The organism is Paenibacillus sp. J31P316, assembly GCF_056269105.1.
Genome location: NZ_JBWDNI010000001.1, coordinates 288,358 through 346,028 on the forward strand (window position 1 = coordinate 288,358; position 57,671 = coordinate 346,028).

General features: G+C 56.4%; 54 protein-coding genes and 2 riboswitches (2 of these 56 only partly in view). Of the genes, 6 read left to right on the forward strand and 48 right to left on the reverse strand.

Annotation, left to right across the window (positions count from 1 at the left end):
* Positions 1–113, forward strand: partial view of a hypothetical protein gene (locus tag AC0YNU_RS01180; protein ID WP_475752488.1) — the 3' portion only. Its footprint begins 34 nt before the window's first position; 113 of the gene's 147 nt are visible here — the last part of the coding sequence; its start codon lies off the left edge, out of view; the stop codon is at positions 111–113.
* A 98-nt stretch (positions 114–211) separates the two neighbouring features.
* Here the strand turns inward: AC0YNU_RS01180 and AC0YNU_RS01185 are convergent, their stop codons facing one another.
* The 17 genes from AC0YNU_RS01185 to AC0YNU_RS01265 all read right to left on the reverse strand — a co-directional run bounded on the left by AC0YNU_RS01185 (position 212) and on the right by AC0YNU_RS01265 (position 15,995).
* Positions 212–1,615 (reverse strand): NAD-dependent malic enzyme, encoded by a 1,404-nt coding sequence (locus AC0YNU_RS01185; protein ID WP_475752489.1) that lies wholly within the window; start codon positions 1,613–1,615, stop codon positions 212–214.
* Between the two features lie 280 nt (positions 1,616–1,895).
* Entirely contained in the window at positions 1,896–3,470 is a 1,575-nt protein-coding gene (gene pruA, locus AC0YNU_RS01190; protein WP_475752490.1) for an L-glutamate gamma-semialdehyde dehydrogenase, read from the reverse strand.
* Positions 3,471–3,496: 26 nt separating this feature from the next.
* On the reverse strand, positions 3,497–4,411 hold the full coding sequence (locus AC0YNU_RS01195; protein ID WP_475752491.1) for a proline dehydrogenase family protein: 915 nt from the start codon (positions 4,409–4,411) through the stop codon (positions 3,497–3,499).
* Between the two features lie 428 nt (positions 4,412–4,839).
* On the reverse strand, positions 4,840–5,784 hold the full coding sequence (gene rocF / locus AC0YNU_RS01200) for an arginase (RefSeq protein ID WP_475752492.1): 945 nt from the start codon (positions 5,782–5,784) through the stop codon (positions 4,840–4,842).
* Between the two features lie 28 nt (positions 5,785–5,812).
* Positions 5,813–7,021 (reverse strand): ornithine--oxo-acid transaminase, encoded by a 1,209-nt coding sequence (locus AC0YNU_RS01205; RefSeq protein ID WP_475752493.1) that lies wholly within the window; start codon positions 7,019–7,021, stop codon positions 5,813–5,815.
* A 57-nt stretch (positions 7,022–7,078) separates the two neighbouring features.
* Entirely contained in the window at positions 7,079–7,990 is a 912-nt protein-coding gene (gene rocF, locus AC0YNU_RS01210) for an arginase (protein ID WP_475752494.1), read from the reverse strand.
* A 207-nt stretch (positions 7,991–8,197) separates the two neighbouring features.
* Positions 8,198–9,073 (reverse strand): LysR family transcriptional regulator, encoded by an 876-nt coding sequence (locus AC0YNU_RS01215; RefSeq protein ID WP_475752495.1) that lies wholly within the window; start codon positions 9,071–9,073, stop codon positions 8,198–8,200.
* Between the two features lie 98 nt (positions 9,074–9,171).
* Entirely contained in the window at positions 9,172–9,687 is a 516-nt protein-coding gene (locus tag AC0YNU_RS01220) for a DUF6886 family protein (protein ID WP_475752496.1), read from the reverse strand.
* A 33-nt stretch (positions 9,688–9,720) separates the two neighbouring features.
* Positions 9,721–10,008 carry a HesB/YadR/YfhF family protein gene (locus tag AC0YNU_RS01225; protein ID WP_475752497.1) on the reverse strand — a complete coding sequence of 96 codons (288 nt, stop codon included), beginning with the start codon at positions 10,006–10,008 and terminating at the stop codon, positions 9,721–9,723.
* Positions 10,009–10,100: 92 nt separating this feature from the next.
* Positions 10,101–11,351 (reverse strand): D-alanyl-D-alanine carboxypeptidase family protein, encoded by a 1,251-nt coding sequence (locus AC0YNU_RS01230; protein ID WP_475752498.1) that lies wholly within the window; start codon positions 11,349–11,351, stop codon positions 10,101–10,103.
* A gap of 189 nt (positions 11,352–11,540) precedes the next feature.
* Positions 11,541–12,461 (reverse strand): aldo/keto reductase, encoded by a 921-nt coding sequence (locus AC0YNU_RS01235; protein ID WP_475752499.1) that lies wholly within the window; start codon positions 12,459–12,461, stop codon positions 11,541–11,543.
* A 53-nt stretch (positions 12,462–12,514) separates the two neighbouring features.
* The gene (locus AC0YNU_RS01240) at positions 12,515–13,273 is read right to left on the reverse strand and encodes an ABC transporter permease (protein ID WP_475752500.1); all 759 of its coding nucleotides are present in this window, start codon (positions 13,271–13,273) and stop codon (positions 12,515–12,517) included.
* Positions 13,273–14,004, reverse strand: coding sequence for an ABC transporter ATP-binding protein (locus AC0YNU_RS01245; RefSeq protein ID WP_475752501.1), 732 nt, complete (start codon positions 14,002–14,004; stop codon positions 13,273–13,275). The genes AC0YNU_RS01240 and AC0YNU_RS01245 overlap by 1 nt, the downstream gene beginning before the upstream one ends.
* 62 nt (positions 14,005–14,066) lie before the next feature.
* Positions 14,067–14,879, reverse strand: a complete 813-nt coding sequence (locus AC0YNU_RS01250) for an MBL fold metallo-hydrolase (protein WP_475752502.1) — start codon at positions 14,877–14,879, stop codon at positions 14,067–14,069.
* 80 nt (positions 14,880–14,959) lie between these two features.
* A complete protein-coding gene (locus AC0YNU_RS01255; protein ID WP_475752503.1) occupies positions 14,960–15,301 on the reverse strand; it encodes an ArsR/SmtB family transcription factor in 342 nt (113 codons plus the stop codon).
* A gap of 1 nt (position 15,302) precedes the next feature.
* On the reverse strand, positions 15,303–15,725 hold the full coding sequence (locus tag AC0YNU_RS01260; RefSeq protein WP_475752504.1) for an SRPBCC family protein: 423 nt from the start codon (positions 15,723–15,725) through the stop codon (positions 15,303–15,305).
* A gap of 123 nt (positions 15,726–15,848) precedes the next feature.
* Entirely contained in the window at positions 15,849–15,995 is a 147-nt protein-coding gene (locus tag AC0YNU_RS01265) for a hypothetical protein (protein WP_170312125.1), read from the reverse strand.
* A 169-nt stretch (positions 15,996–16,164) separates the two neighbouring features.
* Here AC0YNU_RS01265 and AC0YNU_RS01270 point away from each other — a divergent pair, with 169 nt between their 5' ends.
* Together AC0YNU_RS01270 and AC0YNU_RS01275 are read left to right on the forward strand one after the other, a co-directional pair.
* The gene (locus tag AC0YNU_RS01270; RefSeq protein WP_475752505.1) at positions 16,165–16,944 is read left to right on the forward strand and encodes a YheC/YheD family protein; all 780 of its coding nucleotides are present in this window, start codon (positions 16,165–16,167) and stop codon (positions 16,942–16,944) included.
* An 89-nt stretch (positions 16,945–17,033) separates the two neighbouring features.
* Positions 17,034–17,966, forward strand: a complete 933-nt coding sequence (locus tag AC0YNU_RS01275) for a DMT family transporter (protein ID WP_475752506.1) — start codon at positions 17,034–17,036, stop codon at positions 17,964–17,966.
* Between the two features lie 122 nt (positions 17,967–18,088).
* Here AC0YNU_RS01275 and AC0YNU_RS01280 read toward each other — a convergent pair whose 3' ends face one another.
* From AC0YNU_RS01280 to AC0YNU_RS01290, 3 genes are all read right to left on the reverse strand, one after another.
* The gene (locus AC0YNU_RS01280; RefSeq protein WP_475752507.1) at positions 18,089–18,730 is read right to left on the reverse strand and encodes a hypothetical protein; all 642 of its coding nucleotides are present in this window, start codon (positions 18,728–18,730) and stop codon (positions 18,089–18,091) included.
* Between the two features lie 71 nt (positions 18,731–18,801).
* Positions 18,802–19,866: a M42 family metallopeptidase gene (locus AC0YNU_RS01285; protein ID WP_475752508.1), complete on the reverse strand. Its 1,065-nt coding sequence runs from the start codon at positions 19,864–19,866 to the stop codon at positions 18,802–18,804.
* A 60-nt stretch (positions 19,867–19,926) separates the two neighbouring features.
* A complete protein-coding gene (locus AC0YNU_RS01290) occupies positions 19,927–22,818 on the reverse strand; it encodes an ATP-binding cassette domain-containing protein (RefSeq protein ID WP_475752509.1) in 2,892 nt (963 codons plus the stop codon).
* A 98-nt stretch (positions 22,819–22,916) separates the two neighbouring features.
* Here AC0YNU_RS01290 and AC0YNU_RS01295 point away from each other — a divergent pair, with 98 nt between their 5' ends.
* Positions 22,917–23,531, forward strand: coding sequence for a biotin transporter BioY (locus AC0YNU_RS01295; protein ID WP_475752510.1), 615 nt, complete (start codon positions 22,917–22,919; stop codon positions 23,529–23,531).
* Positions 23,532–23,610: 79 nt separating this feature from the next.
* Here AC0YNU_RS01295 and AC0YNU_RS01300 read toward each other — a convergent pair whose 3' ends face one another.
* From AC0YNU_RS01300 to AC0YNU_RS01350, 11 genes are all read right to left on the reverse strand, one after another.
* The gene (locus AC0YNU_RS01300; RefSeq protein WP_475752511.1) at positions 23,611–24,192 is read right to left on the reverse strand and encodes a hypothetical protein; all 582 of its coding nucleotides are present in this window, start codon (positions 24,190–24,192) and stop codon (positions 23,611–23,613) included.
* A 189-nt stretch (positions 24,193–24,381) separates the two neighbouring features.
* Entirely contained in the window at positions 24,382–26,241 is a 1,860-nt protein-coding gene (gene atzF, locus AC0YNU_RS01305) for an allophanate hydrolase (RefSeq protein WP_475752512.1), read from the reverse strand.
* The gene (uca, locus tag AC0YNU_RS01310) at positions 26,238–29,882 is read right to left on the reverse strand and encodes an urea carboxylase (RefSeq protein ID WP_475752513.1); all 3,645 of its coding nucleotides are present in this window, start codon (positions 29,880–29,882) and stop codon (positions 26,238–26,240) included. The genes atzF and uca overlap by 4 nt, the downstream gene beginning before the upstream one ends.
* Positions 29,883–29,979: 97 nt before the next feature.
* Positions 29,980–30,630 carry an urea amidolyase associated protein UAAP2 gene (locus tag AC0YNU_RS01315; RefSeq protein ID WP_475752514.1) on the reverse strand — a complete coding sequence of 217 codons (651 nt, stop codon included), beginning with the start codon at positions 30,628–30,630 and terminating at the stop codon, positions 29,980–29,982.
* Positions 30,631–30,711: 81 nt separating this feature from the next.
* Positions 30,712–31,431, reverse strand: coding sequence for an urea amidolyase associated protein UAAP1 (locus AC0YNU_RS01320; protein WP_475752515.1), 720 nt, complete (start codon positions 31,429–31,431; stop codon positions 30,712–30,714).
* Positions 31,432–31,482: 51 nt separating this feature from the next.
* A riboswitch (guanidine-I (ykkC/yxkD leader) is annotated at positions 31,483–31,616 on the reverse strand.
* A 134-nt stretch (positions 31,617–31,750) separates the two neighbouring features.
* Positions 31,751–33,685 (reverse strand): LTA synthase family protein, encoded by a 1,935-nt coding sequence (locus AC0YNU_RS01325; RefSeq protein WP_475752516.1) that lies wholly within the window; start codon positions 33,683–33,685, stop codon positions 31,751–31,753.
* 24 nt (positions 33,686–33,709) lie between these two features.
* A complete protein-coding gene (locus AC0YNU_RS01330) occupies positions 33,710–34,588 on the reverse strand; it encodes a radical SAM/SPASM domain-containing protein (protein ID WP_475752517.1) in 879 nt (292 codons plus the stop codon).
* Between the two features lie 210 nt (positions 34,589–34,798).
* Positions 34,799–35,125, reverse strand: a complete 327-nt coding sequence (locus tag AC0YNU_RS01335; protein ID WP_475752518.1) for a hypothetical protein — start codon at positions 35,123–35,125, stop codon at positions 34,799–34,801.
* Positions 35,126–35,234: 109 nt separating this feature from the next.
* Entirely contained in the window at positions 35,235–35,531 is a 297-nt protein-coding gene (locus AC0YNU_RS01340) for a DUF6509 family protein (protein ID WP_475752519.1), read from the reverse strand.
* A gap of 55 nt (positions 35,532–35,586) precedes the next feature.
* The gene (locus AC0YNU_RS01345) at positions 35,587–36,102 is read right to left on the reverse strand and encodes a methylated-DNA--[protein]-cysteine S-methyltransferase (RefSeq protein WP_475752520.1); all 516 of its coding nucleotides are present in this window, start codon (positions 36,100–36,102) and stop codon (positions 35,587–35,589) included.
* Between the two features lie 5 nt (positions 36,103–36,107).
* Positions 36,108–36,737, reverse strand: coding sequence for a bifunctional transcriptional activator/DNA repair enzyme AdaA (locus tag AC0YNU_RS01350; protein ID WP_475752521.1), 630 nt, complete (start codon positions 36,735–36,737; stop codon positions 36,108–36,110).
* A gap of 170 nt (positions 36,738–36,907) precedes the next feature.
* Here AC0YNU_RS01350 and AC0YNU_RS01355 point away from each other — a divergent pair, with 170 nt between their 5' ends.
* Positions 36,908–37,813: a DNA-3-methyladenine glycosylase family protein gene (locus tag AC0YNU_RS01355; RefSeq protein ID WP_475752522.1), complete on the forward strand. Its 906-nt coding sequence runs from the start codon at positions 36,908–36,910 to the stop codon at positions 37,811–37,813.
* Between the two features lie 155 nt (positions 37,814–37,968).
* Here the strand turns inward: AC0YNU_RS01355 and AC0YNU_RS01360 are convergent, their stop codons facing one another.
* Positions 37,969–38,190, reverse strand: coding sequence for a cold-inducible protein YdjO-related protein (locus AC0YNU_RS01360; RefSeq protein ID WP_161694724.1), 222 nt, complete (start codon positions 38,188–38,190; stop codon positions 37,969–37,971).
* A gap of 111 nt (positions 38,191–38,301) precedes the next feature.
* Positions 38,302–38,411, forward strand: a riboswitch (guanidine-I (ykkC/yxkD leader).
* Between the two features lie 65 nt (positions 38,412–38,476).
* On the opposite strand from AC0YNU_RS01360, the gene AC0YNU_RS01365 reads away from it, so the two are divergent.
* On the forward strand, positions 38,477–39,808 hold the full coding sequence (locus AC0YNU_RS01365; RefSeq protein ID WP_475752523.1) for an APC family permease: 1,332 nt from the start codon (positions 38,477–38,479) through the stop codon (positions 39,806–39,808).
* 8 nt (positions 39,809–39,816) lie between these two features.
* On the opposite strand, the gene AC0YNU_RS01370 is transcribed toward AC0YNU_RS01365, so the two are convergent.
* From AC0YNU_RS01370 to AC0YNU_RS01445, 16 genes are all read right to left on the reverse strand, one after another.
* Complete coding sequence (locus AC0YNU_RS01370) at positions 39,817–41,391, reverse strand: hypothetical protein (RefSeq protein ID WP_475752524.1); 1,575 nt, start codon at positions 41,389–41,391, stop codon at positions 39,817–39,819.
* A 206-nt stretch (positions 41,392–41,597) separates the two neighbouring features.
* Positions 41,598–42,116: a glutathione peroxidase gene (locus AC0YNU_RS01375; RefSeq protein WP_475752525.1), complete on the reverse strand. Its 519-nt coding sequence runs from the start codon at positions 42,114–42,116 to the stop codon at positions 41,598–41,600.
* 137 nt (positions 42,117–42,253) lie between these two features.
* Positions 42,254–43,171, reverse strand: coding sequence for a hypothetical protein (locus tag AC0YNU_RS01380; RefSeq protein WP_475752526.1), 918 nt, complete (start codon positions 43,169–43,171; stop codon positions 42,254–42,256).
* Positions 43,172–43,241: 70 nt separating this feature from the next.
* Positions 43,242–43,475 (reverse strand): hypothetical protein, encoded by a 234-nt coding sequence (locus tag AC0YNU_RS01385; protein ID WP_475752527.1) that lies wholly within the window; start codon positions 43,473–43,475, stop codon positions 43,242–43,244.
* Between the two features lie 87 nt (positions 43,476–43,562).
* Positions 43,563–45,728, reverse strand: coding sequence for an MMPL family transporter (locus AC0YNU_RS01390; protein WP_475752528.1), 2,166 nt, complete (start codon positions 45,726–45,728; stop codon positions 43,563–43,565).
* A gap of 148 nt (positions 45,729–45,876) precedes the next feature.
* Positions 45,877–46,485 (reverse strand): YkoP family protein, encoded by a 609-nt coding sequence (locus AC0YNU_RS01395; RefSeq protein ID WP_475752529.1) that lies wholly within the window; start codon positions 46,483–46,485, stop codon positions 45,877–45,879.
* Entirely contained in the window at positions 46,482–46,976 is a 495-nt protein-coding gene (locus AC0YNU_RS01400; RefSeq protein WP_475752530.1) for a hypothetical protein, read from the reverse strand. The genes AC0YNU_RS01395 and AC0YNU_RS01400 overlap by 4 nt, the downstream gene beginning before the upstream one ends.
* Before the next feature lie 17 nt (positions 46,977–46,993).
* Positions 46,994–47,407: a zf-HC2 domain-containing protein gene (locus AC0YNU_RS01405; RefSeq protein WP_475752531.1), complete on the reverse strand. Its 414-nt coding sequence runs from the start codon at positions 47,405–47,407 to the stop codon at positions 46,994–46,996.
* Positions 47,404–47,964 carry an RNA polymerase sigma factor gene (locus AC0YNU_RS01410; RefSeq protein ID WP_475753910.1) on the reverse strand — a complete coding sequence of 187 codons (561 nt, stop codon included), beginning with the start codon at positions 47,962–47,964 and terminating at the stop codon, positions 47,404–47,406. The genes AC0YNU_RS01405 and AC0YNU_RS01410 overlap by 4 nt, the downstream gene beginning before the upstream one ends.
* 174 nt (positions 47,965–48,138) lie before the next feature.
* Positions 48,139–49,116 (reverse strand): alpha/beta fold hydrolase, encoded by a 978-nt coding sequence (locus AC0YNU_RS01415; RefSeq protein ID WP_475752532.1) that lies wholly within the window; start codon positions 49,114–49,116, stop codon positions 48,139–48,141.
* 383 nt (positions 49,117–49,499) lie between these two features.
* Positions 49,500–50,816, reverse strand: a complete 1,317-nt coding sequence (locus AC0YNU_RS01420; RefSeq protein WP_475752533.1) for a deoxyguanosinetriphosphate triphosphohydrolase family protein — start codon at positions 50,814–50,816, stop codon at positions 49,500–49,502.
* 142 nt (positions 50,817–50,958) lie between these two features.
* Positions 50,959–52,227 carry a 2-oxoglutarate dehydrogenase complex dihydrolipoyllysine-residue succinyltransferase gene (gene odhB / locus AC0YNU_RS01425; protein ID WP_475752534.1) on the reverse strand — a complete coding sequence of 423 codons (1,269 nt, stop codon included), beginning with the start codon at positions 52,225–52,227 and terminating at the stop codon, positions 50,959–50,961.
* Between the two features lie 33 nt (positions 52,228–52,260).
* A complete protein-coding gene (locus AC0YNU_RS01430; protein ID WP_475752535.1) occupies positions 52,261–55,155 on the reverse strand; it encodes a 2-oxoglutarate dehydrogenase E1 component in 2,895 nt (964 codons plus the stop codon).
* Positions 55,156–55,414: 259 nt separating this feature from the next.
* Positions 55,415–55,900: a disulfide oxidoreductase gene (locus tag AC0YNU_RS01435; RefSeq protein ID WP_475752536.1), complete on the reverse strand. Its 486-nt coding sequence runs from the start codon at positions 55,898–55,900 to the stop codon at positions 55,415–55,417.
* On the reverse strand, positions 55,897–56,622 hold the full coding sequence (locus AC0YNU_RS01440; protein WP_475752537.1) for a DsbA family protein: 726 nt from the start codon (positions 56,620–56,622) through the stop codon (positions 55,897–55,899). The genes AC0YNU_RS01435 and AC0YNU_RS01440 overlap by 4 nt, the downstream gene beginning before the upstream one ends.
* A 59-nt stretch (positions 56,623–56,681) precedes the next feature.
* On the reverse strand, positions 56,682–57,671 hold the 3' portion of the coding sequence (locus tag AC0YNU_RS01445) for an ATP-dependent DNA helicase (RefSeq protein ID WP_475752538.1). It continues 960 nt past the right edge of the window; 990 of the gene's 1,950 nt are visible here — the last part of the coding sequence; its start codon lies off the right edge, out of view; the stop codon is at positions 56,682–56,684.

Here is a 57,671-nt window from a genome sequence, read left to right on the forward strand (position 1 = left end):
AGATGAAAGGCATGCGGGCAAAGGACAGTCAAGCGGAGAACGACGTCGCAGCCTCCACGGATCGCAATCGCAACCAGAAAGGCCATGTGCCGAACAGTCCGTCGACCGGTTAGCACGCCGCTGGCGCAATGCAGAAAAGGCCGTCACCCCCTTCTCGCGAATGGGGATGACGGCCTTTCTCTATCGATAATCATTTACCTTAGCTATACGGTTACCTGAAATCCGGCGGCGTGCGGCGCGCGGAATTCGTCAGAATCGCCGCTTCGATGACGGCCTTCCTCACAAGCGTGACGACCTTCTCGTTGAAGATGCTCGGGATGATGTACAGCTCATTGAGTTCGTCCGGCGTGACGACGGAGGCGATGGCGCGCGCGGCCGCAAGCTTCATCGGCTCGTTGATATGCCTTGCTCGGCAGTCCAAGGCCCCCCGGAATAGACCAGGGAAGACCAGCACGTTATTGATCTGATTCGGGTAATCGCTGCGGCCCGTCGCGAATACGGCCACATGCGGCAGCGCTTCCTCCGGCGATATCTCCGGCTCCGGATTCGCCATGGCGAACACGATCGCGCCAGGCTTCATCCGTTTGACATCCTCCTCGTTCAATACGCGTGCCCGCGAGACGCCGATGAAGACGTCGGCATCCGCGATGAGCTCCTTGAGCGTCCCGCTGTTCGCCTCGACCTGCGGCTGGTCAGCCAGCCACTGCCACATCGGATACGGGTAGGATTGCCCGCGCACGATAGCGCCGTCCCGATCGATCGGAACGAGATGCTTCACGCCGGCGCCGAGCAGCATTTTGCAGATGGACACGCCTGCCGCCCCGATGCCGTTCACGACGACGCGAATGTTCTCCATTCGTTTGCCGACGACCTTCAGCGCGTTGATCAGGCCCGCGATCGTGACGACCGCCGTGCCGTGTTGATCGTCATGGAAAACAGGGATGTCCAATTCGGCCGCTAACCGCTGCTCGATCTCGAAGCAGCGCGGAGAGCCGATATCCTCCAGATTAATGCCGCCGAAAATCGGACTGATCGTCTTGATCGTCCGAATAATCTCTTCCGTGTCCTTCGTGTCGAGACAAATCGGGAACGCATCCACGCCGGCGAGCTGCTTGAACAGCATTGCCTTCCCCTCCATGACAGGCGCCGCGGCATGCGGTCCGATATCTCCGAGACCGAGCACGGCTGTTCCGTCCGTCACGACCGCGACCGTATTGCGCTTGATCGTCAGCGAATACGCTTTGCCCGGATCCTCCGCGATCGCTCGGCATACTTTGGCGACGCCCGGCGTGTACACTTTGGACAAGTCGTCGCGGTTCTTGATCGGCAGCGTCGGCTGAATGGTGATTTTGCCCCCGAGATGGACGAGGAACGTGCGATCGGATACGTTCACGACCTTAATGCCGTCAAGCGCCCGAAGCGCCTCGACGACGGCCGTTTCCTTGTTGTCCTGAAGATCGACGGTAATGTCTCTCGTCGACGTGTCCGATCCCGGGCGGATGACGTCGATCGACGTAATGTCTCCCCCGGCCTTGCTGATCGTCGCTGCCACATCGCCGAAGCTTACTTTCTTGTGGTCCAGCTCCAGCCGAAAAATGATGCTCGTTTGCGCCATCGTAAGCTCACAGCCTCTCTTCCGGACGGCGTGCTCCGCCCGTTGTTGTTCAAGCCTTCCGCCGGCAATCCATGCGCCGGCTCTTCGATTATGTAGTACCCTTTCCTGTTATGACGCAATCAGGACTAGGTTATGCGACATGGCCAGATAGATTCCATCATAGCCAACGGAAGCCAATATCATGCGCGCGGCGCAGCTGCTTCATGCATCCTGCTTCATATTGGAATTGCGGCCCTCTGCCATCGAACTGGAGAGGACCGCAAACGTTCACCGTATTAATTTAAAGCTTCCGTGAAGTAAGCTTCGCTTGCGTGAACAGCAGCAGGTAATCAGGTCCGCCAGCCTTGGAGTCCGTGCCCGACATGTTGAAGCCGCCGAACGGATGCACCCCGACGAGCGCGCCGGTGCATTTGCGGTTGACGTACAGGTTGCCGCAATGGATCGTGTCCAGCGCTTCTGCTATGCGGTCTTCGTCGGAGGAAAAATACGACCCCGTCAACCCGTACTCCGTATCATTGAAGATGGCGATGGCATCGCGATAATCCTTCGCCTTGGCCAACGCCAGCACGGGGCCGAATATCTCCTCCTGCATGATGCGCGCCTTGACGTCGACCTCGCCGAATACGGTCGGCTGGATGTAATAGCCGTTGCCCGAGGCTTTCGCGCCGCCCGTCAGCAGCGAGCCTTCCTCCCTGCCGATATCGATATAGTCCAGAATTCTTGCATAGGACACTTGATCGATGACGGGACCGACGGCGCAGTTAAGCTCCGGCAAGCCAAGCTGAAGCTTCTCGGTCAGCGCGACGACGTGACCGGCGACCTCGTCATAGACCTCTTCGACGATAATCGCGCGCGAACCTGCAGAGCACTTCTGGCCTTGGAAGCCGAAAGCGGATGCGACGATCGCAGCCGCCGCCGCCTCGAGATCGGCCGTCTCGTCGACGATGATCCCGTCCTTGCCGCCCATTTCGGCGATGACGCGCTTGATCCAAATTTGGCCGGGTGCCGTTTCGGCAGCCAGCTTGTTGATGCGCAGGCCAACTTCTTTGGAGCCCGTGAAGCTGACGAAACGCGTCTTCGGATGCGACGTCAAGTAGTCACCGATTTCCGCGCCGCTGCCCGGAATATAATTGATGACGCCCGCAGGCAGCCCTGCTTCCGCCATCAAAGCGACGAATTTATGTGCGATGACCGGCGTTGTCGAGGCCGGCTTGAGCAGCACCGTATTGCCCGATACGACAGCGGCTGCCGTCATGCCGACGCAGATCGCGAGCGGGAAATTCCAGGGCGGGATGATGACGCCGACGCCAAGCGGCACATAAGACAGCCGATTCTCCTCGCCTGGAATTTTCGCCAGCGGCTGCGTCTCGTTAATGGTGCTCAGACGGAGCATCTCGCGCCCGTAAAATTCCAAGAAATCGATGGCTTCTGCCGTATCCACGTCAGCCTCGACGTAATTCTTGCCTGACTCCAGCAGCATCAGCGCCGAGAATTCATGCTTGCGCTCGCGCATGAGCTTCGCCGCCTTGAACAGATAGCCCGCTCTATGGCCGGCCGGAACCTTGCTCCAGGTCTCGAACGCGTTCAAAGCTGCCTGCATGGCTTGTTCCGCCAGCTCCTGATTCGCTCGACTGACGAAGCCGATGACCTCGTCGACGTTACCCGGATTAATGGACGTGATCTTGGCCTCGGTTTCGATCATTTGACCGCCGATCTTGAGCGGGTAGGTGCGGCCGAACTCCGATTTCGCTTTGGCAATGGCGGCTTCCATGGCCACCTTGTTCTCTGCCAGGCTGAAATCGGTAAACGGTTCATTCGCGTAAGGCTTCATCTCATTGAAAGGAATCGTCGTCATAGCCATTCTCCTCTCCCGGATGGGGCTTAGTTCAGCAGGTTTCTCAGGACGAACCAGACATTGGCGGGCCGCTCGGCCAAGCGCCGCATGAAGTAGCCGAACCAATCGATGCCGAACGGTACGTAGATGCGCACGCGGTAGCCTTCCTGAACGAGCCGCTTCTGCAGCTCTTCGCAGATGCCGTACAGCATTTGGAACTCGAACGCCTCTCGGCTAATGCCTTCCTCGCTTACGAGCTGCTTCGTATAATCGATAATTGCTTCGTCGTGACTCGCGACGGCCGTATAGTTCCCGTTCAAGAGATGAAGGCGGATGATGCGCTTCAAATTGTCGTCCACGTCTTTCTTCGACGCGAAAGCAATGTTTGGCGGTTCTTTGTAAGCGCCTTTGACGAGCCGAAGATTGGCCCTCAGCCCGTTCAGCTCCTTCACGTCCTTCTCCGTACGGAACAGATACGCTTGCAGAACAATGCCCACATTGTCATACTCCCGGCGAAGCGCCTTGTAAATATCGAGCGCAGGCTGGCAGTGCGCCGAATCCTCCATGTCGATGCGGACGAAATTGCCGAGCTCGCGCGCGCGATCCAGAATCCGCTTCATGTTCAAGGTGCAAAGCTCGCTGTCGATATCGAGGCCCAGCGATGACAGCTTCAGGGACAGATTGGAGCGAACGCCCGACTCCGCGATGGCGTCGAGCGTCAACAAGCACATGTCCGTCGATCGCTCGGCTTCTTCCTCGCTATAGACGAATTCACCGAGATGGTCGAGCGTCGCCATTCTGCCGTCGGCGTTCAGCCTGCCGACGGCCTCGATCGATTGACGAATCGTTTCGCCGGCGACGAACCTGGCCGCGCCGAGCCGAAGGCCGTATTTCTTCGCCAGGCGGTTCGCGAAGGTGCTTTTGCCAAGTGCTTGAAACACGCCTTTCAGGAGCAGATCCATATCGAATGCCTCCCGCAATTTGTGCCGTGAAAACAAATTGTCTGAATATATTATACAATTTACTCGGATGATTGAACAATCATCCAATGAATGCCTGATGATCCGTTCGTTTCTATTGGATCGGGTCCATCTGCCGATAGGATGTCATTTGAAGGTGTGAGTCCGGCTTTGTTCGGAGATCGTCATACTGTTACATAGATGCGAGGGCGTGGAATAAGGTTCATTATCGAGCCGTCAACGCTTGCGGACGAGAATAGCAACAGCCGCCTTCAGCTCGCGATCGATGGATGGCGGAACGTAAGGCGGCTGTCTTCGTTACTGAGTCTTCGTTACGGAGTCTTCAACAGGGAGTCTTTAATACTGTCTTTAATACTGTCTTTAATACTGTCTTCAATACTGTCTTCATAACCGTATTCACTATCGGTCGATTACAGAATACGCTTGCCCAGCAGCGATGCGATGAGCCCGATCGCGAGACGGGCAGTGCGCCTGCTTTCGTCCAGCATGGCGTTCACCTCTACCATATCGATGGACGAGACTCGCCCGGATTCCGCGATCAGCTCGCAGGCGAAATGCGCTTCCCGATAGGTCAAGCCGCCGGGGACCTGCATGCCGACGCCCGGTGCTTCAAGCGGATCCAAGCAATCCGCGGAGAAGCTGACGTGGATGCCGTCCGTGCCGTCGCCCGCGATTTCGAGCGCCCGGCGCATGACCGCTTCGACGCCCATCCGGTCGATTTCGTGCATGGTGAACACCGTGATGCCTTCCGCCAGAATCAGCTCGCGCTCTTCCGGCTCGACGTCGCGCACGCCGATCAATACGACCTTGCGTTTGTCGATTACGCTGCCCTCTGCGAGTTCAGTCATGTCCGACAGCCCCAGCTTTGCGAAGCCGAGCGCCACGGCGAGCGACATGCCGCCGATGTTCCCGGACGGAGTACTCGTTTCCGTGTGGAAGCCCGCATGCGCATCGAAATAAATAACGCCGTACTGCCTTCCTTGTGCCGACTGTCCCGCAAGTCCGGCTAACGCGCCGATCGTGACGCTGCGGTCACCGCCAAGCACAAGCGGCACCTCGCCCCGGCCGACGGCCTGCGAGACGAGGTCCGCTACGCGGCCGCCCATCTCGACAACCTCGGGCAAATGCTTGACATGCCCGTCTTTCTGCGGCGCTGTCGAGCGCTGGAATAATCCCGTAACTTTCGATTCCCCCGTGACTTCATAGGCGGTTTTGCGCAGCTGCCGTAGCAGCCCTGCCTGCATCATCGATTCCGGTCCTGCCTCGTTGCCTGGTCTGCCCGCTCCTAGACCGAAGGGCACTTGAATGAGATGCAGGGTCTTGGTTGCGTTCGATGCTGGATTCTTATCTGCCATATCGGATCGATCCACCTTCCACAAGGTTTTATTCGGTATCAAACAATTGCCGGATCCGTTCGAACGCCCAATCGAGCTCTTCCTTCGAGATCGTAAGCGGCGGCGCGAATCGAATCGTCGTCTCGTGCGTTTCCTTGCATAGAATGCCGAGACCTTTCAATTTCTCGCAATACGGGCGTGCCGGGACGGAGAGCTCCACGCCGATAAACAAGCCGCGACCGCGAATATCCTTGATGACCGGGCTTTGTAAGCCGCGAAGCTGCTCTATGAAATACGTACCCAGCGCTAGCGAACGGTCAACCAGCCGTTCGTCCTCGAGCACGTCCAATGCCGCAATCGCGACTGCGCTGCCAAGCGGATTGCCGCCGAATGTCGACCCGTGCGAGCCGGGCTCGAAGACGCCTAAGATGTCGTCGTCTGCCGCTACCGCCGAGATCGGATAGACGCCGCCGCCGAGCGCTTTGCCCATGATATAGATGTCGGGTACGACGCCTTCCCACTCGCATGCGAACAGCTTGCCGGTGCGGCCGAAGCCGGTCTGAATCTCGTCCGCCGCGAGCAGCACGCCTTGCTGCTTGCACAGTTCGCTCGCAGCCTTCAAGAAGCCGCTCGGCGGTAACACGATCCCGGCTTCGCCCTGAATCGGCTCCACGAGGAAAGCCGCCGTATTCGGCGTGATTGCCGCCTTCAATGCATCGATATCGCCGTATGGAACGATACGGAAGCCCGGCGTGAACGGACCGAAGCCTGCCCGGTAAGCGTCATCGGACGAGAATGACGTCACGGTAATCGTCCTGCCGTGGAAATTACCCTCGCAGACGATGATTTCCGCTTGGTCCGCCGGCACCTGCTTTACGTTGTACGCCCAGCGCCGCGCTGCCTTCAGCGCCGTCTCCACCGCTTCCGCGCCCGTGTTCATCGGCAGAATCATGCCTTTGCCCGTCAGCTTCGCCAGCTTCTCGTAGAATTCGCCCAAACGTTCGTTATGGAACGCGCGCGAAGTCAAGGTTACCTTATCCGCCTGCTCCTTAAGAGCAGCGACGATTCGCGGGTGGCGATGCCCATGGTTGAGCGCGGAGTAGGCGCTGAGCATATCCATGAACCGGTTCCCTTCGGGATCCTCGACCCATGCGCCTTCGGCCTTCGAAATCACGATCGGCAGCGGATGATAGTTGTGCGCGCCGAATCGCTCCGTCTGTTCGATGATCCGCTGGGACGGGCTTGATGGTTTCGCCATGCAGACACACTCCCTCTGTCATCATCCTCGTTGTCTATCGTCAAACCGGCATGCCGCCTACAGAATCCGCTCTCCGAACGCCGAGCCTATCAATTCCACGGCCGCGACAGCCGTTTTATTATGCTGATCGAGCATCGGATTCACTTCGACGAATTCGGCGGACACGAGCAAATTCCGTTCAAACAGCAGCTCCATCGCGAAATGGCTCTCCCGGTACGACATGCCTCCGGATACCGGCGTGCCTACGCCCGGCGCATCCCACGGATCCATGCCGTCGAGATCCAGACTCAAATGGACGCCGTCCGTGCCGTTCGACACGATGTCCATCGCCTCTTCCATGACCTGCTTCATCCCGAACCGGTCGATATCGTGCATCGTGAATACTTTGATTCCCTTTGCTTTAAGAAACTCGCGCTCGCCGGGATCGATCGACCGCGCGCCGATAATGACGACATTCTCGGGCTGCAGCTTAACATCCGCCCCGCCGATGGAGGTCAGATCCGGATGGCCGTAGCCAAGCGCCGCCGCAAGCGACATTCCGTGAATATTGCCCGAGCCTGTAGTCAGGTGCGTGTTGACGTCGCTATGCGCATCAAACCAAATAACGCCCAGCCGCTTTACTCGCTGCAGGACGCCCTTGATCGTGCCGATCGCAATGCTATGGTCGCCTCCTAAGACGAGCGGAAATCTGCCTTTGCCCATTTCCGCGCTGACCGTATCGCACAGCTCTTGGTTCACTCTTGCGATTTCGCCCAGATACTTCAACTTCTCGCCTTGAACGGCCGGCGGCAGGCTCCTCTGTACGTTCAAATCGCCCAAATCCTCAAGCGAATAGCCAAGCGCGTGTAACCGTTCATGCAGGTTCGCGCCCCGAATCGCATCGGGACCCAGATCAACGCCCTTCCGGTCTGCGCCATAATGAAGCGGTACGCCGATTATCGTGATGTTCTTGTTCTTCACCGCATCCATAAGCTGCACCTCTTCCTAGACTTTCCGTTATCCTTATTGTAGCATAGCGTTTTTTATTGAAAAAATTGAATTATCCAATCGTTACGATTAAGAAAACCAATGTTACCGCTTTTTTCCTCGCCCATCGCATGCTCGAACGCGAAGAAGCCCCCAGCTGCCGAAGCTGCCGGGGGTTTACTGCGCTGCATGTCGCCGAAGGGATGCCAATCAATCCCATTCCTTCCAAATTCGCTTGACGATAGCCGCGAAGGAATGGATGTTCTGCTCCGCGGCTCGTTTCCGCAAAATCACCATGTTCGTTTCGATTTTGCCCGGAAAGCGATGGATCTCGGCCAACGTTCCCTTGCGGAGTTCGTCTTCGACCAGGGCAGCTCCGAGCAGCGCGATGCCGGTATGATACATCACCGTTCGCTTGATCGTCTCGTCGGAGACGCATTCGATGTATTTGTCCGGCGCAATGCCGTATTCCTTGAGGCATTCGTTGACGAGCCGTTGAATGTTGGACCCCGATTTATACGTGATAAACGGATAGGCTTCCAGGAGCTCTGCCAGCTCATGCTGCGCCAGCAGCTCGCTTGTCGTGACAAGGACGAGATCTTCTTTGCCGAGCGGTATGGTCTCCATCTGCGGAGAATCGCACGGCCCGGCGATGATGGCCAGATCCGCTTCGTTCGCGGACACTTTCCGCATCGCATCGTTGCTGTCGCAGGAGAATAACTGCAGCTTGACGCTCGGATTCTCGGCTATATACGAATGAAGAATGAGCGATAGGTACTGCGTGCAGTAGAATTCTGGCGCCGCTACGGTCAGCAGGCCATGCGGGTTCTCGAGCTTGCGCAGCTCGGCCTCCATCTCTTCCATGAGCGCGAGCGTCTTATCCACGTATTGCTTGACGAGCTTGCCCGCGGGAGTCAGGTAGGTTCGCTTCCCGCTCCGTCCCAGCAGCGCGACGCCCAGCTCGCTCTCGAGCGACTGGAGCTGCAGCGTAATCGTCGGTTGGGAATAACCGAGCAGATCGGCGGCTCGCGTATAATTCAGCGTGTCCGCGACGACCTGAAAAGTTTTGTATTTCTTGAAATCCATCCTTGCCTCACGTCCTTGCCGACTTCATGGACTCATTATAGTCGGGAATGCCCGCGGGGGGCAAGCCGGGTACAAGCAGCGACAAGCCGCGGGATAAGCTATTCTAAAGTTCTGGCGTTGGACATGCGGATCATCGAGAATTGCACCGTCGAAGATGGGATTGCAGCCCGAAGCAGCTGCAGAGACGGCGTAACCCGGACCTCTATGCCGGCCTCTGCCAATCCCCCAAGACAATCGTCGATGCGCTCGATTCCGACAGGCGCTGCTTCTTCTCTGCTGATATAGTACCCTGCATCCAGCGCATACGGCTCGAACGGCTCGATGTCGAACTCGTACCTGTATAGGGCGGTTTCGCGGATGCGGTCCAACCAGCCGCTCTCGACGGCAACGATTCGGTCCGTGCTCGAGAAGCCGAAGAAACGTTCGCTGTCGGAAGCGCTCGTCTCTTGTTTTGCCCAAAAACAAACCCGAGGGCAGTCCCTCGGGAAGTAGTAATGATAGGCATGCCATTCGTCGATCGCCCATACCATTGCCGGCTCATGAAGCCTATAAGGCAGCTGCCGCGGCCGGAACGTGCGGATATTCGGATCTTCACTGAAATGATACAATCGCAAGCGCTTCGCTCCGTTTCCGCGTATCGGGTTCGATCATTCAACATCCATCGAGATATCGTCTTCTGCCGCATTAAACCGGATGAGCAATTCCTTGTTATCCAAAAACCACAAATTGTCCGCTTCCATATAGAACGTGATGCCTTCCACGACGTCCTTCAGGCCCGGGTTCCGGGGGATATCCTTCATGATGCCGAGCGAGTAACCGGGTTGAACGCTGCCGCTGCCGCCAAGTCTAACGAAAATGCGCAAATGATCGCCGTCCGACAATTCCAATTCCCTGATGTACCACTGTGCAGCCGTCTGTTCTACCGAAAGCTTCATCGTTTCCATCTCCTCGTTTTGGATACGGTTACATGATATATATACGCCGCCGGCCAGTGAATTACCTCTTTGATTTACGAAAATCGCGGGTGCTAATAGCTGCGTCCCCGCTCCAGTCTCCGGCGCTTGGCGCGAACGGCGGCGAACAGGAATAAGTACAGCAGCAGCCCGATCCATACGAAGAAAATCCGGATTTTATTACCCATGGACGGTTCGGCAGTGCCGGTGCTCGTGCCCGCGGTTACCGCTCGCTGTACCGATGCCGAAAATTCCGGGTAGCGCTTCGCGATGCCGCTTAGACTCGGCGATACCGGCTGCAATTGTCCGGCGGTTTCAATGCCAAGCGAGGTTTGGACCAACACCTCGCCTGCCGCGGAGACGGTAATGATCGGCGTCTCGCCCTTCGGCACGACGGCGAGCAGCGGCTCCTTCGGCGAGAATGGAGCAGCCCCGTCGCTTGCCAGTGGGTACGCCGAATTCGAGAGCGACACCTGCTGCATGTCAAAATGCTGAAATCCGTAATCGAGCAGCTTCGTCATGTCCTTATAGAGTGCGGATTTGGTCGGGGATTTAAGCAGCACGCCGATCATCTCCAGACCGTCCCGCTTCGCCGAGGTGACGAGCGTAAAGCCCGAATCGCCGGTATAGCCGTTCTTGATGCCCGTTACGCCTTCATAATTGCCAAGCATTTCATTATGGTTAATCAGCGTCGTCTTCCACGTTAATCCGTCCCAGGCCATCTTCTTCGTGCCGACGATCGTTCTGAACAGGTCGTTATGCATGGCGTACCTAGAGATCTTGGCCATATCGAGCGCCGTCGTATATTGCGCCGCATCCGGCAAGCCGCTCGGATTCATGAAATGCGTGTGCGTCGCACCGGCTTTCTCTTCTACGAACCGGTTCATCCGTTCAGCGAACGCCGCCTTGGAGCCATCGATGAATTCGGCGATTGCAGTGGCTGCATCGTTGCCGGAGTTCAACAGCATGCCATATATAAGGTTGATCAGCGTCTGCTGCTCGCCCTCTTCCAAATAAATGCGCGTTCCGATCTCGTTCCGCGCTTCCTTGGACGTCGTAACGATGCTGTTCAGATCCAGACCGCTCTCAATGGCGATAATGCCGGTAATAATCTTCGTGATACTGGCCGGAAATTGCTCTTTCTCCGCATTGCGCGCGTAGAGCACCGTTCCCGTCTTCGCGTCGATCAGAATCGCCGAATCGGAAGCCAAATCAGGCGGTGTCATCGTCTGGTCCTGCGTGTCCGCGTAGACCGGACCGGCAGCTGTCAAGAGTACCAGGATGAGCAGCATAGCAAGCAAACGAAACCGTGTAAGAACCGTCATGAATCGTTGTCGACCTCCTGCGTCGCTTGTGAAAGGTTTAGATTCTATAAACGTACCACTAGAAACGACAGGACAGCAATTATTATTTTGTGGGAGTATTGCGGCAAAGGCGCATCGTCGCGGGTAACCGCAAAAAAGCCTTGAGCTCGGCTCAAGGCTTCTTCTGCGTTCTTACGCGCTGCCTCTATGTTACCGCTGCACATCCTGCGGATGCGGTTCTGTAATTAGCGACGTGACGCTCGCATTAGAGCTCACCTGCGCAGGACTCTTGCAGCCCGGAATGACGGCCGTCACCGCCGGGTGCTTCAAGCACCATGCCAATGCCCAGGCAGCCATGTCTACGCCGGCCGGCACTTCTTCTGCCGCGATGCGCTGTACTTCCTTCAGCTTCTGTACCGTGCTTTCGCGGTCATGACGGTGGCGGACGTCGGTCTGATCGAAGACGGCATCCGGTTTATATTTGCCGCTCAGATAACCGCTTGCGAGCGGGACGCGGGCCAGTACGCCCAAGTCCTGACGGATGCAGGACGGGAATACGTCCGATTCAGGAACTTGATCGAGCCGGTTGTAGACGACCTGAATGACCTCGGAGCCGACCTTGGACGACGCGTCTACTTGATGGACGTTGGCATTGCTGCCGATGGACGTGCCCAAGTGCCTGACTTTGCCGGCTTGGACCTGTTCGTTCAACACGGACCATAGCTCCTCGTTGTCGAATACCGCATCGGGACCCGAATGGAATTGATACAGATCGACGTAGTCCGTCTTGAGCGCCCGAAGGGAAGCATCCAGCTGCTTCACGACATCGCCGGCCGAGAAGCTGTCGGTACGCGTGAACCGTTCATGAAAGTGATGGCCGAACTTCGTGGCTACGATCCAATCCTCGCGCTTGCGACGGGACAAGTAATCGCCGATCAGCGATTCGGACAAATGGTCGCCATAGCATTCCGCGGTATCGATCAGATTAATGCCGAGCTCGGCTGCCCGGTCAAGAATCGCGTCTGCTTCGTCCTGCGTGAATTGCTGTCCCCACTCGCCTCCGAACTGCCAAGTGCCTACGCCGATGACGGAAACCTCAAGTCCCGTCCGTCCTAGTCTACGATATTTCATGTTCAACTCTCTCCCTTCGAATGGCGCGGACAGGCAATGCCTGCCTCGCGCTGCTACTCTTTACCCAAACGACGCAGCTGCATCGCTTCCGTGAACCATAACCTATAGCTGAGCAGACTGAGAATAATGCTCGTAACGGCTGCCGAGGACGTAAAGGCAAATACAATCAAGATCTGATAGCGTACCGCCTGAAGCGGATCCGCACCCGCAATAATCATGCCCGTCATCATGCCGGGCAATTGAACGATGCCGACCGTCTTCATGCCGTCGATCGTCGGGATCAGGCTTGCTTTGACCGATCGCTTCATGCAGAGCTGGATCGCCTGCCTCACGCTTGCGCCAAGCGCGAGGAGCGTCTCGATCTCCCCGCGCGACGACTCGACGTCGCGCTTCATTTGATTCAAGAATAGCCCTGCGACGACCATCGCGTTGCCGATCGTCATCCCGCTGATCGAGATTATGTATTGCGGCGTGCTCTCGATAATTTGTAAGCCAAGCAGCAGCAGCATAATCATCGCCTCCGTAGCGGCAATGGCAATGCCGATCCGCCACGCGATGCCGTGCAAGCCCTTCCCGCGGCCGGCCGCATGCCAGGATGCGACCGCGATCATGGCAGCGATAATCGGCAGCAGCACCGCAAGATGATCCGTCCGAAATATCGCCTGCAGCACGAGTCCGACGGCCAGCAGCTGCACGGCGGCGCGAATCGTGCCTATGATGATGTCGCGCTCCAGCCCAAGCTTCTGGCGCATCGAGACGAACACCGTAATGCCGACGAAGAGCAGCGTAAACGCGACCGCCGTAAGTGACATTATAGAGCCGCCTCCGATGCCTGGCGCTGAAGAAACCGCTTCGCCGCTTCCGACGGAGCATGGCGAAAGAAGGTTTCCGTCGCGCAATCCGAGAATGCCCCGTCCGCAATGAACCAGGTGCGCGTACTTACGCGCCGAGCCTGTTCCATATCATGCGTCACCCATACGAGCGCCGACTTGGCATCCTCGCTAATCGTAAGCAGCAGCTTCTCCACCGCTTCCTTGCTGTGCTGATCAAGAGAGGACGTTACCTCGTCCAACAGCAGAATGGACGGCTTCGCTAACAGCGAGCGAACGAGCGCAATGCGCTGCTTCTCTCCTCCCGAGAGCGTCTCCGCGTCCTTCGACCAGTCGATCGACGATAAACCCGCCGCATCCATTAACCTCGCGGCCTCGGGTTCGTCGAACGCCGTCTCGTGCAGCCGACTGAACGTCTGCAGGTTGTCCGCGACCGTGCCGGGCAGCATGACGGATTGCTGGGCGACGTAAGACGCCTTCTTGCGCCAAGCCTGCGGATGCCATCTGCTTGAAGCGTCGTCCTCCAGCAGCACCTCCCCGCTGCTCGGCGTATCCAGGAGCGCCAGAATGCGGAGCAGCGTGCTCTTGCCATGTCCCGAAGGCGCGAGGAGCGCGACGGATTCCGGCTCGTCGATCGCTGCGGAAATAGACGAGAACAAGGTTCTGCCGCCGGGCAGCGTTTTGGTCAGATTCGAGAACGCAAGGATGCCCATGCGACCGCCCTCCTTATTGGCCTAGCATTTCCGAAGATGGCTGGAAAGAACCGGACAACTTCCTAAATCTCGTCCGTTTTGACGTAGACCCAAATTTCGCCCGGTTGGAATATATGATAGCGCTGTCCGCGATACCGATCGTACAGTTCGCTGACGAAGCCGGCAATGCCTTCGCTATTATTAGGATAGAGATCGAAATGCAGCGGAACGACGACTCCCATCTCCGTATCGGCAGCCAATGCCGCCGCCTCGCGCGCGTTCATATTGCCGTCGATGCCAAGGCGATGACGGAAAATGTCCCTGCCGTTGATCGGGAGCATGCCGACATCGATCCGGTATTGTTTCAGAATCGCGATCAATTCCTCCTGGACGAGCGTATCGCCGGCATGATAGATCGTAATTCCATCCCACTCCAGCATATAGCCTAGGAAACGGTCCCTGCCTTGGTCATCAGTCATCCGCGTCTCATGCCACGCCGGAATCGGATGTATCGTAAGACCGCCTTCGCATTCATGGGCTTGTCCGAACTGAAGCGTCTCCACGCGCTCCTCCGCGATGCCGATTTCCTTCAAAATCACCGCGCAGACGCCGGGTCCGGCGAACTTGCAGGACGGCGAAGCATCCGCGATCCGCAGCAGCGTCTCCGGGTCCAAGTGGTCCAAATGCTCGTGCGTGATAAGGACCAAATTCAGGTCTGTCAATGCTTCGGCGTCGACCGGCGGCGCGTAATTGCGCGTCCAGAAACCTTCAGGCGGTCCCGTCAAACGATCGACGGAGTACGTTAAGTAGGGATCGACGGCAAGCTTAAAGCCGTTGCGGCGAATAATGACGCCGACTTGTCCGATGTATTGAATCGCGGCGGATAATAATGACATGGATAATCTCTCCTCTCATGTATAAAGCGTAACAGAAAAACCCGCGATTATAAACCGCGGGTTTGGCGTCCTGCCATGCGCTATTCGTCCTCCGGCTTGCCGTCCGATTCCACCAAGCGCTGCAAGGCGGACAATTTATTCTCCCAATAGCGCTCGTAATATTGAAGCCAATTGCGCAGCTCTTGAAGGGGCTGGGGCTCCAGCCGATAACGGGTCTCGCGCCCAACCTTCCGCTCGGTGACGAGCCCGGCCTCCGACAGGATGCGCAAATGCTTGGATACCGCGGTTCTCGTCATCGTGAAGTGGCCGGTAATGGCGTTCACGGGCATCTCCCGGTCGACCAGCAGCTTCAAAACCTCGCGGCGCGTCGGGTCCGCGATCGCTTGGAAGACGTCGTGCTTGCCAGACGGCAGCGCCGCCATGTCAGGCCTCGACGTACGAGCCGAGCTTGGCAACGATGCCGACCCAGCCCTTGCCCATCGTATCGCGCACGACGCTGTGCGGCATATTGAATTCCGTCATGCCGTCCGCGCGCCAGCCCGCATGGATCAGCGTGCATTGCGTCCGGTTATCGCCTTGATCCTCAAGCAAAATCGTAATCGTCCACTCCTTGCCCCACTCGAACGAGATGCGCTTCGGCGCTTCGATTTCCGTAACGACGCAGGGCTGGATGCCAAATGCTCCTGCATCAATGTTGAATTCCCGGCCGACAACGGGTTCGAAGTTATTCGGCATGAACCAGGCGCTGAGCCCCTCGGAAGTCGAAATCGCGGCCCATACCTTCTCGATCGGTGCGTTAAAGACTTGCGTCTGCTCGATTGGCGGCAGCGTGTTCTTCGTTTCCATCTTCCATGCAGCTCCTCTGATAGCTAATGATTGCGTTCGGAGATCGTATATACGAACAAAAAAGCGAACCCTTTTGGTTTCGCTTTTCAGTATAGGACACCGATCGGTTTCATGTCAACCGACCTACTTCGAGGAATCGTTCTTGTCCTTCTTCATGCCGTGGTCTTCCCATCTCCGGGAATACGCTTTATTGGTCACCCAAATCGTCATCCACGTGACAATCACCGCGATGATTGCCGCCGAGACCCAAACCCCTGTCGGAACGCCCATCTGTCAGTCTCTCCTTCGGCAGACCCATCATTCGGAACCGCCATCTTTTCAGAAAAATCATAACAGTTTTCTTGCCCGGCTACAAATGACAACATTATGACGAAAAAATTGCCCAAAGGCACAGTTCGCGCCGCCGCCCGGGACATAGGGTACATGGAGGTGATTCGCCATGGCCAAGAAATCCTACAAGAGCTCGGCGATTCGAAGCAAGAAACGCGTCTGCGTCATGCTTGCCTCGAACGCCGGGTTGAAACGTTACGTTCCTCGAACCATGCTGCTTTCCCCTGCGAATTTATCGTCAATGCTTGCTTCTTATCGAAGCGTATATATCAAGCCCGATGTCGGCTCGCTTGGCATCGGCGTCTGTAAAGCGACGGCCGTAAAAGGCGGTTACAGGCTGGCTGAGATAAAAGGACGTAAGCAATACACGAGACTTTTCGCTTCGACGGGTTCGCTCTACAGCCATTTGAAGCGCGTCGGCAAAGGGCCAATGATCGTCCAAAAAGCGATCGCGCTCGCTGCCGTGTCCGGAAGGCCGTACGACATTCGCATGATGGTGCAACGCAAGCCGCGCGGCAAATGGACATTTACCGGTTCGTTCGCCCGAATCGCCAGAAAAGGCAAAATCGTCACCAACTACAGCCAGGGCGGCCGCTTATGGACCATGCGCCGGCTGCACCGCGCCGAAGGCTTGACGGTTGCCGCCAGCAACCGCAAATACGGCAAGCTGAAACGGATTTCGGTTCGCACGGCGAATTGGCTGGCAAGCAAGCAGTCCGGCATGCATGAGATCGGCATCGATTTTGCCTACGACCGCAGCGGCGGAATCTGGATTTTGGAGGTCAACTCCAACCATCCGCAGTTTCACCCGCTTGCGATCGTCGATCCGCCGACGTATAGACGAATGATGGCGTATGCGAGAAGTTATGGGCGGCGCTCTGCCAAATAGCGCCTCTCTCTTGCCTGGACAAGCCCGGACGTGCATAATGAGGGATGCTGTACTTCTATTATAAGCCCATTGCAGAAAGGAACTTCATCGTGCAAGCATCATCCGGGTCAGCCAAACCGCCCTTATCTCCCGCCATCCCGCTCCTGATCGGGATGCTGGCGATCTCCTTCGCTCCCATTCTCGTCCGCTCTTCCGACGCGCCCGTATCCGTGCAGGGCATGTACCGCCTGCTCTTCACGTTCCTGATCATGCTGCCCTTCGGAGGCAAACAGCTGCGGGAATTACATACGATCAGCCGGAAAGACTGGTTGTTGCTTCTGGCAGCCGGCTTTTTTCTCGCCCTTCATTTCCTGCTCTGGATGGCATCGCTGACGTATACCTCCATCGCCAGCTCCACGATACTGCTAGCGCTTGAACCGGTATTCGTCATGGTTGGCGCCTACTTCCTGTTTAAGGACCGGCCAGGCAGATGGGCCATCGTCGGCATGCTGACCGCGCTCGTCGGCGCTGTCGGCATCGGCTCAGGCGATATCGGCTTGTCGCAGCGCGCCTTCTTCGGCGATACGCTGTCGTTTCTCGGCGCGCTCGCCGTGGCCGTCAACATGCTCATTGCCAAGCAAATCATGCGCCGCGTATCCTCGTTTCTCTACAGCTTCATCGTCTTCGGCGTTACGGCAGCCTGCTTCTTCGTGTATAACGTCGTCAGGGGCATCCCGATGACGGGTTATCCCGACAAGGAATGGCTCGTGTTCGCGCTGCTTGCCATCGTGCCGACGGTGTTCGGCCACATGATCTTCAATTGGCTGCTGAAATACGTGAAACCGACTACGATCTCGATGACGGTGCTTGCGGAGCCGGTGGGCGCCAGCATCCTTGGCATGTTCCTGTTTCGCGAGATGGTTACGGGCTTCCAGCTGATCGGAGGCATGTTCATCATTGCAGGCCTGATCATGTACATGCGCGCGGAGAAACAGACTGCGGCTATTCCGGCCGATCCTCTGCCAGCAGTTGTGATTGAATAATTACGACATTGATGGAGTCAATACGTGCGCGAAAAAGCGGACAACGAAAAAAGCCTGATTGCTCAGGCTTTTTTTCGTTATCCGCTTTTTGTTTGACTGCTTGGAAGTAAAGACGCAGTCGCCTATTCCAGACCGTGCTCCTGGCGAATCTTGTACAACCCTTGCACCATCGGATCGGCAGGGTCGCGGTTCAGCAGGAAATGCGCGATCAGCACATGCAATGGCAGCGCGCAAATGTTGTTGCCGTCCGTAATGGACGTAAAGCCCGCTTCGAGAACGGGTCCATGCTCTTCGTGAAGATCCAGATCGACGTACACTTGCTCGTTCGGGAATTCATTGCGGACCGTCTGGGCGCAATAAGGCACGATGACGTTATCGATCAACGCCTTCGCTTCGTCTTCCGACTGCGGAGGCTTAGGCAGCAGCTTGTCCGCGCCTTCGTTGCCGTCCATCAGGTCGAAGAAGAACGAAGACATCCACAGCGCGGGATCTTCATTGGTTTGGAACGTATGCAGCAGCTCGCGCATGAAGAAGCCCGTGGCGTATTTGCCGCCGTCTTTCGTTTCTACTTTGAAAGTGAAAATCGGTCCATAAACCTCGTGGTTCAACACTTGTCCATCCACTTGCTCGTCTTCGAACTTGAAACGGAGCGCCTTCAAGCCATTCTCGTGCAGCGCTTGAACAACCTGCCGGAATTCGGCTTCCGAGACATTTCCTTGTTCCTGCGTATCATTGGAATTGGATACGTTATTCTCTGTCGTCATGTCGAATCACCCACTATTTATCATATAATGTCTGTTTTGCACTTGTCCACTTGTAATTTTTCCAGCAAGTCTCAGGAACGGTCCTCGAACAGGTAGGCTGCCAGCAGCGCCGCCGTATTGGCAACGGCATCGGCATGCGTGCGCTCCATGCTATGGGACGCATGTACGCCGGGGCCGATCAGAGCCGCCCGGATATTGCTGCCGCCCCGAAGCGCGGCAGAGGCGTCCGATCCGTAGTGCGGGTAGATATCGACCGCATGCGGAATGCCCTCGCGCTTCGCGAGCGTGATGAGCGCCGAGGTCATGTCGTAATCGTAAGGACCGGAAGAGTCTTTGGCGCAGATGGAGACATCGTATTCCGTCGTCTGGAGATCATCGCCGATCGCGCCCATGTCGACGGCGATCATTTCCGTAATGTCCGCAGGGATGAAGGAGCTGCCGTGACCGACTTCTTCGTAGGTCGAAATGATGATTTTCACCGTGCGTTCCGGCGTTCTGCCTTCACGCTTCATCCATTCCAGCAGCGTAAATAACGCGGCGACGCTCGCCTTATCGTCGAGATGGCGCGATTTGATCAAGCCGTTCGGAAGTACCCTTGTGCGGGGATCCCACGAAACATAGTCGCCTACGCCGATGCCGAGCTTCAGCACGTCGTCCTTGGTCTTCACCGGCTCGTCGATGCGAATCTCCATATTGGCTTCTTCGCGCTTGAAGTCGCGGGCATCGGAGTAGACATGGACGGAAGGCTTCGTGGTCAGCACCGTGCCTTCATAGGTCCGGCCGTCGCGCGTATGAACGAGGCAATATTCGCTCTCTACCGTATGCATGGCATAGCCGCCGACGGGCGTAAACCGAAGCGTGCCGGAGGACTTGACGGAGCGTACCATAGCGCCGAGCGTGTCGACATGCGCCGTCAGCGCGATCACGTCGCCGGGATCCGGATTAGATCCTGGAATCGTAATCATGCCGTTACCCTTTGGCGTCAGCTCGAGGACATGGCCGAGCTTGGCGGCTTCTTCCTGGATGAGCTTCATGATCGCCGAGCAATAGCCGCTCGGACTTGGCGTCGCCAACAGGCGTTCCAGAAATGCAATCATATAAGTGCGGTCAAGCTGTGGATGCAGCGGCTGCGTCATGTTCCTTCTACGCTCCTTTCCTCAATCATGTACTATCATAGCCCATTTTGGACGAAAAACCTACTCGAGCGCCTGGAGCAGCAGTCCGGCGGCGACGCAAGCAAGGATAAGAAACGTGTCTCGCAGCTTCCAAAACTCGGTAACAAGCACGGCTCTATGTTTCCGAGATCCAACGCCGCGACTCTCGAGCGCGTCCGTGACTTGATCGCCAAGCCGGAACAGCGACAGCATGAACGGAAGGGCCGTTTCCCGGATTTTGGAGGCGGCATTCCGCCAGCTGCTCGTTGCTTTCTTGCCGCGCGCAGCGGCAATGCGGGAGAAACGTTCCCATTCCGCCAGCAGCACGGGCACGAACCGAAGCAGCAGCGTGATCGTCAGCAGCAGCCTCGTTGCCCACGACGGCACGCGGCCGAATCTGACGAAGAGCTGCTCCAGCGAGCGGCGCAGCCGAAGCGGCGTTACCGCGATCGGCAAGCCGAAGCCCAGCAGCATGACAATCCATGGCCTGATGAGCGATTTCAAGGAGTTCATGGCTGCTTGGCCGTCCCAAAAGTCTCCGCTCAGCCGCCAATGGATGCCGGCGAACAATGAAACGATGATCGTGAAAGCCGTAATCGTCTTGATCGCACCGCTCCATCGCCGGAGCGGAATCCGTCCCCAATAGATCGCTCCGGCGACGAGAATAATCGAGAGCGCTATGCTCCGCCAATCCGTCAATTGAAGAATGAACAGAGAGAGCACGATGTAGGCAAGCCAGGCCGCCCGCGCGTCGAAAGCCGCGATCGGCGACGGTTTTGCCGCAGTCGTTCTCTTAGTGAAGGGTTTTCGTGCAGGTGTAGCTGCCACGGCAGGTGCAACGGCACGAGCGTCGGCAGGTGTAGCTACCGGGCTAGAAGCTACGGCAGGAGTAACGGCAGGTGTAGCTGCCGGGCTAGAAGCCACGGCCACTAGAGGCTCCGGCTCCGCCGATTGTCGGCTGCCTGTGGCGGATGCAATTGCGGAGGCAGAGGTGTATGCCGTTGCGGAAGCAACAACGGGTGCGTCAGCGGCCGCAACGGCAAACCTTGCCTTCCGTTCCAACGAACGCGGTACCGCCGCCATACTGTCCGCAAACGCTCCCGCAAGTTCCCTAGGGTCCCATACACGCTCCTCCGCGACCCCGAGGCGTATCGACAGATGCGCGATGCGCAGCCAGTCCGGTACGTCCATACCCGCCTCCGTCAGCCAATGCGGATGGGATACAAGCTCGCTTCTGCTGCAGGAGCGAAGGCTGCCGTCCGCATGCAGAAGCAGGAAACGGTCCGCCAGCTCGCAGACCCAGTCGCTTTCATGCGAGATAAGCAGTATGCCCTGCCCGTTTGCCGCTCGCTGTCGCAGCTTCACTGCCAGCAGCTCGTGGCCTTCGGCATCTAGGCCGGCCGTCGGTTCATCCAGCAGCAGCCACTCGGCCGGCGGCGCGAACAAACAGGCCAAGGCCGTTCGTCTCCGCTCGCCGCCGCTCATCGCATAGGGATCGCGCTCCAGCCAGCTCGAATTCCAGCTGACCGCGTTCAAGGCCTCTTCGATTCGGATGCTGCGCTCCTGCTCCGTCATCGAGGTATACGGTCGCAATGAGTACCGAAGCTCCTCCCGGACAGAGCGCAGAAATAGTTGCTCTTCCGGCGACTGGCAGCTATAAGCGTAAGCCAGCAGCGCTCTGCTATTCAGCTTGGATTTGCCCCGGACCGACATTTGCCTGCGTACTGTCAGCGGCTCGTCACCATAGTAGACCGCCAGCCCCTCGGCATGCCGCAGACCTGCGATACGTTCCATGAAATGCGTTTTGCCCGCCCCGTTCGCGCCCATCAGGACCGTGATTTCGCCTGCATGCAGCTTAAGGAGAGAATTATCCGCCTCTCGATCGTTCGGTCCTTGGCCGGCCTCCGCGTCAATGAAGCGGAGGCCCGCTATCGTGAGCTCCGCGCTGTCCGCTTTAGCCCTTGGTTGATACGTCCATTGCCTCGCCCGCGACTCGTTGGCGACGTTGTTTGATCGCTGCGTTGTTTCGCCTGTGACGTCCTCGTACATTATCGCGCTGTCGTTCGCGAGGTTCATTGTTTGAACGGCAATAGAAGTCAGAATGGATTCCCATCCCGCAGCGGTTACCGGAAAAGGTGGCTGCAGCTTCCCCTCCCGACCGAGCTGAAGCGCCAGCCTTGACGCATACGGCAAACGCAAACCGCAAGCCAAACATGGCGGAGGCTCTTCAGCAATGGCATGCGGGTATTCCATTCCATATAGAAACTGGCCGCCGTTCCCGTCGAAGAAGATCCTGCCCTCCGACATGGCGACCGTTCTTTCCGTATCGCCAATCTCTTGCAGCCGCTGCGTCACCCAGACGACGGCCGTCCCTTCGCGATTCAGCTTTGCCGCAATGCCGCGCACGCTCCCTCTCGACTGCTCGTCCAGCATCGAGGTCGCCTCGTCGAATACGATTAAGGGCAGCTTCGCCGCCGAAGCAGCCGCGACGGCCGCCAGCTGACGCTGACCGCCCGACAGCTGATCCCAGGTCAGATCGCCGATCGGCTGCAACCCAGTATCAAGCAGAATTTCCTCCGATTTCCGCAGGATCAGCTCCGTCGGGAGTCCGCGCCACTCGAGCGCGAAACGGATTTCTTCCCTCGGCGTCTCCGCGAACAGCTGGGCATCCGGCTGCTGCATGACGTACGGGGAAGGAATCGTGCCGGCGAAGCCGCGGTCCCATGTCCCTTCTACGCCGTCGATCATCAATCCCGCCAAGAGACGGGCCAATGAAGACTTTCCGCTGCCGTTTACGCCGACAAGGTTCACCCATTCACCAGGCTCCAGCTTGAAATCAACTCCGTCAAGCCGCGGCATGGCCTCGCCTGTTTCAAATTTTCTCTCTATCGTTACGCCTTGCAGGATAAGCGCGCTATGTAAGTTGTCAACCAATCCGATTTCCCTCTTCCCAAAAGTTTACTCCCGTGATAAGATGCTAATTGTTAACCACCGCTAGATAACAAGGTTAACATTCGAGAGGAGAATTGACAATGGAAACTACCCCAATCGGCAATAAACAAACATCGATCTCGGCCTCGGCACGAACAGACTCCGCTTCATGGATTCGAGGCGCCGTCTTCACGGCCCTGTTCGCCGCCCTCTTCGTCGCCTTCAGCTTCGCCAAAATCCCGCTCACGGCCGTCCCGATTACGCTGCAGACGCTCGCCGTCATGCTTGCTGGAGGACTGCTCGGCGCGTACTACGGCTTCCTGAGCATCTTCATCGTCATCCTGCTGACCGCCGCGGGTCTCCCCCTGCTCGGCGGAAGCGGCGGGCTCGGAGTCGTCTTCGGCTCGAACGGCGGCTACATATGGATGTTCCCGTTGTCCGCGCTGCTGATCGGCTTGGTCAGCGACCGGCTGTTTGCCCGAACGACGAAGCTGAACCGCGCCGGAATGACGGTTCTGGTCATCAGCCTGATCTTGTTCAGCGTCGTGCTTGCATACGTCGGCGGCGTACCTTGGCTGGCCTTCAAAGCGAAATTATCCTTCAGCGAGGCTATGAGGCTCGGCTGCTATCCCTTCCTGATCGGCGACTTCCTCAAAGCCGCCGTGGCCGCTGCATTGATCGGAACGCTGCGCCCGCTGCTCGCAAGGCTGCGTTAAGCCTGCGATAACCTAACGTTCCTCCTGCACCGCAACTTGCAGCCTTCATGACAATCCCATTCCGCTCCATCCGGCCCGCCTACAGTCCGAGCTCCCTTCTCAACAATTGAGCGAGGTCGGACAAGGTGGGCTTTTTGATGGCCACGATCAACTGATCGTCGCTCAGCTTCACGGATTGAATACGGAGCGGCTTCGGCACGTAATTGCCCAGCGGGATTACGATATCATCGAAATAACGATTCGGCAGCGTGCGGCTTCTCAACTTCGCTTCATCCACCTCGGCAACCAGATTCGGTTCGCTCCACTTTACACGGTAATAAACAATGATGCCGACCGGTATCCGTTCTTTCACTTTCAAATTATAATGCGCAGCTATGCGGCCGTTCTCGAATTGAAATCGCGCGCCGGTAATCGTCACGTTAGCGCCGTACTGAGGATTGTCCGCGATATAGGCTTTCGCGATGTTGTTGACGTCCGCTTCCGAGAGCGACATCTGCGTACTGAGATTTTTGGCCATGTCGACGGCTCTGTCCTCCAACGGAACCGGGCTATAGCGGAGGTCCAGCTCTTCGGCCGGTTTAACGTACCAGATCGCAGCGAAAGCTAGAGCAACGATCAGCACAAGTAAAATTCCGAGTCCGATCAAACTTTTCTTCAACAAGCTCATTCACCTCCGGCATTCAACTATTATACGCTTCCTCCCTCTTCACCTTCCAGTCTGCGGCGCGAAGCAGCCGCCGAAGCCGCTGTCCCTGTCATGCACGGTTCAGGATCGCCGACAAGCGTGGCACAAACGTCAGCAAGCCGCGTCCAATTCGGACGCGGCCTGCCTGCCATAATATACGCTCCGTTACAGAAGCACCACATTGCGCCAAGAACCGGCAGCTGTAATATCCTCCGATGCGCTTGCTGCATAAGCTTCGCAGGTGAAGCCAGGCACCTCGCTGCCATCGCTCAGCTCCACCTTGCCGATGCCGAGCGGCGCGGGAATGCCCGCGACGAAGCCGCCGAACGCGTGAAGCGGCATCTCCCAGACCTCCAGCGTAATCGCTGCTCCGCCTTGCTCCTGCTTGATCATCCCCGGCTTCGCCGGAATCGTCGGCAGCTTCACGAGGCGGTACTTGGGCGCGCTCTGCGTCTCGCGGACGAATACGGCTCCGCAGGCTTGCATTTGCTTCTCCAGCGGGAATCCGCGCATGTGGAGGCCGCAAACGGCGACGAGCGTCGTTTCGGGCTTGGCTTCCATTGCAGACTCAAGCTTCGACTCTGTTTCTGTCGCGGCCTTAGATTGCGCGAGCTGCTGCGCCGCAGGTAGTTTCAGCTCCGGACTGCCCGGTTCAGCAGGTTCAGCCTGCTCCGTTGCAGCCGAGAACGCCTCGGCGATCCCGCAGATCAGCGATTCGTTCAGCGCCGACGCGAAGAACGTCACGCCGAACGGTACCTTATCCGAAGCTTCTCCAGCCTGCACCGCAACCGCGCAGAGGTCCAGCAGATTGCAATGGTTCGTGTAAAGCCCCATTTCGCTGTTCGTTTCGATCGGTGCCTGACGAACCTCGTCTCTCGTCCACGTGCCGCCGCAGGTCGGCAGCATCAGAACCGCGCCGTCGAGGAGCTGGCTCGCCTGCCGCTTATACGATTGAAGCTTATGCATGGCCTGGAACACCGAGGCCGCCGTATAGGCCGGCGAATCGCCAGTCCGCAGCACGCGCTCCGTTACCGGGAATACGGATTCCGGATTGCCATTCACGAAGTCGCCGAGATCAGCCCATCGCTCGGCCACCCATGGTCCGCCATATAGGATCGCCGCCGCTTCGGCAAACAAATCCATGCTCACCGGAATGACAGGAATGTTGAGCGATACGACCGTTGCGACGGCTTCCTCCCACGCAGCGCGGTACTGCTCCGCATACGGTCCGAAGAAGGCCGGCGTTTCGTCCGGCAGGCAGATCGCAGCCGGAAGGCGGTCCTTCATCGGCTGCGGGATCGACTTCGACCAAGGATCGCTGGACTCCGCACCGCGCGCGGTCCCGTCAACTGCCAGCGCATCGTCTAGGCTGTGCGCGAAGACGGTCACGCAGTCGAGACTCGCGCACGCCGGGACGACGCCTTCCGTCGGCCATGCGCCGAGGCTCGGCTTGTAGCCGACGAGCCCGTTCAGCGCCGCCGGCACGCGGCCCGAGCCTGCCGTGTCCGTCCCTAAGGCGAACACGGCCTGCCCGCGCGCCACCGCGACGGCGGAGCCGGAGCTGGAGCCGCCGCTGATAAGCTCCGGCCGCATCGCGTTATGCGTTTCGCCGTACGGGCTGCGCGTGCCGACAAGGCCGGTGGCGAATTGATCCAGGTTCGTTTTGCCGATCGGAATCGCCCCTGCATCGACGAGCCGCCGTACGACGACCGCGCTCGCCTCAGGCACGTAAGCAAAATCCGCGCATGCCGCGGTCGTGGGTACGCCCGCCCAATCGATATTGTCCTTAATGGCGAACGGAATGCCCCAGAGCGGCGAGCTTTCGAGCCCCTTCTCGGTTAATCCATCCAAATACGGCGCAATGTTCTCGAACGTCGGAGGTGTAATCCAGATGTTCATCCCTTCGTCCCGCAAGGAACGGCTGATGATTTCGCGCACGACCTCCGCAGGCGTCAGACTATTGCTTGCATACTGCTCCCGCAGCCAAGCGGCGGTCAACTTCTCAGGCCAATTCGCGTTCGTCATGCGATCAACACCTCTCTTTCGTTCACCTTCACGAGACTGACGATCAGCTGGCCCGTATGCACCTCGTCGCCAGGCTTCACGAAGACGGAAGAGACGAATCCGTCGCAAGGCGCCGTCTGGTTGAACTCCATCTTCATGCTCTCTTCGATGATGAGCGTATCGCCTTTCTTCACTTCTTGACCCGGCTCCACCAGCACCTTCCATACGCTGCCCGGCATGGTGCATCGAACGCCGACCGCATCCGCAGGAAGCTCGTCTTCTTCCGATGCCTTGGGCGCTTCGCTCTCGGATACATACTCGGCGAGGCCCATTTCTTTCCAACGCTCGCGCTCCGCTTGGAACGCTGCCTGCTGCACGTCGGCGAAGGCTTCCGTGCTCTCTTCGATCGAAGTCAAGAAGGTTAGGTAGTCGCCCAGCTTGAAGGTCGTCTCCGTAATGTCCGCTTCGTACCGGCCGCGCATGAAGTCTTCCCGCAGCTGCAGCAGCTCTTCGTCGCTGACCGGATAGAATTGAATCTGATCGAAGAAGCGAAGCAGCCATGGCTTGCCCGACTGGAAACTCGCCGTCTCGCGGTTCAAGTGGTTCCACATCTGAATCGTACGGCCCACGAACTGATAACCGCCCGGTCCTTCCATGCCATAGATGCACATGTACGCGCCGCCGATCCCGACGGCATTCTCCGGCGTCCATGTCCGCGCCGGGTTATACTTCGTCGTCACCAACCGATGGCGCGGATCGATCGGCGTCGCAACAGGCGCGCCCAAGTACACGTCACCGAGGCCGAGCACGAGATAATTGGCTTCGTACACGATGCGCTGCACGTCGTCGATGCTGTCCAAGCCGTTGATGCGGCGAATAAACTCCAGGTTGCTCGGGCACCACGGCGCGTCCGGACGAACGTTCTGCTGATAACGGTCGATCGCCAGCTGCGTGGCCGGATCATCCCAGGACAACGGCAGACGCACGATCCGCGATGGTACCGTGATTTCTTCAAGCGGCGGCAAATTATCGTCAAGCTCCAGGATCCGTTTGCACGCTTCCTGTACCGTAGTCGCTTTCTGGTCGATATGGACTTGCAGCGAACGAATGCCCGGGGTCAGATCCTGAACCGGGATCGTACCGTCGCTTACGATGGCTTCCATCAAAGCATGCACCTGGAAACGCAGCAGCAGATCGAGTTCCATCTCCCCGTATTCCACCAAAATATTCTCGTCGCCGCTGCAGCGGATCGTGATCGGGAAACGGCGGTTGTCGGTCTCCTGATGCAGCAGCGGATAGGCCGGCATGATCGCGGTTTGCGGCTGCGGAAGTCCGGCCGGAACGAGCGCGTCCCGAGCGTCTTCGCCGATCGCTTGCAGGTTCGACTCTTGAAGCTGGCGCAGGCCGTCCGCTTCTTCCAGCGTCAGCAGCTGGAAACGAACCGTATCGCCGGCATGCAGCTGGCCCAGCTTCCAAAATTCCGCCGAGGCCGTCGTCACCGGGCAGACGAAGCCGCCGAGGCTTGGGCCGTCCGGACCGAGCAGAATCGGCATGTCGCCCGTCAAATCCAGTGTTCCGACCGCATACGCGTTGTCGTGGATATTGGACGGATGCAGACCGGCCTGCCCCCCGTCTTCCCGTGCCCAATGCGGTGCGGGACCGATGAGGCGAACGCCGGTGCGCGAGCTGTTGAAGTGAACCTCGAACGCCGTATCGGCTAGTTCCTTCAAATAAGTAGGCTTCAAATACTCTTCCGTGCAGTGAGGGCCCGGAATGACGCCGATCGTCCATTCGCGAGTCAGTTCAGGGCGATCGGCCGCTGCCAATTGCAGCTCCGATGCATCCGTTCGGCCGCCGCGGCTGACGCCGAGCACGTCGCCCGCGCGAAGCGCCCGTCCGCCGTGGCCGCCGAAGCCGCCGAGCGTGAAGGTCGCGGAGCTGCCGAGAATCTTCGGCATGTCGAAGCCGCCGCCGACCAGCAGATAGCTTCTCATTCCGGCCGCCGCTTCGCCGAAGCTGAGCACTTGGCCTTGTTTGACCTGAGTCGGCTGGTACATCGCAATGGCTTCGTCGTCCAGCAGCGCTCCCATGTCCGCGCCCGTCACGCATATCCACATGTCGCCGCGGAATCTGTAGGCGCCGCCGCGAAGCGTCAGCTCCAAGCCCGACGCGTCATCGGGATTGCCGAGCAGCTTGTTGCCGATGCGGAACGACAGCGGGTCCATCGGACCGCACGGCGGTACGCCGACGTCCCAGTAGCCCGTACGTCCCGGCCAATCCTGCACCGTCGACTGCACCCCGCCATCGACGACTTCGATCGCATGCTCCGAAGGCTCGAAGCCGTTCAGCAGCTGCGTGAATACGTGGCCGTTCACGAACGCTTCTTCGCCGAGGAGCGCCTGCACGTACTGCAGGTTGGTCGTAATGCCGTACAACCGCGTTTCTTCGAGCGCAGCGGCCAGCTTGGCGATGGCATCCTCGCGGTTCTCGCCTCGCACGATGATCTTGGCTAGCATGGGATCGTATAGCGTCGTAACGGTAATTCCGTCGCGTACCCAAGTCTCCACGCGGGCATGCTCCGCGAATTTGACTTGATCCAGCTTGCCGGCGCTCGGGCGGAACTGCTGCAAGCAGTCTTCCGCATAGATCCGCGCTTGGATGCTGTGGCCTGCCGGACGGTTGACGCGCGCTTCGATCCCGCGCAGTTCGTCCGCCGCTTCCAATACCATCCATTCCACAAGATCGACGCCGAGTACCTCTTCCGTTACGCCATGCTCCACTTGCAGCCGCGTGTTTACCTCGAGGAAGTAGAAACGGCACGCTTCCGGATCGTACAAATATTCGATCGTTCCGGCGCTGCGGTAACCGACCTCGGACGCAAGCCGCTTCGCCGAGGCGAACATCTCTTGGCGTACGCTGTCCGGCAGGCAAGGCGCTGGACTTTCCTCGATCACCTTCTGGTTGCGCCGCTGAATCGAGCAATCCCGCTCGCCGAGCGCCGCCACTTCGCCGAAGCGGTTGCCGAAGATTTGCACCTCGACATGGCGTGCCTTCGCGATATATTTCTCGAGGAAAATGCCCCCGTTCTTGAAGTTCGTCTCCGCCAAATGACGGACGCCGTCGAACGCTTCGCGCAGAGCCCGCTCGTCGTGGCAGACGCGCATGCCGATGCCGCCGCCGCCGGCCGTGCTCTTGAGCATCACGGGATAGCCGATCGCTTCCGCTTCTGTCAACGCTTCGTCCAGCTCGCTGATCAGCGCCGTGCCCGGCAGCATCGGAACGCCGGCGCGCTCGGCGATTTCCCGCGCGGAATGCTTCAAGCCGAACATCTCCATCTGCTCCGGCGTCGGGCCGATGAAGACGATGCCGTGCTCGCGGCAAGCGCGGGCGAATGCTGCGTTCTCGCTGAGAAAGCCGTAGCCCGGATGGATGGCTTGCGCGCCGGTCTCAATCGCGGTGCGAAGAATGCGATCGGCATCGAGGTAGCTTTCTTTGGCGGGGCCGGCCCCGATATGAACGGCCTCGTCGGCACCGTCCACATGAAGGCTGTCCTGGTCGGCAGCGGTATACACGGCAACGGATTGAATGCCAAGCTTGCGAAGCGTGCGTTCGATTCGAACGGCGATGGCGCCGCGATTAGCTATGAGAACTTTCGTGAACATGGCTGTTCCCTCCCGGTTAACTGTATCTCTATTTAGAAGTTCCGAATGTTGATTTCCAATTTAGAAGCTTCATTGCATCTATAAGTTCCAAGTCAAGCTATGCGTTCCAGATCAGGACGCGAATCGGCGTCGGATTATAAGCATTGCATGGGTTGTTGAGCTGCGGGCAATTGCTGATCAGCACCGCCGTGCGGGCGATCGATTCCATCTCGACGTAGCAACCCGGGGCCGATACGCCGTCCGCGAAACGAAGGCCGCCTTCCGGCGTGACCGGCACGTTCATGAAGAAATTGACGTTCGGCGCCAGATCCCGCTTCGTGTAGCCGCCGTCGTGCTTGGCCAGCTGCAGCATGAACGTATCGCGGCAGTTGTGCATCTGCAGCTTGTCGTGCGCGTAGCGGACCGTGTTGCTCTGCGCGGAGCAGGACCCTCCGACCGTATCGTGCCGGCCGCAAGTGTCCGCAACGATCTTCACGAGCGGCTTGCCCGATTCCGCGCGGAGGACGGAGCCCGTCGTCAAGTAAATGTTCCCTTGCGCGGCAATCGTCGCGACGGCACTGTAATGGTCATCCTTGCTGTCGGCATCGAAGAACAGCGTATCTGCCGCTTGATTGCCTTCCAGATCCACGATGCGGAGCACCTGTCCCGGCTCCAGCACCTTCATCCAGCCGTCGCCGGCCAACACGATCTCGTCGACGATCGCTTCCTCTTCCTTCAATCTGCTTTCCGTGCGGATAAAAGCGCTCATGGGATAACCTCCTCAAAGTCGTTGGTATAATCTGTAAGCCTGAAGCTGAATGCTGCCGGTCCTACCGGACCTGCAAACCAATCATCTGGCCAGCAAATGATACTCTGCCGTATTCTCGAACGCGCGGCGGTTCTCGCCGCGGAAATGATAGCAGTAATCCGTTTCCGGCTGGAATTCGGGAGCGAGCGACACGTCGAGCTTGACGGCCGCCTCCGGGTAAACGGTGCTCGGATTCAAGGGGTTCGGCGTATTCGAAAGGACGATCAGGACGTCCATGTCCGTGCGAAGCGTAACCGTGCTGCCTTCTTTGCAATGGGCGCCGTCATAAACCATCGTTCCTTCATCGTCGCAGGCTACCTTGGCGAATAAGTTGACGACCGGACCGAGGTCGCGGACGCCGAGGCCGCAGCGCACCAGCTCGACGGCAAAATTCTCGTACCCGCTTCGCAGCCAGTCATTGCGGAGCGTCTGGTAATTCGTCGCGCCGTATTTGGCATCCGTGCTTTCGCGCGTCGTCAGCCCGCTGATGGTGTCATGCCATCCGAGGCCATCCTCGACGATGCTTGCCAGCACCCGTCCGTTATCGCTCATCAGCACGTTGCCGCGGGTCAGATGCGCGGTGTACTGCGCCTTCAGCGAGTCCGGCATATTATAACGCTCCGTCAAATCATGGGCGTTGTACAGCATGACGGCAACGTTGGCGTCATCCTTCAGCGCCGTGAACGTCAACAGGCGGCCTTTCGCGATCACGCCGGACCATTTGTCGCCGGGCGCGATGGTTTTGCTCCACAAGTTTGTCATTGGAAACCCTCCTTCAATGGTCGCGGTAAAACAAAAAAGCCTGAGAGCGCGACCTCCCAGGCTTTTATCCTTCCGTGTTATGCAGGCTCATTCGTACCGGGTACGAACAGCTTCCACACACTATCTCTCGGACCAGACTTGACGGGCAGTTACTTGCCGCCAACGGAACCCTAGATAGCTTTTTTGTCCTCAATGCTAACATGAGAACCGATATGCAATTGTTAAAACCTGCTATTGGTACTGATTATAGGTGCGGTCGCACCCATATGTCAACACTCGTGTCAGGTTTTATTACATCGCATACCGATTCTCATGGTTTTTACCGCTTCGGAAGCGACCGCACGTAACGGTCGGACAGCTCCATCAGCTTCAAGATATAATCGTAATCCTTCCGGTACGGCGTCAAATCCGTCACCGGCTTCAGCGTCCGAATATCGACCGCCGTTCCATCGTCGAAGCCTTTGCCTGGCACGAACAAGACATCGTCATTGATAAAAGATCCCGTCGGCATGTAGTACCGCGAACCGACGACGTTATGATCGATGTTGAGCAGATCATGGCCGAATGCCGTGACTCCCGCATCCGCCAGCTTAACGCCAAGCAGATTGGCAACCGTCGGCATGATATCCAGCTGGCCGCCGGATAGATCCACGATTTTGCCCTGCTGTTCGCCAGGCAAGTGAATAATGAGCGGGATATTGAAGCGCGACACTTTCGGATCGTAAGGGACGCCGAGCGCTTGGCTGACCTGTGCCGGATCGTTGTCGTTCGGCTGCAAACCGAAATGATCCCCGTACAGGACAAGCACGGTGTCGTCCCATAACCCTTCCGACTTCAGCCGATCTATTAACGTGCCGATGGCATAGTCCGTATAATTGACCGCCAGCAGATAATTGCCAAGCTGCGTACCTTGGAGATTATCCGGCAGCGTCATTTTCACGCGGTCCTTCGGCACCTCGAACGGGAAGTGGCTGGACACCGTAATGAGCTGGCCGTAGAACGGCTGCTTGCTTTTGCCGACTTCGCTCAGCTTGTCGACGGCGACGCGGTACAGCTCCTCGTCGGATGCGCCGAAGCTGTTGAACTTATCGTTCTTGTAGTACGGCTTGTCGTAGTAGTGGTCGAAATTGAGCGCCGCATACAGCTTGTTCCGGTCCCAGAACGTCACGTCGTTGACATGGAACGTGTCCGCGATATAGCCGTTCTGCTGCAGCGCTCTTGGAAGGCTGGGCAGGTTGCGGTCGCCGTAGCCGGTCGACATGGCGATCTGGGCCGTCGGATAGATCGACGTATTGGACATGAATTCCGCGTCCGACGTATTGCCTTGGCCGATCTGTTGGAAAATATGCGGGAAGTACAGGCTGCCGCCGGCAAGCTTGTTCAGCACCGGCGTAATCTCCTGGCCGCCCAGCTTCAGATGGATCGGGAAATTCTGAAACGCCTCCATTTGGATGACGATGACGTTCTTGCCTTTCGCGGTCCCGAAATAGGCCGGCGCGCCGCCAGGCTTGTCCTGATAAGGATAAGTCGCCTGCAGGTCGACTGCCTGCTGGACGAACTCCGATGTATTGCCTTCGGCCGCGATGCTGTTGTCCTTCGCGGCTTTAATCGCCGAAGACACTTGATAGTTCAAGAACCCTTCGTCTTCCGCCGCGACGAGCTCGTTTTCGATCGGCATTCCCAACTGGATGAACCGCGTCGAGACGACGATGCAGACAATTAACAGCACGCTCAGCACGACGCGGTACATCGGCGATGCGGAAACCAGTCTTCTTCGGCTATTTCCACCGCCGCGTCGGGATGAAGCCGCAGCATAGATCCAAACTCCGATCGCGATAATAATGTCCGGGAAGAACCAGTAATGACTCCACTGGATCGTGGACTCGACGCTGTCTTTGATTTTGGTCACCTGATGCAGCTCGTAGAGCGCCGTATACGTCGGGACGTTGCCGAAATGCTCGAAATAGACGGCCGACGAGAATAACAGCAGCGAGACGACCACATTCAATGCACCGTAAACCCAGACTTTGATTCTGGCCGGCGTCACCAGCTCGACCGCGCTCAATAATACGAGCAGCGCCGAAGCGTCTGCGGCAAGCCTTGGCCATTTGATGTCTCCGAATAGAAAATAGCGCAGCAGCGCCAGCTTCATGAGCAGAATAACGACAGCCACGTAAAAGAGCGGCACGCGGAACCTGCGCTCCCCGTTCATGCGAAATGCCGTTTCGTTCGATCTAGACGTAAAATAGGACATGAGCGAATACAAAACCTTCTTTCCTTACATGCTGAATCGCTGTCTGTAGCCGCATTTGCGGCAGAGCTCCTCTACCACCTCGCGGCGGGAGAAGCCGTCGTACAAGCGATTCGCCCGATCCCCCTCGATAATGTCCGAGAACGGAGTCCGATGAATGTTGCCGAGATCGATGACGCCTTCGCCATCCAAGCAGCAGGGAATGACGGTGCCGTCCACGAGAACGCCGGCCTGATTGCGAAGCCCGTGGCAGAAGCCGCGGCCCTCGTCTTCCTTTTCCTTCAGATCCGGCCATTTGAATTCGTGGTCGTGGTTCAAGAAGATGCGTTCGGCGAGCTTAATCCCTTTCCCCCGTTGGAACTGGTCCTGAATCCGGAAGTCCAGCCCGAATTCCCGTTCGAGCTGATCGAGTATGATCTGATTGCGCTGCCGGTCGACGTTCGTCGCGTTGTCTTCCGTCAAGTTCCATAAGCGCAAGGAAATGAGAATATCCGACTGCGCGACGGCTTCTTTGGCGAAGGCCAGCACGCTGCCGACGTATCCTTCTTTATCCACGGAGCCTTCATGGCCGTCGAAGCTGTGCAGCGAGAAGTTGATCTGGCGCAATGCCGGTTTTCCAATGATTTTGGGTCCGGCCTTATGGAGCAGCGTGCCGTTCGAGGTCAGGTTCACCTTGAAGCCGCGTTCGTGGCTCAGATCAAGCAGCACGTCGATTTTGGGATGCAGCAAAGGCTCGCCTTTGACATGAAAATAAATATGATCCGTATGCGGCCTGATTTCATCCAACGTTTTGGTAAAGTCCTCGACGCTGATGAAGCCTTTCGCACGACCCGTCGGCGGGCAGAACGAGCAGGCCAGATTGCAGATGCTCGTAATTTCGATATAAAATTTCTTGAATTTCTTCATGCCGCTTAAGCCTCGTTTCCTTCATCCGACCGGAGCCGGTTCGCGATAACATACCCTCCATTATAAGACGGCGGCGCAAAGGCTGTCCACTTTCGCAGGCCGCGCTTCCTCCTTTTCCCGGCAAACAAAGAAACAGGACCTCGGCAAGGGGGTCCTGTGCGTATGTGGGTTCCATCTCAACTAATGATCTTGCCAATGCATGCTCATTCCTTATGCTCTTTGCAGCAGGTTGTGCATTTCGTCCTTCGTGCGCTCCACTTTGAGCACGTGCTCGACGGTAATGTCGGACTTGTTCCCATTGCGGAAAGTGGTGCCTTCCAAGTGGTACCCGTTTGCTCTGGCCATGGAGTAAAAGGCGCAAAGCTGGTTGGCAATCCGCACGGCCTGGTCTTTGTTCGCGGCCGTATATAACGTATTGCCGAAACTGAGAGGATTGTTGTTGCTTTGGATGTTGACATGGAAGGCTTTAGCTTCGCCGTCCACCTGCTTCACCAGGATTTGATTGTTGTAACAGTTCAACAGATAATGGACTGTCATGTCATTCACCGCCTCTTCGCTTTGTTTCGGCCCGCTTATCCGCTTGCCGTACTCCTTATTACACGGGCCAAGTCGATATGAAACCCAAGGCTGAACGCCCGTTTTTATTCTATTCTTCCGCCTCGGAGAAATGCTCGCCGCAGAACGATTCCAGCATCCGTTCTTCTTCGTCCTCCAGCTCGGCGTCCACGAATTTATCGTTGATTCGTTCATGCAGCGCGTATCTGACGATCTTGCCGCTTTCGCCGTCCACGCGATAAATCACCCGTATGTATAGTCCGCCTTCGACATACAGCTCATCGTCCTCGGCGACCTCGATCTCCAGCTTGAATTCATACCGCTCGCCCGTCAAAATGCCGAACGGATCCTTGACCTTCTCTACCTCGTATGCCTCGATTTCGACCAAAATGCCTCATCCTTCCAATCGTCGTAGCCTCCATTATAACCCGATCGGAGCCATCTTACGAATGGAAGGCGGGTATTCCCTCGAGCTTCAGCAGTCGCTCCTTCGCCTGCATGCCGCCGCGATAGCCGGTCAGCTTGCCGTTCTTCCCGACGACGCGATGGCAAGGAACCGCGATCAGCACGGGATTGGCTCCGATTGCCGTTCCGACCGCCCGTACCGCGGAAGTTCTGCCGATACGCTCCGCGATATCCGAATAGGCACAGATCGTTCCATGCGGAATGCGAAGCAGCTCCTGCCATACGGACTGTTGAAAAGCGGTTCCCTTCATATCGAGCGGAATATTGAAGCCGCTTTGGCTGCCGCGCAGGTAATCACGCATTGCATCTGCGTAAGGTTTCATGATCTCATCGGCATGCGTTAGGACTGAGGATGGCAGCTGCTTCTTCGTCCAAGCTTCCAATTCCGCGAACGGAGCATCCGGCGAACCGACGTAACATAAGCCGGATTCCGTTGCGGCGAGGTAGAGCTTCCACAAATCGTTATCCAAGAGCGTCCAATAGATCTTCGTCATTGGTTTCACCTGCTTTCTTCTTTCGTTAGCTTGTCATTACGGTAATCTTGGGTATCGGAAGGCACATCGGGGTCGGACTTCTCCTTGACGGGCCGATGATCTCTTCTATATTGGGAAGGCGTGTCGCCGGCCGCTTTATGAAACACGGCAGCGAAATGCGCCGGATTCGAAATGCCGACCTCTTCGCCGATCTCCGCGATCGAAAGCTCCGTATCGCGCAGCAGCGACTTGGCCGCCTCGATTCGGACCTGCAGTAAATACGCAGCCGGAGATACGCCTCTCAGTCGTTTGAACATGCGCTGTAGATGATATGGGCTGACATGCTGCTGTTCCGCCAAGGCGTTCAGCGTAAGCCGATCCCCATATTGTTCGCGGATCGCTTCTGCGACCGCGTCCGTCCATTCTTCGTCCGGCAGTCTCAGACCGTCCGGCTTGCAGCGTTTGCATGGCCGAAACCCCGCTCCCAGCGCATCCGAGGACGCCGCGAAGATATGAACATGCTCGCGCTTCGGCGTTCTTGACTTGCAGGACGGCCGGCAGAAGATGCCCGTCGTGCTCACGCTGTAATAAAATCGTCCATCCTGGCCGGCGTCGCAGTCCACGATGGCATTCCACTTCTCGTCGGTCACCATCATCCTCACCTCCAAGCCAAAGTATACCCGCTTCGAGGCCCGCATGTAAGCCGTCTTGAATGGGAAAGCAAGATTACAACAGCCTCGCCAAATAACTTATGGTACAACTAGAAGAGTATCCCTACGTTTCTTGTGGTAAACGTTACAGTTAAACCAGGAGGTTGCGCCGCACAATGTCAAATTCTATCACGATCACCATAACGCCGCCGAAGGCGTTCGACTTCCATCATATTCTCGGGTACCTGGCTCGTTCGAGCAATGAATGCTTGTATGACGTGGATGGCGAGACCGTAACCAAATTGATTACCGTCCAAGGGCAGCCTATCCTGATCCGGATTGTCTCCATGCCGGACGGCTCGCTGTCCGTTGAACTGCCCGCCCATGCAGATTCACCGGACGCCGCACTGTCGGCCGCCATTTCCGAATACGTCCGGGACTGGTTCGATATGGATCGGGACCTCGAGCCTTTCCTTGCGCTTGCGCTGCGCGATGACGTATTGGCCGAGCCTGTCAGGCAGTTCAACGGTTTGCGCATCGTCGGCATCGCCGACTTGTTCGAAGCTCTCTGCTGGGGCATCATGGGGCAGCAGATCAACCTTGCCTTCGCCTATACGCTCAAACGGCGATTCGTGGAACGATTCGGCACCAATGTAGAGTGGCAAGGTCGTCGATATTATGCATTCCCGGAGCCAGAAGTCATTACAGCGCTCGATCAAGCCGAATTGAGAGAGATGCAGTTTACCGGCCGCAAATCGGAATACATCATCGGCACCGCCAAGCTGATCGCTTCCGGGGAGTTGTCCAAAGAAGGACTCCTCGCCATGGAGGACTGGGCGGCGACGGAGAAAGCGCTGACTCGAATTCGCGGCATCGGGCCTTGGACGGCGAACTACGTGCTGATGCGCTGCCTTCGCATGCCTGCCGCGTTCCCGATCGAGGACGTGGGCCTGCATAACGCCCTTAAGCTGGTGCTCGGCCGGGACGCGAAACCTTCCATCGCGGAAATCAAGCTGCTGTCCGCGCAATGGAACGATTGGAAAGCTTACGCGACGTTCTACTTGTGGCGGTTGCTTTATTGATGTTGGGGAGTTTTATGATACTGAGGCAGCTTCGCAAATGCCGACACGGCTTCGTTAATGTTGAATTTGACTGATTGATTGCATTTGAACAAAAGAAAGCCGCCCGATGGGCGGCTGAATATGCAAATGAGATTAGATATCGAATGCCATTGCGTTTAGATATCGAATTCCGATTTCGGTTTTTTGGGTTGTCGTTTGATTTTATTTTGCACGGCCGGCAGATGCCTCATGCTTCGGTGCATGGGGCCTTTGCAGATCGGACAGCTTTGCTCGCTCTCGGCGAATTCCTCGCGTACCCACGCTTTGCACTCCGCGTTTTTGCATTTCCAAATTTTCGTCGGTAATAACTTCGGTTTCTCTTCTTCTGTCGTTGCCACTTGTAAGCATCCTTTCCATCCATAACGCTAATTCTTGGTGTGATAAACTTTGCATTGACGTTTTAGCTCTTCATGTTATATTATCTAACAAGAAAAACATATAAAACATACCATATCGTTTTCTAGGGTTCCGCGGTGGCAGCATTGCTGTCTTCCGGTCTGGTCCGAGAGAAAACGCACGGCAGCCGCTGTGTACACGGAGGGATAAAAGCCCGGGAGGATATCAGCAACCTTTGATATCTCCTGTGCTTTTTTATTTTAGCCATCATTGAAAGGGTTGCTGCGCATGAGAGAACCGATCAAACTTCAACAGACGCTGACGCTGTTTCAAGTCGTATTCCTGGGGCTCGCCTGGATGACGCCCATGATTTATTTCTCGATTTACGGCATTGCCTACGAATCGTCGTCAGGAATGCTGACGCAAGCATACTTGGCCGCCTTCATCGCCATTATGTTCACCGCATACAGCTACGGTCTGATGTCGATCGCCCACCCGACGTCGGGCTCTGCCTATACGTATGTCAAAAAAGCTCTCCACCCTTATCTCGGCTTCCTCGTCGGCTGGGCGCTGCTGCTCGACTATTTGTTTTCCCCCATCATTGCATGCTTGACCTTCGGCATCTATATGCATGCGCAGTTTCCGGCCGTCCCCGCCTATGCGTGGATGATCGGTATCAATGTGGCTATCACGCTCGCGAATATAAAAGGAGCTTCCTTCTCGGCGAACTTAAGCAAATGGTTCGTCCTGCTTCAAATGGGCTTCATCGGGTTGTTTTGCACGCTGCTGCTCCGACATTCATCGGCGCATAGCGACCCTTTGGCACCGCTGCTGCAAACGGACATTCCCTTCTCGACGATCCTGACCGGCGCTTCCGTAATCTGCTTCTCGTTTCTCGGCTTCGACTCCATCACGACGATGGCGGAAGAAACCAAAAACGCGAAGAAGAACATCCCTCGTGCGATCGGCTTTATTATTATAATCGCCAGCATCTTATATGTCACACCATCCTATTTGACCCAGCTCGTCTTCCCGAAAGCGATCGCGTTCCTGAACATCGATTCGGCAGGTCTCGAGATTGTCAAATTGGTCGGCGGGGCCGCGCTTAGCTCCGTATTCATCGTCGTTCTGCTGCTTGCGATCTTCACCCAAGGAATATCGTCCGTATCGAGCGTCTCCCGCCTCATGTACGTGATGGGCCGCGAATCGATATTGCCTCCGCGTTACTTTGCTTATGTTCATCCGAAGTGGAAGACACCCGTCGTTAACATCTTAGCGGTCGCGATCGTCTCCATGCTCGCCCTTGTCATCCAACTGGACATGGCCGTCAAATTCGTGAATTTCGGCGCGCTGACCGCCTTCTTCTTCGTTAATATTTCCGTCATCAGCCACTATTACGCAAGAGAACGGCGCCGTTCCTTCAAGGGGACGCTGCTCTACCTCGTGCTTCCGGCCATTGGGGCCGGCATTATCGGCTGGCTGTTCATGCTGCTCAGCAAGGATGCGCTGATCATGGGCTTGATTTGGCTCCTTGCCGGCATTCTGTTCCACGCCAGAAATGCGCCATTCGCCAAGCAGCTGCTCGCCCGGAACAAGCTGCAATCCAGCAGACATAGCTGATGGTTCGACTACTCGCCTATTGAAACGAAAAGAATTTCGAGCGGTGCCAGGCAGAACGATTGCCGCCGCTCTCCGTAAGCCAGCGAACCGACGCTGGCTTCTTCGCGCATATTGAGGAGAAATACGCCATCTCGTTCCCGCACCCATATCAGCGCCACGTCCTTCCCTTCGACGACGTACGGAAATGCGGCACCTTCCTCCGCCAGCAGTTCACGCAGCATGCCTGACGTGCGTTCGGGATACTCGGCAGCGTTGAACGGCCATGTCCGAATGCGGCCCTCAGCGGCTGGGGCTTGCGCCAGCCGTTCCCGGTTGCGTTCGACGGCGGCTTGATCGAATACGGCAAAATCATATTCGTCTAGTCGACGTTCCCATTCGGCCGTCAGCTCCTGATCGCCGAAGAAGAGCAGTACTCCCCCCGCGTCTGCCATATCCTGAACTCGATCCCCTCCTCGAACCGGCCGTGCCGGCAATCCCGCAAGCAGCGGCTGAAGCACAGGCGCAATTGGTTCCCCGCGGCCTTTCGTTCCGTACGCGATATGGACCGGATAGCTCCGTCTGCCGGCACCCTTCCGCTCCAGCCCTTCCAGAACAGGCAGCCGCTCCGCGAACGCTCGCCAATAATCCTCCTCGATCAGCCATGTGCCGCTCATAAGAAACACGTTCGGCACGCCTGAAGCGACTGTCATTTGTGCTTTATAGACAAAATTGGTACTGCTTAGCGCCCTTGCCGGGAACACCGTCGTCTCGCTGTAAGCCCGTTCCGTTCCCGTCTGTCCGAGGTGAAAGAGCACGCTGAACAGCTCGCTCGCCTTCCCTTCGGGACTGCCGAAGTCACCATCGCCGAAATGCGCTTCGCCGACCCGGAATTGGCAATCCGGAATGCGGGCTCGAATGTCCGCAACATCAATCCCATGCCGTTCGTCGCCCAGGTGCATGACCATGATCCCTGTCTCGATGCCGGGAAGGCATGTGTCGGTCATCAGCCTCGTTACGCGCAAACATGTAAAATCAATCCATGCCCGAACGAGCGCATCATCCGACCGGGCATCAAGCGCATCGCGCAGCTCCGCCCGATCACGAGCATGCGGATACGCTTCTCGAAATGCCCGCAGGCAGTCGTCGCAGAAGCAGCCTTCGATACGCTGTCCCCAATTCCCAAGCCGAAGATCATCGTCCATGAATACGCGCGTAAAGCCGGCAGCTCGCAGCTGTCTCACGGCTTCAACATTGTCGGCAAGCATCGTATCTTCGATAGCCGCGCAATAATAGACCGGCTGTCCTTCACCGTCGATTCGATACCGCCAATGCGCCGGCAATTGCAGCTCGAGCGAATCGTCGTCGGGATTCAAGGAATTGCCGGGATGCCCGACGGGCAGTTGGATGACGCCGACCTCGAAGCCGGACTGCAGCAGCGTTTCGCGGGCCAACGCCATCTCATCGAGCGACGACCAGAATTTCCCGTAGAAGTACCCGTACAACCAGATCGTATCGACACCCGCATCGCGCAGCAGTTGCGATAGCTCGGTCCAGCGCTTCTCGTCATTGATGACGGCCGCTTCGAGCGAATAATGAATATGCATGCCCTTTGCCCTCCCTTACCATGTTCGGAGCTCGGATATTTCCGTTCCGCTTCTCGTCTTATTCCATAAGGCCATCGCTATTCCTTTACAAGAAGCTGAACTTTCCCGATGCCTCGAAAAAAACGACAAAAAGAAGACATCCGCCCGGAGGGGATGCCTTCTTCTCTAAAGTAAGCTTATGGCTTAAACACCAGTCATTAACGGCATTAATCGTTTACGGTATTCGGAGCTGCCCCGAGGCTGCCCGTCTCGATCAGGCTGCGCAAGTCCGGCTCGATAGCTGCCGGATCGGTTGGCGCAGGGTATTGCTTCAAGACATTGCCTTGGCGGTCGACCAGGAATTTAGCGAAATTCCAATCGATATCGCCCGTGTGGTAGGGAGCAGGCACGGCATCCACGAGATACTTGTAGAGCGGATCCGCGCTGTCGCCTTTGACGTCGATCTTGGCGAACATCGGGAACGTGACCGCATAATTCAGCTCGCAAAATTGCGCGATCTCTTCGTTCGTGCCAGGCTCTTGCCCTTTGAACTGATTGCACGGGAAACCAAGTACGACGACGCCCTCGTCCTTGAACTGGTCGTAAATCTGCTGCAATCCTTTGTAATGCGGCGTCAAGCCGCAGGCGCTGGCCGTGTTGACGATCAGCAGAATCTTGCCTTCATACGGGGCAAGCGTCTGTTCCTTGCCGTCGATCGTCGTTACTTTGAAATCGTAAATGCTCATGCTTCGTACCTCCCGTGATCGGCCCATAGTGGATTTCATCTAATTAAATTGCATAAAATCATTATAAACGAAACCTTGATCACGGAGCAACTTTCTTATCCAATCAAGCTTCAAGACTCCGAATCCAACACCTCTTGCTAAGCTTCCCGTCCGATCGCGAATTGGAGCTGACCGGCGAGCTGCTCCGTATCCTCCCAAACGATCGGCCGCACGCCGGCAGGCTGGCCGCCGGCCGAAGACGTCGAACGGCAGGTCCAGGCAACCGGAATTTCATTGCCGATCGCGTAGCCGGCATACATCCACGTCTCGGCTTCCGGCGCCGTAATGTCCGCGATGACCAGCTGGCATTTCAGCATCTCCTGCATCGCTTCCTGAACAGGCGTACCCGCGACGCTGCGCGGCCCGCCATAGCCAAACAGCTTAGGCGCGTAACCGAGCTGCAGCAGCCGCGGAAAGACCGTCTCCATCCAATCCTGCGACATCCCTTCCTCGCTCGTCGGAAGCAGCACGAAGCAAGGCTTGTACGACTTGCCCGACGCGTTGGAATCCGCCTCCAGCCAGCCTTTCTCCGTCAGCCGGAACGTGGAGCCGATCCGCTCGATCATGCCCTCTTCCTTCAGCTTCTCCGCGATATAGACCAGCTCCTGTAAATTCAAGGAGTAGGTCAAATTAAAGCTTTGCGAAAACTGATTAATGACGACCGGCTCGTTCGGGCCTTCCGCATGGCGGTGCAAATAACGAAGCAACCGCAGCCCTTTCTCTTCCGTCGTCAACGGAATAAGCGGCGATTGCAGAATCGCATCGCGCTCGTCGAACGAGATGATCACTTTCTCCTCGCGATCGCTCATCTCCCGAATGTATGCGGACAGGATCGGGAATACGTTTCTCTTATCCGTGTACGATAGCAGTCGGAACGGTTCGTAGCTGTCGTCCTTTAAACCGTAAGAGCCACTGGGCGAGCAGAGGCAATTCATAAACCATTCGCTGCCGCCTTTATGTTTCACCTGAACGAGCGTTTCGCAGAACAGGCATCGCTTCATATCCAATACTTCCATGAGTGTCATCATCCTCCCCTTATTTATGAAGGATTCGGATCGGCTGCCCCTTTATAGGGTGCCGCGGCCATTAAGCTTTTCTCATGTTTGATGTACCCGTATCCCCCGTGTTTGAAGCGCGCCAAATTTTACCGGTCCAGATGATCGTATCTCCCACTTGTACGCCTTCCGTTACCTTCTCCTTCGCGATCCGCAGCGTCTTGCCATTGATTGAAGCCATAACGCCGTCATCTCCCACGGAAATGACGCAACCTTCGCGTTGGATCGAGCAGCTGCTGCCGCCTTCAAATGCGTTTTCCCTCATATTCGACTCTCCTTTGCGCCAAGGAAGACGACCGGGCTAAGCCGATCGTCTTCATGCACTTCATATATGTCTGTTAGGTGAGTATAATTAGTCCTTCTTCGATTCCAATTCTTTAATGATTGACGCACCTTCGATGTCTACGTTCGGCAAGATACGTTTCAGCCATTGCGGCAAATACCAAGACGATCGGCCTAACAAGGTCATGATTGCAGGAACGAGCGTCATGCGTACAACGAAAGCGTCAATCAGGACGCCTAACGTGAGCGATAGTCCGATCGCTTTGATCGTTGGATCCGGCGCTAGAATAAATCCTCCGAAAACAAAGATCATGATGAGTCCCGCCGCGGTCACAACCCGTCCGCTATGGCCAAGGCCGGATACGACGGATGGCCGCGCTTGTCCTGTATGCGTATATTCTTCCCGCATGCGCGAGACAAGGAAGACCTCGTAATCCATCGCAAGTCCGAACAGAACGCCGGTAAGCAGCATAGGCAGGAAATTAACGATCGGACCTACGGCTGCAACGCCGAACAAGTCTGCCAGGTGGCCGTATTGGAAAACCGATACGATAACGCCCAGTGACGCGAGCAGAGACAGCAAGAAGCCTAGAACTGCTTTAACAGGCACGAGCACCGAGCGGAACACCAGCAGCAGCAAGATGAACGCAAGTACGATGATGATCGATCCGAAGAGCGGGAACGCTGTGCTCATACGGTCGGACATGTCGATATTAATGGCTGTTACGCCCGTCACCATCAATTGAATCTGAGCTTGCGATGCGAGCTGTTTGCCGCGTTCCCGTATCGATTGCACCAAGTCGTGCGTGAGGTCGTCGTTGGGTCCCGTCTTCGGCGCCACGCTGACGATGGCCAAATTGCCAGCTTCGTTAAGCATGGGCGGCGAAGCGGCGGCGACGTTCTCCATATTCCGAAGATTGCCCGCAATCTTAGTGGCGGCCTCTTTCACCTGTGCCCCGCTCGTGGATCGGATGGCAATGGCCAGCGGGCCGTTGAATCCGGGGCCGAAGCCTTCAGATAATAGATCGTAACCACGTCGTGCGGAAGTGTCGGTCGAGCTCATGCCGTCGTCCGGCAAGCCGAGCTTCATGTTCAGGGCAGGCAAGGCAAGCGCGCTAAGCCCGATGATACCTACGATGAGAATCGGGATCGAAAACTTCGCTACGAATCGTCCCCACCGATAGGCGAATGGCTTGCTCTTCCGGGAATGCGGCTTGCGTTCGTTGCGGCGCGTTGAGCGGATGCGATTGCCAGCGAGCGACAAGATGGCTGGAATCAACGTGATGGCAATCAGCACCGAGATGAACACCGTGAACGATGCGGCCAAGCCCATGACGCTAAAGTAAGGGATGTTGACAACCGTGAAGGCAGCTAATGCGATCATAACGGTTAAGCCTGCAAAGATAACCGCGCTTCCTGCGGTCGCCGTTGCAATCGCGATGGATTCCTTGATTTCCATGCCGCTTGCCAACTGCTGGCGGTGACGGGAAATTATAAAGAGCGAATAGTCGATGCCCACGGCCAAACCCAGCATCAAGGCCAGAATCGTAGCATCAGAATTCATGTCGAAAAAGTTGGCGCCAAAATTAACGCCCATGATGCCGATGCCAACGCCGACGAGCGCCGATATAATCGGCAGCCCCGCCACGCGGATAGATCGAAACGTAACGACGAGTATAATGAAGGCGATGATAATACCAATTGCTTCAGAACCGCCGACACCCGACTGTTCGATTACTTCAACAGACCCTCCAACCTCGGTTTGAATACCAGAATCGCAAGTGAGCGCCAAGCTTTGAAGAAGATGGGTCTTCGATGTTTCAGACACTTCTTCCGCGGTCGCTCGGTAAGTGACATCGGCGTACCCGATCCGTTTGTCTGCGCTTAATGCCCCGGATTCGTATGGACTCACGACGCTGATAATCGCCTTGTCTTTGGCTACATCGTCCAGCATCTTGTTAACAGCCTGCTGCGTTGTATGGTCTGTCAATTGCTTACCCTCAGGCATGGCGAAGATAAGTCGGACGTTGCCTCCGTTCGCCTGAGGGAACTCTTTTTTCAGTAAGTCAAGCGCTTGTTGGGAGGATGTTCCCGGGATGGAGAGGGATTCGCTGACCGGACCTGCAAATAACGTGCCTAAGCAGATTGCCGCGATGAGTATGAAGCTCCATAATCCAATTACGAGACGAGCTCGTTGCGCGGACCAGAGGCCCAGCCGATATAAATATTTAGCCATGATAACTTCCTGCTTCCTATAATATATTCGAATGAAATTAATAGTGCCATCTTAACAAGCTAGAAGGATCATTTAACCGGGCTTTGGCCAACATTCCGCTAGACAAAAGTCCTGACGGCCTGGCTATTTCAGCTCTTGCATGCATGAATCAACCAACTGATTGCTCCTTTGGTTCTTGGGCGTTACTGGGAGGGTACATCTTGAATAATGACGCTACGGGCATAATTAATTGCATCGGATATAATTTCGTTTGTTCGCCATGAACGCGTTTTTTTCCCAGCGGATGAATAGCTCGCATGAGAAGCCGGAGATACCAGGTGGTTATGCTTTGAAACCAACCGGCTCGCAATGGATGCAGCTCGAAGCCGGCCCCGTGAATAATCCCTCGATGCAGCATCGTAATGCCGATCAGGGCTTTGATGTCCGGTTGATATGCGCCATTGTAGAGACTGCTGCTGATGTCCCGAAGGGCACGGCGCCCCAGCCTTGCGGTCTCGAGCGCAACGCGTTCCGGACTTTTATGCTGCAGCATGCGATTTATCTTATGGTTGTTGATATGCAGTTCGCCAACCCAGTCGCCATGACGAATCCAACTGCCGTCCTCGCATTGAATGCTAGCCCCTCTATGGGATTTGATGAGCAGCTTGCAAATACCGAAGTCAGCCGCATGCTTGCTGCTAATGAGGCAGAAGGCATCAAACCCTCGTTCCCATACCATCCAAATGGATCGAAAGACGCGGTCAGCATAGGCACTCATCTGGTTCCGCCTTTCTTATCCAGAACATGTCTGACGATCAAAACTGCCCCGTAGACGATTAAGACGGCGGCGATTAACATGCTTCCGTTCTTCGGCTCTAAGATCCAATCGCGCAGGTGAGGGAATAGCGTTACGATGGCAACGAACACGCCGGCCGTTACGATTCCAATACCGATCCATAAGGACGAAACGGTTCGTTCCCGTTCGATTTCGTCGAACATCGAGGCGGGATTCGTCCATAGCGGACTTTCCTGCAAATCACGATTCTTATTCAGCCACGATGCCTTCTGCAGGGCGTCGAAGATTTGATAGAACCAGATCGTGGCAAGCGCAAACGGGAACACCATGGGAAAAGCAGGAATCAAGCTGATACAGGCAAAAGAAGCAATCATGTACTTCAATCCCGACTGATTAAAGCCCAAATAATAATGGCCCAGCCCAGGAATCATGGATAAAACGAATGTGATGATGCTCATTTTTTTGCGATCCATGTCGAACACTCCTTTTCTTATGAGTTGCCAGATAAGTCGTGAAACAGATTGGCTATCGAATGAGCGAAAAGCTCATTATACATGCCGATATTGGATACGGCTGTATCGAAAAAAGCTGCGCCCGTAAACATGAACAAGACCAGCGCGCATGCGGATGCCAACGCCATTTTCAACAACGGATTGAACGGATTCTGCCGCTTGTAGGGATTCGGCCTAGCGTTGATGATCCCCATGACGGCAGGAAACAAATCTTCTTCAAGCGCCGGAAGAGAAGGATCGTTCCATATGCGCTCCAGTTCAAGCACTTCCTGATACCACGCTCTGCACGCTTCGCATTCCTCTAAATGCCTTTCGATTTCCTGCATTCTGATCGGATGCAGCGAACGCTCTATATACGATGTGATGTTCATTTGTACCGAATGACATTTCATCGGAACCGCTCCTTTTTCTTGCGAAGAATTTGTTTGGCCCGGTACAATTGGGACTCAATTGTTTTCTCTGCCGCCCCCGTCTGTTCGGAGATTTCCTTGTAGGATAGTCCGCGAAAAAAGTACAAATAAATGACGGATTTATAAGGTTCCTTCATCTCCCTGACGAGCTGCATCAGTTCCGCCTTCATCTCCTTGTCCAATAGGAGCTTCTCCGGCGTCTCTTCGGTTATTGCTTCCGCTTCTTGTTCTTCGGCAGTGGCACGGTGACTCCATTCGCGCTGCTTCGATTTCTTCCAATCCAAACAAGTACGTACCGCGATTCGATATAACCACGTCCCGAACGCCGCTTCCTTCCTATAGGAGGGCAAAGCATAATACGCTTTGGTTAATACGACATGGGCCAACTCTCTCGCAGATTCGTCTTCTCTGGTTACCCCCAGGCATACATGATAAACGTTGCTTTGGTATTCATTTACAAGGTAAGCATAGGATTCATGCCTGCCGGAAAGTACGTCATCGATCCATTTCTCTTCCTTCAGAACATCCCCCCCTTGCAGTCTCCATCAAGTTAGACGACAATCGTTCAGCTTACCCTGCAATTATTTTTTCTATACGGACGAATGAAATGGAGAAGCTTCTGCGCGATTATCCTGAGGAGGGGTTTAAACGAAGAAACGGACAAGGAGACGCAATATATACGCCGTCCTTGCCCGTATGAATGCAAAGCCGTTTTAGTGAGCCGGTACAAATTCTTCGATCTTCTGCGCAAGCACATCCGGTGCGAAATCTTGAAGATAATGTCCGTAGTCCATCAATTCATACTTGCTATTCGCTATTTTTGAAAGGTAGGAGATTTGGAACCCTTGCCATTGTTCTTTGCTATAACCAAGACCGATTCCGTCGCCGTTCGATATGAAAAACAATACCGGCAGCTGCGGCGGCGGCAATGCATCCACCTTATGAGCATTATCCATTAGATCCACTAGCTCTTCTACCATCGGTGCTGTATTCGTTCTCCTATAATAGACGGCTTTATAGATATCTTTTTCATGATCGGTCAGGTCACCATCCGTTATTGCCGCTTCACTTTCAACCATGGATGGGATGAAACGGGTGACGCCCATTTTTTCAGCAAAGGCCAGTATTTTTATTTTCGTAATAAAATCTGCGATTTTCGGCGTACTGGGGTCGAAATATGCATTTACAGTACCCACATCTATGCCTACGATGGCAGATACTTCTTCGGGATATTTTTGTGCCCAATATACGGATTCCAAACCCGTAATCGAATGCGGAACTAATACGTAGGGAGGTTTCAACCCCGCTAATAATAACGCTTGTCTGTCCTCCTCCAATACGGTATCCAGGTCCCTCGGTACGTCCGTAACATCACTGAAACCATACCCTATTCGTTCTGGTACCGCGATTTTATATTTATCGCTTAATCGGGAATATAAGCTTTTAAAATCCAATATAGGCGAGGCCGTGCCGCCTCCTGCCAGAAATACTAAGGTGGTATTTCCCTGACCTTCCGTATAGACACTCATTTTATGGCCGTCTACCGTAACCATCTGACCCATGGGCTTAACCAATGCCTCTTCCCTGTTCAAATGGATTTTGTGATTGATGACGACGACCAAAGCGGCTAATAGTAACAGACTTATAATTCCACCTAGGCTGAATCCAATTGTCTTTCGTATTTTCTTCATGATTTTTCTCCTTATTTTGTCGTTTTTCCCCTGTCCAAGGATATCTTTCTGCTTCCTAGCCATCATAACAAGCTCGTAAGATCGCTAAAACGGACCTCGGGACGGCACTCCGCTAGACATAAGTCTGAGGTTGACCGGCTTTTGCGGTCTCCAACAAGTTAGACGACATTCGTGCGGCTTACCCTGCGATTTTCTTTCTCAATTTTTCGGATTCAACGGCTTAGTTTGGCGAGGAGGGGTTAAACGAAGAAACGGGCAAGGAGGCGAACGACGCCATCCTTGCCCGTATGGAAAAACCGAAAGTTAAAGCTTTCTTATTAAAAGTTAATGCGATTGTCGGAGAGAATTGGCGGCAAGGGCCGCTGTCGACATGCGTACGCCGCTTAATCGCGCTCATAAATCGATCCCGAACGGCTGGCATAGAACTCCGCATAAACCTTCTCGGCATACGCATCGGTCATGCCCGCTATATAATCGGCCACCATCCGCTCCCAGGGCCACTTGCTGCGCTGTCTCTCGTAGCTTTCGAGCCAATCCGGGGGAATGATCAGCCTTCCCGTTTCCTGCGCTCTGAAGCTGTCCCAGAGCCGTTTAATCATGATTTCGCTTCGCTTGTGCAGTCGCTGCACGCGGAAGTCCTTGATTAGCGTCACCCAGGCGAGCTTCTTCAAGATTTCCATCGTGCGCAGAAGCTCGAGATCCTGCACGCCGTCGCGGATGAAGGTCACCCGTTTCCAGCCCGTAGCCGGATCGTCGATAATGCCGACGCCGCTGACGAATTTGCGCACCCAGCGCGCCTTCATCTCGCGTCTCGTCCGGGACGGCTCCCTGCCGCATTCCACGTAGATGCTCTCCCACTGCTGCAAATAATGCAGAAGCGCCTGCTTCACCATCTGCTTCATGTCGACCTGCTCCCAGTGCATGACGGCATTGCCGGGATCGTCGATGATCTCCTGCATGACGTTGGCGACGAGGCGGTCGTCTTCGAACAGGCTCGGATTCATCTGGATTTTGCCGGCGCGGATGCCGTCCTCGATATCATGCGTCGAATAGGCGATATCGTCGCACAGATCCATCAGCTGCGCTTCCAGCGTCGCGCAGCCGTCCGGCATGCCCCAGGCTTTGCGCAGGGAGCTGATCCCTTCCCATTCCATGCCGTAGACGCCCTTCAGCCGACCGGGATCGTCCAGGCAGTACGGATATTTATTAATCGCCAGCAGCACCGCGGCCGTCAGATCAAGGCCGCTGTCGCTGCCCGCGCGTTTCTCCAAGAACATCAGGATGCGGAAGTTTTGGGCATTGCCTTCATACTTAAGCCCGCATTCCTCGAGCAAAATTTCGTTCAGCACTTCTTCCCCTTTGTGCCCGAACGGGGGATGCCCCAAATCATGGGCCAAGGAGGCGCATTCCACGACCTCGGGGTCCATCATGAGACCCGGATGCTCGCGTTTGGCCAAGAACGGATTCGTCTTGTACAGCTTCCGCGCCACCTCGCGGGCAATTTGCGATACTTCCAGCGAATGCGTCAGTCGTGTTCGGTAATAGTCGCCGGAGCCCGCTCCGAAAACCTGCGATTTGCCTTGCAGCCGGCGAAATGCCGGCGATTGGATCAACCGCGCATAGTCCTTCTCGTACTCGTCCCGATCTTCGCTGGAGTGGATGTTCTCGAAATCAAACAAGCGCATTTTACGTACGTTCATCTCATCCGCCTCCGTTTTCTCTCTCGTTGCTCTTATTTTATGTAGAACGTTCGGGAATAGCAAATAAAAAACCTCACAAGCTGACGATTCAGGACAGATGCCCTGACGCCAGTTGTGAGGTTGAAGTAAATTACGGTTCCTCTTAGCCTTCCAGCAAGAGGGATTCCGGATCTTCCAGCAGTTCTTTGACGGTGACGAGGAAGCGAACCGCTTCCGAGCCATCGACGATACGGTGATCGTACGACAGCGCGATGTACATCATCGGACGGTTCTCCATCTCGGTCGCGTTGATGGCAACCGGACGGATTTGGATTTTGTGCATGCCGAGAATGCCGACCTGCGGTGCGTTCAGAATCGGCGTGGACAGCAGCGATCCGAAGACGCCGCCGTTCGTGATCGTGAACGTTCCGCCTTGCAGATCGTTCAGCGACAGCGTGTTCGCACGCGCTTTGCCGGCAAGCTCGCCGATTTGCTTCTCGATTTGCGCGAAGCCCAAGCGGTCCGCATCGCGGACAACCGGAACGACAAGGCCTTCCTTCGCGGAAACCGCGATTCCGATATCGTAGTATTGTTTCACGAGAATTTCATCGCCTTGAATCTCCGCGTTCAAGAGCGGGAAAGCCTTCAGCGCGCCGATAACGGCTTTCGTGAAGAAGGACATGAAGCCGAGACCGACCTCGTGTTTGTCGAGGAACGCTTGCTTCCGGCGTTTTCTGACGTCCAGGATCGCCGTCATGTCGACTTCGTTGAACGTTGTCAGCATAGCTGCCGTGTGCTGCGCTTCGACGAGGCGTTTCGCGATCGTGATGCGGCGGCGGGACATCTTGCGGCGTTCTGCCGGTTTGCCTGGCTCTGCGGCGGCCGGAGCGGCTGCTGCCGGAGCGGCAACCGGAACCGGCTTCGCCGTGCCGTGCGATTCGATATCCGATTGACGGATACGGCCGAGCGGATCAAGAGACTGCACTTGCGTCAAGTCGATGCCGCGCTCTCTGGCGAGCTTGCGAGCAGCCGGCGTTGCCGAGGAGATCGATGCGTTCGAGTCGGCTGCGGGAGCGGAAGCCGCCACGGGAGGCGCTGCCGGCGTTGCCGGCTTCATCTCCGGTTGCGCTTCGGCAGCCGGCTGGCTCACAGGAGCTGCTGCCGCTGGCTGGCTTGCAGCCGGTGCGGCGGCGCCGGCACCGCTGCCGATTACGCCGATCGTCTCGCCGACGGCGACCGTGTCGCCTTCGGCGCGCAGCAGGGATTCTACCGTGCCTGCCTGCTCAGCGCTGATTTCGATGTTCACTTTGTCCGTTTCCAGTTCGGCCAATACGTCGCCGATATTCACGCTGTCACCGGTTTTAACATGCCATTTGGAAATGGTGCCTTCTACGATCGATTCGCCCATCTCGGGTACTTTAATATCACTCATCGCTGTTCTCTCCTTGCCGAATCTAATGGATATCTAACGGACCTTAACTTTGCTCGTTGCGGTTAGCGCTACGGAAACGATGCGCTGCTGTTCGATGTTATGAATGTAATGGAAGCCGGTTGCCGGGCTGGAGCGCTTCGGACGGCCGATGTAGCGTACCGTCGTGCCTTCCGCCACGCGCGCGCGGATCCGCGGTTCGATGTAGTTCCATGCGCCCATGTTTTGCGGTTCTTCTTGTACCCAAAGGACTTCCTTCACATTCGGGTAACGGGCGATGATTTGCTCGACGTCCGTCTTAGGGAACGGATACAGCTGCTCTACGCGAACGATATGCAGCCAGTCCCAAGCATCGGCTGCCTGGTCGTCCTTCAGCTCGAGCGCGGCTTCGAGATCGATGGCCATTTTGCCCGTGCAGAAGATCAGGCGTTCCACTTTGTCCGCCTTCTTGCCAAGACCCGGCTGCTCCAGCACGAGCTTGAAGGAGCCTTCGCTGAGCTCGGAAGGGTCCGAAGCGACGCTCGGGTTCCGAATCAAGCTCTTAGGAGCCATGACGATGAGCGGACGCGCTTCGTCGGTATTCAGGGTAGCCGCTTGACGACGCAGCAAGTGGAAGTATTGGGCTGCCGACGTCATGTTGACGATCGTTACGTTATCTTCCGCCGCGAGCAGCAGGAACCGCTCGAGCTTCGCGCTGGAGTGCTCCGGTCCATTCCCTTCGTAGCCGTGTGGAAGCAGCATCATAAGACCGGATTTCTCCGACCATTTCACGCGGCCGGCCGTTATGAATTGGTCGATGATGACCTGCGCGCAGTTCGCGAAGTCTCCGTATTGCGCTTCCCAAATAACGAGCGTTTCGGGCGAGAACACGTTATAGCCGTAATCGAAGCCGAGCACGGATGCTTCGGCGAGCGGGCTGTTGTAGACCCCGAACGATGCTTTCGCCTGCGGCAGCGTGTGCATCGGCGAGAACGTGCTGTTGTTTTCCACGTCGTGCAGCACGATGTTTCTGAAGGCGAACGTCGCGCGCTCCGAATCTTGGCCGCTCAGACGGATCGGCGTGCCGTCGGACAGAATCGTCGCGAACGCGAGCGCTTCTGCTTGTCCCCAATCGACCTTGCCGCCCGGCTCCAGCGTATTGGCGCGGCGCTTCAGGATCCGTTCGAGCTTCTCGTACACTTTGAAACCTTCCGGCCACTTCAGCAGCTCGGCATTGATGGCGGCAAGCTTCTTCAGCGGCACCGCCGTTACGATGTCTTTCTTGCGGCGTTTGCTGCCGACATCGTCCATTTTGGGTTGTTTGTAGCTTTTATCATTTCCCTTAACTTCATCCAACGCGGCTTGCAGTTTCGCGAGACCTTGTTGACGCAAGTCCTCGACTTGCTCTTCCGTCAGCAGGCCTTTCTCTTTCAGCTTCTCGCTGTAGATGCGGCTTACGACCGGATGCTTGCGAAGCTTCTGGTAGAGCAGCGGCTGGGTCGTTTCCGGATCGTCCGTCTCGTTGTGGCCGTGACGGCGGTAGCCCACCATGTCGATCAAGAAGTCCTTGTGGAACTTCTGGCGGTACTCGCAGGCCATGCGAACCGCGGCGATGCAAGCTTCCGGATCGTCGGCGCTGACGTGCACGATCGGGATTTCATACCCTTTCGCCAAGTCGCTCGCGTAATACGTCGAACGGGAATCCCTGCTCTCCGTCGTGAATCCGAGACGGTTGTTGCTGATGATATGGATCGTGCCGCCGTTCTCGTAGCCCCGAAGCTTCTTGAAATTGAGCGTTTCCGCCACGATGCCCTCGCCGGCGAACGCCGCGTCTCCGTGAATCAGAATCGCCGCCGCGCTGCCGAAGTCCGCGGCCGGATAACCCGCTTTGGAACGATCGTCCTGCGCCGCGCGCGTGAAGCCTTCCACGATCGGATTGACGTATTCCAAGTGGCTCGGGTTGTTCGCGAGCGTAATGCGCGTCTCGACCGTTTCGCCTTCTTTCACCGAACGGTGCGCGCCGAGGTGATATTTCACGTCCCCGGTCCAGCCGATGGTGACGCCCATCGCGCCTTCGGATTTTTCCTTGTTGGGCGAGTGGTGGAATTCGGAGAAGATCGCCGAATACGACTTGCCGAGCACGTGCGTCAGCACGTTCAGACGGCCACGATGCGCCATGCCCATCAGAATATGCCGTGCGCCGTCATGAGCCACTTCTCTCACGACTTCGTCCAGCATCGGTACTAAGGTATCGGTTCCTTCGATCGAGAATCGTTTCTGACCGACGAAAGAGCGGTGCAGGAACGTTTCGAATTGTTCGACGTCGATCAGACGCTGAAGCAGCGCGATGCGTTCTTTGGCGCTCATCGGTTTGCTTGCCATGCCGACTTCGACTTGGCGGCGCAGCCAGAGGCGCTCGTCCTGCTCGTGAATATGCGCGAATTCGAAGCCGAACGACTTCGTGTAGACGTCTTTCAAATGGTTGATCGCCTGCTTGCCGTTGCCGATCGATCCGGGCGCTTCTTCCCAAATCAGCGAAGCCGGGATGGCTTCCAGGTCTTCGTCGGTCAGCTTGAACGTCGAAGGCTCCAGCAACCGGGTATCCGGCAGCGGCGTCAGGCCGAGAGGATCGTTATCGGCGGCGAGATGTCCGAACGTGCGAAGGTTCCGAACCAGCTTGCCGGCGTCGACGATTTTCTTCAAGTAGGCCGGGTCGATTGTCTTAATGCTATTGGAACCGTCCGTCGTAACCTTGAGCGGAGGGCTTACGTTCACGTTCGCGCCTGCCGATGCGGACGGCGGCGGTCCCCACTTCTCGAAGGATTCTCTTACGGCGGGATCTACGTCTTCCGGGTTGCGCAGGAATCGTTCGTACATTTCTTCGATGTAACCCAAATTCGGGCCGTAATAGAGCTCCCAGGGCGACTTGTGTTGATTACTGTCTGCTGTCATTAACGGCTACCTCCATCACTAATTGTACAACGGAATGATTACTTTCCTTTTCCATTACCACATTGTAACGTTCATCCATACATGATAACAGAACTGATTGGGTGGGACAAATCATGTGGCGAATGTCCTCATAATCTTCATATTTACGCGTTACTTCTACCTATATCGGTTCCTTCATGCTACAAGTTTGGAAAAAAACGCAAAAAAAAGCTGCCGGCGTCCAGGAGAGACAGCACAGCAGCCCGATGAAACGATGAAATCAATGCGCCCTCAGCAATTCGGCTTCCTCTTCGTCCTCGCTATCGTCCGCATCCTTCTTCAAGCCGTTCACGAGCAGCGCGGTAATCAGTATGAAAGCGATCAGTGCCAGGAACGGTATCGTGACGTAGCCGCCGAACCAGTCCAAATAATCTTCGCTGCACGGCACGCCGACCGTACAAGGCAGCGCCTTGGCCAGAGCCGGAATCTGCTGCTCCAAATAATGATACAGGGAGATGCAGCCGCCTAAGATGGACAAAGGCAGGACATATCTGATAATGCCGCTGTCCTGGGCGTAACAGGCAATGCCGAGCAGAATAACGATCGGATACATGAAGATCCGTTGGTACCAGCACAGATTACAGGGAATGAATTTCATGATTTCGCTTAAATATAAGCTGCTCGCGACCGCGACGATAGATACGACCCAGGCTAGATAAAGGGCGTACCGGCGGAAAAACGCCAATATCGGCGATCCCGTCGTCATTCGGCTTGACCTGCCGCCAGTTCTTTGTCAATCGCAGCCTTCAGTTCGGGATAGCTCGCGAAGCTGCCGGTGAACTCTTTGCCGTTAATGAACAACGTCGGTGTCGACTGCACGCGCGCCTTCTTGGCGTCGGTATTGCTCTTGGTCACTTCTTTGCCGTACGTATTGCCGTCGACGTCCTTCTTCAACTGATCAAGGTCGACCTGGATGTTGTTGTCCTTCGCCAACTGCACGAGATAATCCGAGGTCGCCCACAGCGTCTTCTCGTCGGGCTGGTTCTTGTAAAGCGCGTCATAATACTTCCAGAAGGCGTCGTTGCTCTGATGGAATACGGAATGCGCGGCCGCAGCGGCCGTGAAGGAGTCCGGTCCGATGAACGCGAAATCCTTGAAGTAAAGCGCGACTTTCCCCGTCTCGATGTAATCCTTCTCCAATAGCGGCTTCACCTGCTGGCTGAAAACTTGGCAGGACGGGCATTTGTAATCGCCGAACTCGACGATTTTGACAGGCGCGTCGGCCTTGCCAAGCACCGGAAGCTTCGCGTAATCGAAGTCGGTCGGATTGGATCTCGGCGTGAAAATAACGGCCGCGATGATGCCGAGCACGACGACGGCCGCCGTGATCCAAATGAGCTTCCTCGTCGTTTTGCGCTGCTTCTCCAGCCGTTCCTGCTCGGCTTTGCGCTGGCTTTTATACGTAGACTTCTTCACCGGTTGCGTCATCTCATTCCCCTTCCCTTTCTATCAAACTATTTAAATTGTAAGATTCGCTATCATGGATGTCAATTCATCGCCTTGAAAAGGCTTTCGAGCGTTACGCCTGCCGGAAGCACGGCCTTCACCCGCGCTAAAACCGCTTCGTCCTCCAGCTCGCGCCCGAAAATCGTCACGATGCCTTCGTCGTCGCGTTTGCGTATCAAGCGGCCGAGTCCTTGGCGAAGACGGAGCAGCATGTAGGGCATGTCCACCTGCCAGAACGGATCGGCGGATTCCCGGCGCCTTGCCGCAAAGACGGGATCATGCGGAGGAAACGGCAATGCCCACATCAGCACATGCGACAACGAAGGTCCGGGGATATCCAGTCCTTCCCATAGCGTGACCGCGCATAGGACGCTGGCCTCGTCGTTTTGGAATTCCGCGATGAGATGGCTGATCTCCGCGGTTCCCTCGAACAAGAAACGGAATTCCGAGAAGCCGGCTTTTCCCGCGATCCCGCCTTGGAACCAACGCAGCTCTTCCATGGACGGGAACAGAACAAGCGCTCTTCCGTGCGACATCCGCAGTCGATCCAGCACCATATCCAGCTTCATCGCCCGATCGGATTCGCTTGAAGCGGACGCCGTCATTCGTTTCTCGTATTCGTATGGAGAAGCGACGGAGAAGGACAAAGCATCCTCGATACCGAGGCTGTCCGCCGTATACTGGAACGAACCGTCCACGGAGAGCGTTGCCGACGAGAAGACGACCGGCATCTGCTTGGAGAACACGCGCTCCTTCAGCACTTCTTTGACCAGCTTCGGCATGATGACCAGCGTCGTGCCGTCCTTGTCGGCCTCCACCCACGAGATCAGCCCTTCCGGCTGCTTGAACAGGCGAAGCGCCAGCTGCAGCATCTCGATATGCTCCTCGACGATCGTTAGCTGATACGCATCGATCGTGAACATGCCGCTCTCGAAGACGAGCTCTTCCTCGATCCCGGACAGCAGCGCGCCGAATCGGTCCAGCTCGCGAAGCAGCTCGCCCGTAAGCGGAACTTCCCTGCGATCGGACGC

Coding starts and splice junctions, on each gene's coding strand:
- AC0YNU_RS01415 (WP_475752532.1), bottom strand. CDS start 49,116: ATGAAGAAAATACGAAAGACAATTGGATTCAGCCTAGGTGGAATTATA.
- uca (WP_475752513.1), bottom strand. CDS start 29,882: ATGTTCACGAAAGTTCTCATAGCTAATCGCGGCGCCATCGCCGTTCGA.
- rocF (WP_475752492.1), bottom strand. CDS start 5,784: ATGGCAGATAAGAATCCAGCATCGAACGCAACCAAGACCCTGCATCTC.
- AC0YNU_RS01350 (WP_475752521.1), bottom strand. CDS start 36,737: ATGATGGTGACCGACGAGAAGTGGAATGCCATCGTGGACTGCGACGCC.
- AC0YNU_RS01270 (WP_475752505.1), top strand. CDS start 16,165: ATGGCCAAGAAATCCTACAAGAGCTCGGCGATTCGAAGCAAGAAACGC.
- odhB (WP_475752534.1), bottom strand. CDS start 52,227: ATGAGTGATATTAAAGTACCCGAGATGGGCGAATCGATCGTAGAAGGC.
- AC0YNU_RS01330 (WP_475752517.1), bottom strand. CDS start 34,588: ATGAAGAAATTCAAGAAATTTTATATCGAAATTACGAGCATCTGCAAT.
- AC0YNU_RS01255 (WP_475752503.1), bottom strand. CDS start 15,301: ATGGCGGCGCTGCCGTCTGGCAAGCACGACGTCTTCCAAGCGATCGCG.
- AC0YNU_RS01335 (WP_475752518.1), bottom strand. CDS start 35,125: ATGACAGTCCATTATCTGTTGAACTGTTACAACAATCAAATCCTGGTG.
- atzF (WP_475752512.1), bottom strand. CDS start 26,241: ATGACGAACGCGAATTGGCCTGAGAAGTTGACCGCCGCTTGGCTGCGG.
- AC0YNU_RS01380 (WP_475752526.1), bottom strand. CDS start 43,171: ATGGAAGTATTGGATATGAAGCGATGCCTGTTCTGCGAAACGCTCGTT.
- AC0YNU_RS01295 (WP_475752510.1), top strand. CDS start 22,917: ATGGAAACTACCCCAATCGGCAATAAACAAACATCGATCTCGGCCTCG.
- AC0YNU_RS01440 (WP_475752537.1), bottom strand. CDS start 56,622: ATGACGCAACCGGTGAAGAAGTCTACGTATAAAAGCCAGCGCAAAGCC.
- AC0YNU_RS01240 (WP_475752500.1), bottom strand. CDS start 13,273: ATGTCACTTACGGCGGTCGCGTTTACGCTGCTCTTCGTCGGCATTACG.
- AC0YNU_RS01355 (WP_475752522.1), top strand. CDS start 36,908: ATGTCAAATTCTATCACGATCACCATAACGCCGCCGAAGGCGTTCGAC.
- AC0YNU_RS01395 (WP_475752529.1), bottom strand. CDS start 46,485: ATGAGTGCCTATGCTGACCGCGTCTTTCGATCCATTTGGATGGTATGG.
- AC0YNU_RS01285 (WP_475752508.1), bottom strand. CDS start 19,866: ATGACGCAGCCGCTGCATCCACAGCTTGACCGCACTTATATGATTGCA.
- AC0YNU_RS01405 (WP_475752531.1), bottom strand. CDS start 47,407: ATGAAATGTCATTCGGTACAAATGAACATCACATCGTATATAGAGCGT.
- AC0YNU_RS01250 (WP_475752502.1), bottom strand. CDS start 14,879: ATGTCATTATTATCCGCCGCGATTCAATACATCGGACAAGTCGGCGTC.
- AC0YNU_RS01185 (WP_475752489.1), bottom strand. CDS start 1,615: ATGGCGCAAACGAGCATCATTTTTCGGCTGGAGCTGGACCACAAGAAA.
- AC0YNU_RS01375 (WP_475752525.1), bottom strand. CDS start 42,116: ATGAGCATTTACGATTTCAAAGTAACGACGATCGACGGCAAGGAACAG.
- AC0YNU_RS01260 (WP_475752504.1), bottom strand. CDS start 15,725: ATGGAAACGAAGAACACGCTGCCGCCAATCGAGCAGACGCAAGTCTTT.
- AC0YNU_RS01230 (WP_475752498.1), bottom strand. CDS start 11,351: ATGACGGTTCTTACACGGTTTCGTTTGCTTGCTATGCTGCTCATCCTG.
- pruA (WP_475752490.1), bottom strand. CDS start 3,470: ATGACGACGATTCCTTTCAATGAGATGAAGCCTTACGCGAATGAACCG.
- AC0YNU_RS01430 (WP_475752535.1), bottom strand. CDS start 55,155: ATGACAGCAGACAGTAATCAACACAAGTCGCCCTGGGAGCTCTATTAC.
- AC0YNU_RS01325 (WP_475752516.1), bottom strand. CDS start 33,685: ATGTCCTATTTTACGTCTAGATCGAACGAAACGGCATTTCGCATGAAC.
- AC0YNU_RS01390 (WP_475752528.1), bottom strand. CDS start 45,728: ATGGCTAAATATTTATATCGGCTGGGCCTCTGGTCCGCGCAACGAGCT.
- AC0YNU_RS01225 (WP_475752497.1), bottom strand. CDS start 10,008: ATGAAGCTTTCGGTAGAACAGACGGCTGCACAGTGGTACATCAGGGAA.
- AC0YNU_RS01245 (WP_475752501.1), bottom strand. CDS start 14,004: ATGGGCATCCTTGCGTTCTCGAATCTGACCAAAACGCTGCCCGGCGGC.
- AC0YNU_RS01370 (WP_475752524.1), bottom strand. CDS start 41,391: ATGCATATTCATTATTCGCTCGAAGCGGCCGTCATCAATGACGAGAAG.
- AC0YNU_RS01215 (WP_475752495.1), bottom strand. CDS start 9,073: ATGGATTTCAAGAAATACAAAACTTTTCAGGTCGTCGCGGACACGCTG.
- AC0YNU_RS01400 (WP_475752530.1), bottom strand. CDS start 46,976: ATGGATCGCAAAAAAATGAGCATCATCACATTCGTTTTATCCATGATT.
- AC0YNU_RS01195 (WP_475752491.1), bottom strand. CDS start 4,411: ATGGATCTGCTCCTGAAAGGCGTGTTTCAAGCACTTGGCAAAAGCACC.
- AC0YNU_RS01235 (WP_475752499.1), bottom strand. CDS start 12,461: ATGAAATATCGTAGACTAGGACGGACGGGACTTGAGGTTTCCGTCATC.
- AC0YNU_RS01265 (WP_170312125.1), bottom strand. CDS start 15,995: ATGGGCGTTCCGACAGGGGTTTGGGTCTCGGCGGCAATCATCGCGGTG.
- AC0YNU_RS01385 (WP_475752527.1), bottom strand. CDS start 43,475: ATGAGGGAAAACGCATTTGAAGGCGGCAGCAGCTGCTCGATCCAACGC.
- rocF (WP_475752494.1), bottom strand. CDS start 7,990: ATGGATGCGGTGAAGAACAAGAACATCACGATAATCGGCGTACCGCTT.
- AC0YNU_RS01280 (WP_475752507.1), bottom strand. CDS start 18,730: ATGACGACAGAGAATAACGTATCCAATTCCAATGATACGCAGGAACAA.
- AC0YNU_RS01435 (WP_475752536.1), bottom strand. CDS start 55,900: ATGACGACGGGATCGCCGATATTGGCGTTTTTCCGCCGGTACGCCCTT.
- AC0YNU_RS01320 (WP_475752515.1), bottom strand. CDS start 31,431: ATGACAAACTTGTGGAGCAAAACCATCGCGCCCGGCGACAAATGGTCC.
- AC0YNU_RS01205 (WP_475752493.1), bottom strand. CDS start 7,021: ATGGCGAAACCATCAAGCCCGTCCCAGCGGATCATCGAACAGACGGAG.
- AC0YNU_RS01420 (WP_475752533.1), bottom strand. CDS start 50,816: ATGAACGTACGTAAAATGCGCTTGTTTGATTTCGAGAACATCCACTCC.
- AC0YNU_RS01345 (WP_475752520.1), bottom strand. CDS start 36,102: ATGACGAAGATCTATTGGACGCTCTTGGATAACGATTTGTGGAAGCTC.
- AC0YNU_RS01365 (WP_475752523.1), top strand. CDS start 38,477: ATGAGAGAACCGATCAAACTTCAACAGACGCTGACGCTGTTTCAAGTC.
- AC0YNU_RS01315 (WP_475752514.1), bottom strand. CDS start 30,630: ATGAGCGCTTTTATCCGCACGGAAAGCAGATTGAAGGAAGAGGAAGCG.